Source organism: Bradyrhizobium sp. LTSP849 (assembly GCF_000938255.1).
Classification (GTDB): domain Bacteria; phylum Pseudomonadota; class Alphaproteobacteria; order Rhizobiales; family Xanthobacteraceae; genus Bradyrhizobium.
Map to the genome: position 1 here is coordinate 112,668 of NZ_JYMR01000038.1, position 57,671 is coordinate 170,338.

A 57,671-nucleotide genomic window follows, 5' to 3' on the forward strand; every position below is an offset into this window, starting at 1 on the left:
CAGCGTCCGGCCCCTGCATCGCGTCGTAGGCGAGCGCGAGATCGGTGACGGAGCGTGCGAACGGACCGAGATGATCGAAGCTCGCGACGAACGGGAACGAGCGCGCGCGCGACAGCCGGCCATAGGTCGGCTTCAGGCCGAAGATGCCGCAGAAGGAGGACGGCACGCGGATCGAACCGTTGGTGTCTGATCCCAGCGCGATCGGCACCAGCGCGCCACCAACTGCGCTACCAGAACCACCCGAGGAGCCGCCGCTCATCCGCGTCGTGTCATGCGGATTGCGCGAGGGGCCGTCATGAACGTTCTCACCGGTGAAGTCATAGGCGTATTCGCCCATGTTGAGCGCGCCGACCAGCACCGCGCCGGCTGCTTCCATGCGTTCAATCAAAGTGGCGTCGCGCTTGGCAGGTGCGCGATCGCGATTGATCTTCGAGCCCGCGCGGGTCGAAAGGCCCGCGACATCGAACAGGTTCTTCACCGCGAAGGGGACGCCGGCGAGCGGGCCAACCTTCTTGCCGGCCGCGATGTCGGCATCGATCGCGCGCGCTTTGGCACGGGCGCGATCGGCGGTGACGTCGGTGAAGGAGTTGAGGACGGTGTCGTGCTGCTTGATCCGCGCGAGGGCTGCTTCGGTGGCATCGAGTGCGGACAATTGACCGCCCGCCACCGCTTTCGCAATGTCGGCAGCCGTCATCTCTGGCTTCGTGGTCATGGCGGCGTCAGACACTGAACACGGGCGCCGGCTCGGTCTCGTCCGGCAGCGCGAATTCATCGACCAGGCGGGCGAGCCGCAGCGAGACTTCGAGGTTGGCGCGAACGGCCGGCCTCCAGGCGTCCTCGACCGGCAGCGCCAGCGCTTTGGAAACGGCGTCGATGTAGTCGTCCAATGGTTCGGCGGCCATCACTCTCTCGAACTATGCGTCTCAGTGAACCGGCAGCGGCGGATGTGGGATCGCCGTCAACAGCTCCTTGGTGTAGTCGTCCTGCGGATCGCTCAAAACCCTCTCGGAGGAGCCCTCCTCCACGATTCGACCCGACCGCATGACAATGACACGATCGCACAACAGGCGCACTACATTCAAATCATGCGAGACAAACAGATAGCTCATACCTAGCCGTGCCTTGAGGTCCTGGAGCAGGTTCAGGACCACGGCCTGGACCGAGACGTCCAGCGCTGCCGTCGGCTCGTCCAGGATGACGAGTTTTGGGTGCAGGGCGATGGCCCGGGCGATGCCGACGCGGGCCTTCTGGCCGCCGGACAATTGGTGCGGGAAGCGGTCCAGCAGATTGAGCGGCAGGCCGACCATGGTGGCCAGCTCCTCGCAGCGGGTGCGCAGCGCGTCGCGGCCTTTGACGTCGCCGAGCTGCATGATCGGGTCGGCAATGGCGCGCACGGCGGTGAAGCGCGGGTTGAGGCTGTCGGTCGGGTCCTGGAACACCATCTGGATGCGGCTGCGCTGCGGCAGCCGGGCAAACGAGGCAGGCTGGATGGCGCCGATATCCTCGCCGTCGAACTGGATCAGGCCCGAGGTCTGGTCAAGCAGCCGCATCACCATCATCGACGTGGTCGATTTGCCGCAGCCGGATTCGCCGACGAGGCCAACGCTCTCGCCATGACCGATCGAGAAGCTGATGCCGTCGACGGCGCGAAAGACATCCGGCTCGACCGGCGGCTTGCGGCCGAACAGCTTTCCGAGCGTCGCGGTCGCGCCCTGGCGGGGATATTCCTTGACCAGTTTTTCGATGAGGAGCAGGGGCTTTTGGCCTGCCGCAGCGGTCGGAGCGGATTCCACGGTCGCTGCGCTCGCGGCAGCGGCGGCTGCGCCCTCCTCCTCCGGCAACAGATCCCGCAACGACACGCCGAGCCGCGGTGTCGCGCGCATCAGCTTCTTCGTATAGGGATGCTGCGGGTTGGCGAAGATATCGGCGGCCTTGGCGGTCTCGACCACGCGGCCCTTCTCCATCACGACGACACGGTCGCAATAGGCAGCCGCCAGGCCGAGATCGTGCGTGATCAGGATGGTCGACATCGCCTTGCGCTTGGTCAGCTCGACGATGAGATCCATCACCGCCTTCTGCGTGGTGACGTCGAGGCCGGTGGTCGGCTCGTCCGCGATCAGGAGCTGCGGATTGCAGGCGAGCGCGAGCGCGATGACGACGCGCTGGCACATGCCGCCGGAGAGCTCGAACGGATAGGCATGGTAGCGCTCGCGCGGGCGGGCGATCTTGACCTGCTCCAGCGCCTCGATCGCCTTTTCGCCGTGGTCCGAAACCATCGCCTGCTGCACATGGGTGCGCAGCACGTCCTCGATCTGGTCGCCGACCTTGCGGATCGGGTTGAGCGCGGCGCGCGGGTTCTGAAAGATCATCGAGACTTCGCGGCCGCGCAGATCGCGCATCTGGTCTTCGGTCGCGGCCTTCACGTCGATGCCGGAGAACATCACCGAGCCCTCGGCAATCTTGCCGGCACGGTCGAGAATGCGCATCACCGCGTAGGATGTCACCGACTTGCCGGAGCCGGACTCGCCGACGATGGCGAGCGTCTCGCCCTTGGCGACGGAGATGTTGACGTGCTGCACCGCCTTGACGATGCCGCGGCGGGTGTTGAATTCGACGGTGAGGTCCTGGACGTCGAGCAGGGGCTGGGCGGTCACGACTGCCTCCGGTCCACTAAAAACGTCGAAAACAACCCCATGCACAGTAGAATGGCACTGGAATCATTGAGGAATTTCTGCGGGTGTGAGGCGGGCACCGCTCTCTCGTTCCCTCCCCCCTTGCGGGGGAGGGGCAGGGAGAGGGGTAGCCACGAACACAGACCTCGCCCGGGGCTACCCCTCTCCCCTACCCTCCCCCGCAAGGGGGGAGGGAGCGCAGCTGCGAGCTTGGAAACAATCATCACGTCCTCCGCTGCGGGTCGACGATGTCGCGGAGGCCGTCGCCGAGGAGGTTGAAACAGAACACGGCGATCATCAAAGCGAGGCCCGGAAACAGCGCGATCCACCATTCGCCGGAGACCATGAAGCCCGCGCCTTCGGCGACCATGATGCCCCATTCGGCGGTCGGCGGGCGGACGCCGAGACCGATGAAGGAGAGGCCCGCGGCGTTGAGGATGGCGTAGCCCATGGTCAGCGACATCTGCACGATCATGATCGGCATGATGTTCGGCAAAATGTGCACCAGCAGGATGCGGAATTCGCCGTTGCCGGACAGACGCGCCGCCTGCACGAAGCCGGCGTTGCGGCGGACATTGGCCTCGGCGCGCGCGACGCGGGCATAGAGCGGGAAATTGACGATTGCGGTCGCCAAAATGATGTTCTGCACGGTGTTGCCGAGCGCGGCCACGATGCCCATCGCCAGCACGAACAGCGGGAACGCCATGATGGTGTCGGCGATGCGGCCGACGATGCGGTCGGTCCAGCCGCCGAAATACCCGGCGGCGAGACCGGCGAGGCCACCCATCAAAAACACCAGCACGACGGAAGCGACCGCGATGAAGGTATCGAGCCGAGTCGCCACGACGACGCGGCTGAAGATATCGCGGCCCAATTGGTCGGTGCCGAACCAGTGCGCGGCCGATGGCGGCTTCAGCGACGCGGCGGTGTCGGACGCCAGCGGATCATAGGGCACCACATAGGGACCGAAGATCGCGGCAGCGAGAATCAGGACCAGCAGGCCGAAGGCAAAGCCCGTGACCTTGTTCTCACCGAGAACGTAACGGGTCTGTTCGATGATCGCGACCAGCCCCGACGTGCGGGCGGGACCGGCGGGTTCAACAGCAGGTGCAACGGAGCTCATCTTTCACCCCTAGCCTTCAAGCCGCACGCGTGGATCGATCACGCCATAAAGAATGTCGATCACGAGATTCAAAAGCACGTACATCACCGCCATGGTCAGCACGAAACCCTGAACCGGCGCGAAATCCGACGAGATCAACGCTTCCACGGCATAGGAGCCGATGCCGGGCCACGCGAACACCTTCTCCACCAGCACGTTGGCGCCGAGCAGAAAGGAGAACACCATGCTGAGCGTGGTGATGACGGGGAGCATCGCGTTGCGGAAGGCGTAGGTGACGATGACGGTCGCCGGCGACAGGCCGCTGGCGCGGGCGGTGCGCACGAACTCCGACGACAGCACCGCCAGCATCGAGGCGCGGGTCATGCGCGCGATCGGCGCCAGCGAGAAGATCGCCAGTGTCGCCGCCGGCAAGATGAGCTGGCTCAGCGCCGAGCGAAACGCCTCGAAGTCGCGCGCGATCAGCGTGTCGATCAGGTAGAAACCGGTAATTGTCGTCGGCGCGCTATAGAAAACGTCGAGACGGCCGAGCGGCGCGGGCGACCAGCCGAGCTGGAAATAGAACACGTAGACCAGCACCAGGCCGGTGAAGAACACCGGCAGCGACACGCCGGCCGTCGTCGTCACCCGACAGAGATGATCAACCCATGATCCCGGCCGCGTCGCAGCCAGCATGCCGAGCGGAATGGCGATCACGATCGAGACGATGAGGCCTATCAGGGTCAGTTCAGCGGAGGCCGGCAGGCGGTTGCGGATTTCGGCCGCGACCGGCTGGCCGGTGGTGAGCGAGTTGCCGAAATCGCCATGGGCGAGATCGTTGGTGTAGCGGAAGAATTGCTCGACCAGCGGCTTGTCGAGGCCGAGCTTTTTGCGGATCTGCTCGACGGCTTCCTTCGTTGCGGCGGGGCCGGCGAAGTAGGCCGCGGGATCGCCGGGCAGTGCGCGCGTCAGCAGGAAGGTGACGATGACGACCCCGATCAGCGACGGAATCGCGAACATCAGGCGCTTGCCGATCATGGTCAGCATGACGACCTCCCCGTGCGCTGTGGTTGGAAATGAGATCGTGCTGCGCATACCGCTGCGTTCCCTCCCCCCTTGCGGGGGAGGGCTAGGGAGAGGGGTGGCTCCGGGAGAGGTCGGAGTTCGGGGCTACCCCTCTCCCCGACCCTCCCCCGCAAGGGGGGAGGGAGCTTGAAGAGCGTGCTCACCTCACTCATGACGCCTCACCCCTTCGCCATCGCGCGATAATCCAGGCGGCGGTGGAACCAGTATTCGTAGCCGCTGATGTTCTTCTGCATCGCGACGTTGACGAAGGGCTGATACAGCGGAATGCGCGGGACGTCGGCGTAGGCGAGATCGACAAAACCCTTCACGTCGGTGTCGTAGGTCGCGATGTCGCCGGTCGCAGCCGCGTTGCGCGCGCCGTCGATCAGCTTGTCCATCTCCGCTGACTTGTAGCTCATGGTGTTGAAGACGGAATTGTTGCCGTGATAGCACCAGTAGAAGAAGTATTCGGGGTAATCGAGCCAGCCCGAGAACACGTTGGTGAAGAGCGGCATCTCCTTCTTGTTCAACTCGGTGCGCCAGTTGGCGCCGGGCACCTTGTTGATCGTGGTCTTGATGCCGATCTGGCCGAGTGATTCCTGCACCAGCACGCAGAGCGGCTCGTTGACGCCGGCAAAATTGAGATCGAAGGAGATCGTGGTCTCGAAACCGTTGGCGTAGCCGGCTTCCGCCATGAGCGCTTTCGCCTTCTCCATGTCGGTGTTGTATTTGTGCTGCTGCGGCCAGGCCACTTCGGTCGGCTTGTCCTTCGCGGCACCGAACATCGGGTTCGCCAGCCCGAACATCACCGCGTCCATGATCTTCTGATACGGCAGCGCGTATGCGACCGCCTGACGTACTTTGAGATTGTCGAACGGCGCCTTGGTCACGTTCATGCCGATGTACTGGATGCCGTTGGAGAACGGCAGCGACACCACGTTGAGCTTGCCGCTCGCCTTCATCTCCTGGAAATCCTTGAACGGCAGTTCGTACGAGATGTCTGCGTCACCGCGCTCCAGCAGCGCGCGGCGGTTGCCGGCCTGCGGCACCATGCGCCAGATCACGCGCTTGATCTTGGGCAGCGGACCGCCGACCCAATCCTCGTTGCGCTCCATGACCACTTCGGTGCCGGCGGTCCACTTCGTCACCTTGTAGGCGCCGGAGCCCGCGGTCTGCTGCTTGGTGTATTCGAGACCCCACGGGTCTTTCTCGCTGGAATTCTTCTTCACGAGTTCCGAATTGATGACGCAAGGCACGATCACGGCGAGGTCGGGAATCGTCAGCCGATCCTTCTTCGCGAAATCGACTCGTACGGTGCCGTCGTCGACCACGACGAACTGCTCGGGCTTGGTCAGCGAGCCTGCGCTCATCTGGAAGGTCGGGAAGCCGCCGACGGTGACGGCGCGATCGAGCGACCACTTCACGTCTTTCGCCGTGACCGGCGTGCCGTCGTGGAATTTGGCGTTCTTCTTCAGCTTGAAGGTGACCGACATGTCGTCGATCTTCATGTCGTCGGCGAGCTCGCCCTTGAACTTGTCGCGGTCGTAATAGGGCACCCCGCCGGGGCCGCTCTTCATCTCGTGGCTGATCAGGCGGTCGTAGCAATTCCACGACACTTCATAGCCGGGCACGTTGGTGCCGACGCCGTGGATGTCGAGATTGTTGGGGCCGCCTTCGGAGACGATCAGCAGCGTCTCGGAGCGCGCATCGGCCTTGGCCGAGGAGATCACCGACGGCACGGCCGGAAGCGCCGCGCCAGCGGCCAATCCGGAGACGGATTTGAGGAAATCGCGGCGTTTCATGAAACGGCTCCAACTCAAAAAAGCTTCTGGTTGGAACTGGATTCGCAAGGTTCGTGCCAAAGCTTAACGGGGCTTTACACTTCACCTAAATAATTGATTTCGTAGTATAAATTGCGATCGGATGCGCCAAACATCGATGCTCACGACTTGTGCATTGCATACAAAGATACGTCTATGCTCATTAAATAGACTGAATTTTACCTCGGCCTATTTGGTGGGCGCCACCTCTTTGATGTCGTCCTGGCGAAAGCCAGGACCCATTACCCTAAGGGATGGTCTGGCGAAGACTCGCGGTTACCCGCTTCGCACAACGATTTCCCCCTGGGGTAATGGGTCCTGGATCGGCGCTCCGCTTCGCTACGCTTGTCCGGGACGACGGTAGAGATCGGGGCGAGGTCACTCCGCCCAAATCAAATCCTGAAGCGCAACGAGATCGTCCGCCCTCTCCTGCCAGCCCTCGATGCAGATGTGGCTGTTGAGATCGCTGGCGTGGTGCAGCAGCATCAGGGCCATCAGGCGCCGCTTGAGTGCATAGTCGGGCTTGGCATAGCCAAAGCCTCCGAGCAGGCTGCGCACCCGGCCGGGCGAGCCCGCCGCCATGAAGGCGCTGGGACCGAGCAGATCGTAGTCGCGCCATCCGGTCCGGACATCGCCGAAGTCGAACAGGCCGGCAAGCGACCAGTCACTGTTATGGCAGGCGAGCAGAAAATTTTCCGGAATGTATTCGCCGATCAGGATCACCGGCGGCGCATCCATGGGGATGAGTTTTGCCGCATCGCGCAGGAGATCGTCGAGGCCGGCGAGAAATTTTGGTGCAAGGCCGAGACGTTCGTGCCGCGCGCGACAGCCCTGCATCTGCGCGCGCATGAACGCATCCCAGCGTGGTTCGATCTGCGCAAGTGGGCCGAGCGGCGCGCGCTGCACGGCCGCGATGGTTTCGCCGATCTGGCGCAGCACGCGCTCCTTCTGTGCTTCCGCGAGGTGTGGCCAGACCTCGGAGCCGAGCGTGCCGGCGAGGCGCGTGATGATGAGATAAGGCCAGCCGTCGCGCTCGCCTTCGGCGACGATCTCCGGAATCGGCAGATGGAGGCGGCCGGCCAGCTGCGTCAGCGAACCGCGCTCGGAGACGAATTGCGCGCGCAGCAGCGGCGGAAAAATCTTCAAGATCAGCTTGTCGCCGAAGCCTGCGACGAGATTGGTGCCGGTCGCAAACACATGCGCGCGGCCATCGAGACCGTGGCTACGGGCGATATCGATCGCGATCGGCAGCCAGCGCGATGGGTCGGTGCGCAGGGCGCGGTAGGCGTCCAGATGCGTCGATGCCGACAGCCCCCAGGCCCCGAACGAATCCGGCGACTGCGCCTTGCTCATCAGATCACCGACCCCGCCCGCACTTATTCCAGCACATCCTTGACGCTGTTCTTGATGGTCGCGGGAACGGCATGCTCGGGAATTTCGATGGTGTGGGCGCCACGCGTGATCCGGTAACTGAACGCGTCGGCCTGACCTGGATGTGTCGCCGGGACTTTGTTCGGATCGGCAAACAGCGACTCCACCGTTTTTTGATCGGCGGGCGACAAATCCGACAGCGCCAGTTCGCCGCGGCTCTTGAGGTGAGGGCCGCCGAAGCCAGCGACCCCTCCGACGCGCTCGATCTTCAAACGATCCACGCTTTCACCCTTTCGCGGCGTGCTGCACCGGTTACAGCCCCACTTTCGTCCACCCCGCATTGACGGCAGCGGAGACAGCGGGCGCGTTCGGATACATTGTATGCGCCACCTGACGGGTCCGGGCGGCAAATGCCTTCATCGTCATGTTCGGCGTCGGGCCGAAGCCCGTCACCGAACGATACCACACTTGCCCGATCTGGGCCCAACTATTACCGCCGAGCGTCACGCAAGCCGTGCAGAAAGCAAGATTCGGCGGCCCGCTTGCATAGTGCGGATCCATGCCCGGCGTCACTTGCGAATATTTGGTCGGTTGCGGCGCCAGGCAGTGCTTGGCTGCGGGATCGGCCATATCGCGCAGGCAGGTGAACCCCTTCTTCTTCGAGGCAGCCCCCATGATATCGCGCCCAATCAGCCAGTCCGCCTTCTTGACGTTCTGCTTGGCTTCCCATTGCCGGAACATCGAGCCGAAGCAATCCGAGATGCTCTCGTTCAGGCCCCCGGCATCGCCGCTATAGACGAGTTGCAGACTGTGCTGGGTCACGCCATGGGTCAGCTCATGACCGATGACGTCGTTGCCCCTGGTGAAATCGACGAAGATGCTGCCGTCACCGTCGCCATAAAGCATTTGCGACCCGTTCCACATCGCGTTGTTGTATTTCTCGCCGAAGTGAACCGACGACATCATGGTCATGCCATGATCGTCGATCGAATTCCGGTTGAAGACCTCCTTGTAGAACTTTGCCACTTTGCTGGTCTGGTTGAAGGAGCGTTTGACGGAGCCGTCCGACGACGTCTTCGGCTTCGAGACATGCGTACCCGGCAGTGTTTGCGTGTGCTTGCAGTCGTAGACCGTGACTGATGGTGCTGCGGCAAGCGTGACCAACCCATCGGCACGCGTCGCAGCGACGCTCGTGAACTTCGCGGCCTGTGTCCGCAATTCGCGCAGTTCGTGACTGATCTGGACCGTGTCGACCATCCGCTTGCGGACCGAGGCAGAGAGCTTCTTGTCCTGGGAGAGCCTGGTCAGAATGTCATTCGGGATGATGAAACATGAGCAGGGCATTTATAGCCTCCAATTCGATTTTCTACGAAAATGAAAGGATGAAACGACTGCAAGATCATCGCTGCCGAACTGGCGGCGACAAGCGTTGCCGCCAGTTCGGGCGACATGCTTTCGAGACTATTGCAGGCGCACGGCCCGTTGCGTGTGAACTCGCACACATATTTCAGGTTGTGTGGCGGCCGATTGACTTCGCCGGTGAACGGGCATCACGACTCGGGCGCGACAAACCGCCGCTACCTATCCGGGCTGGCGCGCTCGAACTGGCGCAACAGTTTGTTGCCGCGTTCGACCGCCGAATCGAGCGCTCCTTGCGCGCCCTTGTGGCCGGCAAAGGCCTGCTCCAGCTCGTCCTCGATCACGCCACGGATCAGCACGAAGGAGCCGAGCCGGATGCCCTTCGAATTCTCCGTTGGCGGATGCAGCGTAATCTCCTCGAACGAGATCGCCGAGCCCGGATTGCGCTCGTAAAAACCCTGCGCACGCGTCAGCTCGAAGGCAGCACGGGTGATCGGCAGATAGCCGGTGTTCTGGTGCCAGGCGGCCTGCACGCCGGGCTGCGACAGATAGGCGAAGAACCGCGCCACGCCCTTGTACTCCTCGCGCGGGCGGTCGCGCAGCACCCACAGCGTGGCGCCGCCGATCAACGAGTTCTGCGGTGCGCCCTTTACGTCGGGCCAGTACGGCATCATGCCGTAGCCGATCTCGAATTTCGAATTCGCCTTGATGTCGGCGCGGGTTGCGGAAGACCCGATGAAGATGCCGCATTCGCCGTTCTGGAAGCGCGGCTCGGCCGACTGCCCGCGGCCGCTATAGTCGAACAGTTTTGTCTTTTGCCATTCGGCGAGCTGGGCGATGTGCTTGACCACGACCGGATTGTTGATGGTCAACTCTGCGTCGAGCCCGGCAAAGCCGTTGGCGCGGGTCGCAAGCGGCAGATTGTGGTAGGCCGAAAGATTCTCGACATGGATCCAGGACGGCCACGACGTGGTGAAGCCGCACGCGACACCATGGTCGCGCAGGCGTTTTGCCACGGTGCCAAGCTCGGGCCAGGTCTTCGGCGGCGTTTCCGGATCGAGACCGGCGTCGCGGAACATGGTCTTGTTGTAATAGAGAATCGGCGTCGACGAATTGAACGGGAACGACAAGAGATTGCCGGCCGCGTCGGTGTAATAGCCGGAGATCGCGGGAAGGTAATCGTTGAGCGAGAACGGCTCGCCCATGTCCCGCATCATGCTGTACACCGGATAGATCGCGCCCTTGGCCGCGGTCATGGTGGCGGTGGCGACCTCGTTGACCTGCACGATCGCGGGCTGGCTGCGCGAGCGGAAGGCAAAGATCGCAGCGGTCACCGTCTCGGTGTAGCTGCCCTTATAAGTTGGAACGATGCGGTAATCCGACTGCGAGGCGTTGAAGTCGGAGGTGAGCTTCTCGAGCTGCTTGCCAAGCTCGCCCGACATGGCGTGCCACAGCGCGATGTCGGTGGCGGCGCGCGCCTCGCTGCTCAATGCGAGGGCCATTGAGACGGCGACGATCTGCAAAAGGCGCAATGCTGAAGTCACGATGGCACTTCCATGTCGTGCGGCAAAAGGCGACCGCACCCTGCTTAAGGCGCGGCACCTGCGGTTTCAACCGGGAATGAGGGCCAGTCGCGCCGCACAAGCGCGCGAAGGGACCGGGGCGGGATGGCCTTCCCTTTACCATCTGCTAGATTGCATTGAACCTTTTGCTCCCGCCATAGACTCCATCTCCGAGGGGTTGAGTGTGCCAGTGCCAAACCGTGCCGAACTCTCACGGACCGGGGTGATTTTCGTCGCGCTTCTGCTCGCCATCTGCGCGACGGGCGCCGCTGCGCGTGAATTCCGCGCCGCCGACACCCAGACCGAGGATTACCCGACCGTCCAGGCGTTGCGCTACATGGGCGCGCTGATCGCCGAGCGCACCGGCGGCCGCCATGAGATCAAGGTGTTTCACTCCCGCCAGCTCGGCGAGGAGAAGGAGACGATCGAGCAGACCCGCGCCGGCGCGATCGACCTCAACCGGACCAATGTGGCGCTGATCGGCAATTTCGTTCCGGCAATGAACGTGCTGGCCATGCCGTTCCTGTTCCGGTCCATCGAGCACATGCAGAAGGTGCTGGACGGGCCGATCGGCAGCGAGATCCTCGGCAGCTTCGAACCTTACGGCTTTGTCGGGCTCGCCTTCTACGATTCCGGCGCCCGCTCGATCTACAACGGCGTCCGGCCCGTGAAGAGCGTCGCCGACCTCAAAGGCCTGCGGATCCGGGTGCAGCAATCGGAGTTGATGAGCGAGATGGTCCGCGCGCTCGGCGCCGAGCCGGTCGAGCTGCCCTATGGGCAGGTGCTCACGGGGCTTGCGACCCATCTGATCGACGGCGCCGAAAACAACTGGCCATCTTTTGTGACGACAGACCATTACAAATACGCCGGCTACCTTGCGCTGACCGAGCACACGATGAGACCGGAGGTGCTGGTGATCTCGCTCAAGGCCTGGCGCAGCCTGTCTGCCGAGGACCAGCAGATCTTCAGGGAGGCCGCGGCGCGCTCAAGCAATTTCATGCGCGAGAAGTGGCGCGACCTCGAGGAGCAATCGCAGCTCAAGGCCGAGGCCGCGGGTGTCACCATCGTCAGGGATATCGACCGCAAGCCGTTCGAGGACGCGATGGCTCCGATCTACGCCAAGGCCGCGCGCGATCCCGCCGCGGCTGCACTGATCGAACGCATTCGCAAGGTGGAGTGAAGCTGCTTGGCTGCACCCGGACACAGCGAGCACGCAGACAGGCCGCCCGGCCCGATCGGGCGGCTGCGCGCGCGTCTGGTCGGCGTGTTGCGGGCGGTGCCGATCCGCTGGCGCATCCTGTCGATCGCGGCGCTGAACTCGGCCGTGGTGATCGTGCTGGTGGCGATGATCTGGAACGGCGCGCAGGTGCTGGGCTCGGCCTGGGACGACGTGCGCCAGGTGCGCGAGTCCGACCGGATCCTGGCGCTGCTCGAAAGCGAGACCGGGCGGCTCCAGAACCTGATCCATCGCTACATCAACCAGCCGAGCCCGGACCTGTTCGCCGAGATCCTGCTGCTGCGCGAGGCCGTGCTGGGCACGCTGACCGATCGCGCCGCCAAGGACCCGATGCTGGCGGGCTCGGTCGAGGAGCTGGAGCGCACCACCGACCGCTTCCTCAACGGGTTCGGCGAGCTGCGCGCCGTACAGGCGACCATCGCCAAGACCTATGAGGAGCAGGTGCAGGGCCCGGCCAAGGACATGGCGGGCCTCTATTCCATCATCGAAGGCGCCACAGGTCACCGCGACGCGCTGATCTGGCCGTCGCTCGGCAAGTCGCGCGAGGCCTTCACGGCAATGCTGGTCGCGGCCAATTCCTACTATCTGTCGCTGTCGCCGGGTGCGGCTGACGACGCACGCCGCAACACCGAGACGATCGAGACAACCATTCCGGTGATGATCGATCTCGCGGACAACGACCTCCAGCGCATGGCGCTGCAAAAGCTCTCATCCCGCACCATGGCGCTGCGCGAAGGCTTTGCAAAACTCTCCGAGCAACTGGCGAGCCGCACCGAGCTGCTGCGCAACACCATCGACGCCAGCCAGGCCGAGGCGATCGGCGCCATCGACGATCTCTCCATCAAGATGCGCCAGCGCGAGCAGAAGGCGCAGGAGACCTTTGACCGCACGCTGGCGGATATTTCGCGGCGGGTGCTGTCGATCGCGGTGATCTTCCTCGGCATCATCCTCACCGCCGGCGTGCTGATCGCGCTGTCGATCCGGCTGCCGCTCCAGCAGATCATGGCGGCGATGCGCGCGATCACGCTCGGCGATCTCGGCCGCGCGGTGCAGGGCACCAAGGCGCGCGACGAGGTTGGGGCCATGGCGCGCGCGGTCGAAGTATTCCGCGAGAACGCCATCGCCAAGCGCGAGACCGAGGACGAGCTGCGCGCCTCCAAGGAAAAGGCCGAGAGCGCGCTGCTCGAGCTCAACGCCGCACAGCAGAATTTGATCGATGCCGAGCGGCTCGCAGCGCTCGGTGGCCTCGTCGCCGGCGTCGCGCATGAGGTCAACAACCCGATCGGCATCAGCCTGACCGTTGCCTCGAGTTTTGCCCGGCGCAGCGAGATCTTCGAGGCGCAGCTCAAGGGCGACGGCGGCCTGCGCCGCTCGCAGTTGGAGGAGTTCGTGCAGGCCTCGCGCGACGCCTCGCAGCAGCTTGTCGCCAACCTCACGCGCGCCGGCGAGCTGATCCAGTCGTTCAAGCAGGTCGCGGTCGACCGCTCCCATGCCGAGCGCCGGCAGTTCTCGCTCAGCGAAGCCACCGACCAGATCATCGCGAGCCTGAGGCCCGTGCTGAAGCGCTCGCTGATCACGCTCCAGGTCGACGTGCCCGAGGGGCTGCTGCTCGACGGCTATCCCGGCTCCTATGGCCAGATCCTGACCAATTTGTTCCTCAACGCCGCCAACCACGCCTTCGCCGACGGCCGCACCGGCACCATCACGATCTCGGCGCGGCAGCGCGGGGCCGACGACATCGAGATCATCTTCGCCGATGACGGGGCCGGCATGACCCCTGACGTGCAGCGCCAGGCGTTTGACCCTTTCTTTACCACCCGGCGCAATGAAGGCGGCACGGGACTTGGCCTGCATATCGTCTATAACCTTGTCACCCAGCAGCTCGGCGGTCGAATGATGCTGGAATCCAAGCTGGGACAAGGCACCACTTTTCGCATTATTATGCCCCGCCTCGCCAAGGGCGGCGCGCCAAGCACAGAGACTGACGGGACTTCTCAATGGCCGAACAGGACGATGTCCTCCACCTGATCGACGATACCGGTACCGCGTCGGAGGATACGGACGCCCGGAAGTGGAAGATCGCCGTCATCGACGACGATCCGGCCGTGCATGACGGCACCCGCTTCGCGCTGTCCGACTACAGCCTCAACGGTCTGGGCCTGGAGATCCTCTCCGCCCATTCCGCGGCGGAAGGCCGCAAGCTGATGGCCGCGCACAGCGACATCGCAGCGGTGCTGCTCGACGTCATCATGGAGACCGACGTCGCCGGCCTCGAGCTGGTCGAATTCATCCGCAACGAGCTCAAGAACGAGACCGTACGCATCATCCTGCGCACCGGACAGCCCGGCCAGGCGCCGGAGCGGCGCGTGATCGTGCAGTACGACATCAACGACTACAAGGCCAAGACCGAGCTCACCGCCGACAAGCTGTTCACCTCGCTGACCGCGGCGCTGCGCTCCTATCAGCAGCTCGAGCGCATGGTGCAGACGCGGCGCGGGCTCGAGATCATCATCGATGCCGCCTCCACGCTGTACGACTTCAAGTCGATGCAGCGGCTCGCCGAGGGCGTGCTGACCCAGCTCGCCTCGCTGCTCAATGTCGACTGCGCCGGTATACTGGTCTTGCGCGACAATGGCGGCATCGATCCCGAGCTTTCGGTGCTCGCCGGCAGCGGCTGCTACAGCCGCTTCATCGGCACGACCTCGTCGAAGGCCCTCGACCCCGATCTGCGCGCAATGGTGGAAGCCGCCTTCCAGGGCCGCAAGAACGAATTCGCCGACCACCGCAGCGTGATCTATTTGCGCACCGGCTCTGGCCGCGAGGTCGTGGTGCTGCTCCAGGCCGAGCGCGAGCTGTCCGAGACCGACCGCTCGCTGGTCGAGATCTTCTCCAGCCGGCTTTCGATCGCGTTCGATAACGTCATCCTCTACCAGCAGCTTCAGGACGCCAACACGCAGTTGGAAGATCGCGTCGCCCAACGCACCCGCGCGCTGATGCAGGCCAACCGCCGCCTCTCGGCGCAATGGCTGCGGCTGCAGCGCGCCAACGGCTTCAAGAACGAGATTTTGGGCACCGTCGCGCACGATTTGAAGAATCCGCTCGGCGTCATCCTCGGCCGTACCGAGATGCTGAAGGAGCTGATCTCGACCGGCGCGTCCGCGAGCGGCGTGAGCGCCCAGGTCGACCACATCCGTGATGCGACCAAGCGGCTGACCTCAATGGTCGACCATCTGATCTCGGACGCGATGGCCGATGCCTTCGACATCACCATTCGCCGCGAGCCGGTCGACGTCGCGGCTTTGGTGAAGGAGGTCGCCGAGGCCAACCAGCCTCTGGCGGTCAACAAGCAGCAGGCGATCAGCGTCACGGCGCCGCCCAATTTCGTCACCATGTGCGACACCGACCGCATCCGCGAGGCGATCGACAACCTCATCAGCAACGCCATCAAATACTCACCGATCGCCGGCAAGATCACCGTCGCGGTCACCCATGAGGCCAACGACACCGTCATCCGCGTCAGCGACGAGGGCGCCGGCCTGTCGCCGGAGGATCTCGGCCGCCTGTTCGGCCGGTTCCAGCGGCTGTCGGCCAAACCGACCGCGGGCGAGAGCTCGACGGGACTTGGGCTTTCCATCGTCAAGCGTATTATCGACATGCATGGCGGCGGGGTGACCGCCGACAGCGACGGCCCCGGCAAGGGATCGACCTTCACCATCACGCTGCCCGCGACAGAAACGCCATGATCTGGAAGCCATGACCCAAAGCCAGCACATCATGATCGTCGACGACGAGGCCCCGGCCCGGGAGATGGTCGGCGATTACCTCAAGATGCACGGCTTCACCGTGACGCTGTGCGACGGCGGCAAGTCGCTGCGCGCCGCGATCGACGGCAGCATGCCCGACCTCGTCGTGCTCGACCTCAACATGCCCGAGGAAGACGGCCTCTCGATCATCCGCGACCTCAAGAGCCGCATCAACGTGCCGGTGATCATGCTCACGGCGACCGCGAGCCCGATCGACCGCGTCGTCGGCCTCGAGCTCGGCGCCGACGATTACGTGGCAAAGCCGTGCGAGCTGCGCGAGTTGATGGCACGTATCCGCTCGGTGCTGCGGCGAAGCGCGCCGCTCAAGCTGGCCGCATCTGAAGCGGCGCCTGCGAAATCCGACAAGGATCAGCTGGTGCGCTTCGGCACCAAATGGCTCGATCTCGAAGCGCAAGCGTTACGCGACGACGAGGGCAACGAGCATCCGCTGACTGCGTCGGAGTTCGGGCTGCTAAAAGTGTTCGCGGCGAATCCGAAGCGCGTGCTGTCGCGTGAGCGCCTGCTGGAATTGGCCAATGCGCGCGATGCCGAAGCCTTCGACCGCGCCGTCGACCTCCGCATCATGCGCATCCGCCGCAAGATCGAGCCCGATCCGACAAAACCCGCCGTGATCCGCACCATCCGCGGCGGCGGCTATCTGTTCTCGCCCGCGGGCGAGAAGGCGTAGGGCGTCAAGCGACACCGAACGCAATAGCCGGAAATACGTTCCCGGCTGCTCCAAGCGACGCGGAACGGGCCACCCCGTATTTTCCGTACGTTGAAATTACACGCCTTTTTACCTCGAATGTTTCGTCGCGGCCTTTCCGACGAAACAATTTGGTGGCGCACGAAACCATTTTCCCCTTTTCGTGCAGACGTCCAGAAACGTTGGCTCATTAACACTTTGGTCCAAGGAAACGCCGCTCGGTTGCGGCGCTACGGGGAGCTAAGTCAATGCCGAACGTCATCGCCATCAACGCCCAAGCCAGCCAGAGCATCATTGCCGCTCAGGCGACCTCGGACGACATGCTTCTCGAAAGCATTGCCGACGGCAACCGGACGTCCATGCACATCCTTTATTGCCGTCACAATGTGCGCGTCTATCGCTTCATCCTGCGCATCGTGCGTGATGCCACCACGGCCGAAGACCTGGTCAGCCAGGTGTTCCTGGACGTGTGGCGGACCGCCGGCCAGTTCCAGGGCCGCTCGCAGGTCTCGACCTGGCTGCTGTCGATCGCCCGCTTCAAGGCGCTGACCGCGATGCGCCAGCGCCGCTTCGAGGACATCGACCAGGAAGACGTGCGCCAGATCCCAGATGGTTGCGATACGCCGGAGACTTCGCTCGACCGCAGCGACACCAGCGCGATCCTGCGCGCCTGCGTCGCCAAGCTGTCGCCCGCGCATCGCGAGATCATCACCCTCGTCTACTACCATGAGAAGTCGGTGGAGGAGGTCGGTCAGATTATCGGCATCCCCCAGAGCACGGTGAAGACCCGGATGTTCTATGCCCGCAAGCAGCTGGCCGATTTGCTTAAGGGTTGCGGCGTCGATCGTTTTGCCGCCTGAAGGTCAATGATTTCAATGGGATAGGACCGGATTCCCGGCCCGATTCCAGGACACGAAAGCGTTACCGCCGACGAAACAATTGAAACAAACCACAACATCAGGCGGAAAAACTTCGTCCCTATAAGGATCACATACGGTTTCGTTAAACCTCCCAAGACCTCCAACGACCCGGCGAGATGCCCCCTCGCCGGGTCGTTTTTATTTTGGGGGTGGGCGGCACGCACCACCGGCCAGAGTGAGGCGGGCACACTCTCTCATTCCCTCCCCCCTTGTGGGGGAGGGGCAGGGAGAGGGGTACCGCACGGGGACTCTCGCGATTCGCGCGCGGGACGATCGCAACCGGATGGACCATTTGCTGGGCTACCCCTCTCCCCCACCCTCCCCCGCAAGGGGGGAGGGAGCGCACCGTCTACGCAGTCAGCAGTTGCGCCTCCGCGACACAGCCGCTCCGTCACGAACGTGTGACGTAACGATCCGCGCATCCATCCCGAACAGCCCTCGTAACCTCCTTCACGAGTGGCCCGATGCTCGAACTCACCTTTGCGCTCCTTGCCGGCGTCCTCACCATTGCCGCGCCCTGCACGTTGCCGATGTTGCCGATCCTGCTTGGCGCCTCGATCGGGCGCAGCTCGCATCTGCGGCCGGCGATGATCGCGCTCGGCTTCGTCGTTTCGTTCTCGGCGACCGCGCTGCTGCTCGGCGCGATCACGCGGGCATTCAATTTCGATCCGAACGTGCTGCGCGAGGCCGCTTCGGTCCTGCTGCTCGGCTTTGGCCTGCTGATGCTGTGGCCGACCCCGTTCGAATGGCTCTCGATCCGGCTCAACGGCTGGCTCGATCTTGGTGCTGCGAGCGGCGTCCAGCGCGAGGGCGCGCTCGGCGGTCTCCTGCTCGGCACCACGCTCGGCCTGGTCTGGACGCCCTGCGCCGGCCCCGTGCTCGGCTCCATCCTGACGCTGGTCGCGACGACGAAGAACGCGACCTGGGCCGGCACGCTCTTGATCGCCTACGCGATCGGCGCAGCGATCCCGATGCTGGCCATCGCCTATGGCGGACAGGCCGCGACCACGCGCGTGCGCAGCCTCGCGCGCATCTCGCCGCGGCTCCAGCAGGGCTTTGGCGTGGTCGTGATCGCCTTCGCGGTCGCCGCCTACTTCCAATACGACACGCTGATCGTGGCGTGGCTCACCGGATTCTACCCCACCGGCCAGATCGGCCTGTGATCACCGCAAAAACTCAACGGAGGACGCTTCCATGACTTTCAAACTGCTCACTGTGGCCGCCGCACTGATCGGCTTCGCCGTGACCGGCGCCGCCATCCCCGGCATCTGCGATGAAGCTTCGCGAGCCGCGCCGATCAATGTCGCGGCCGCTGCCCAAGGGACCGCGCCCGACTTCGCCGGCATCAGCAACTGGTTCAACTCGAAACCGCTCAACATCGCCGATTTGCGCGGCAAGGTCGTGCTGGTCGACTTCTGGACCTATGGCTGCGTCAACTGCGTCAACACGCTGCCGCATGTCACCGACCTCTATGCCAAGTACAAAGACAAGGGCCTCGTCGTGGTCGGCGTGCACACGCCGGAATTCCCGTTCGAGCGTTCGGCCTCCAACGTGCAGGCCGCGCTGAAGCGCCACGGCATCACCTATCCGGTCGCGCAGGATAACGATTCCGCGACCTGGAACGCCTATCGCAACCAGTATTGGCCGGCGCAGTACATCATCGACCAGAACGGCAAGATCGTCTTCCAGCACGAAGGCGAAGGCCGCTACGACGAGATCGACCGCACGGTGGCAAAGCTGCTGAACGCCAGCAGCTGATGTCGCATACGGCGGCTTGCGATGTCGCTTGACTCCACGGACCCGTCCGTGGAGGTTCGCGGCCGACGCAATCAGCCGCCCGCAATGGACGACGCGACCACCAGCAACGACATTCGCCTTCGTGAAGGCGCCTCGATCGCGCAGCGGCTGGTCATGGCTGGCTTTGTGGCAGCCGTTGCGCTTTGCTTTACACCGGGCCTGTTCACGCACGAGACCCTGGAAGTGATCATCTCCGTGGTCGCGCTGCTGCTGGGAGCGGTGTTCGTCGGCGCCGTCATGCTGGCGCCGGCGGTGGTTTGGATCATCACGCCGGATGAGATTCTGATCGGGCAGCAACGTCCGTTCGGGCGGCTCCGCACCAGGATCGTCACGAGAGACGACATCACAGGGCTACAGGTTCCCGGCGGCAAGACCGCAAAGGCCCGTTTCCAACTGGCCTTCACGCTGGCGTCCGGGGAGCGCCTGACGTCGCCGCCGATCTCCGACGTCACGCATGTCCGCGAAACTGTTGCCCGGATCGCCGCGCAATTCGACGTTCCCGATGTCGACGCGCCCGTCAATCCACTCGATGCCAGCAATCCCGAGATGCATCTCGGCGAACCCGTCGAGCCGTTTTCCGTCAGGGACATCCGGATCGCGGCATTGATCGTCGTCGCACTGAGCGCCGCACCCTACGCCTACAGGCTCTGGCGCGGTCTGCCGCCCAGCCTGGTCGACATCATGCTGCTTCCGCTTGGCGCAATCGCCGCGTTTGCGGTTCACAGATACGCCAACCTCGTGACCGGCGCCTTCTGGATCATCCGGCAAGGCGATATTCACGTCGAAAGCCTGTGGGGCGACGGCACGCCGCGCGCGGACCACATCGAAGGGCGCGACGTCAAGGCGATCACGGTCGAGCGGCGCGGCCGGTCCGAGGACGAGCACTGCATCGTCGTGATCCGATTGCAGTCCGGGCACCGGTTTCGCAGCCCCCGTATCGGCTCGAGGCTTGAGGCCCGCGCCGTGGGGGCTGAGATCGTCCGGCGGCTCGGGATCGCGCCGGAGAACAACCAGATCTAGCTGGCATCTAGTGCCAATTGGCGAAGTTGATCTCGCCGCGAGGCCGGTCTGAGCCTCTCCCGCTTGCGGCAGAGGTCGGCGCGTAGCGCCGGGTGAGGGTTCTATCCTCTTGGGGAGCGTTCATTGTGGAAGCAGCCTCTCCCCGACCCTCCCCCGCAAGCGGGGGAGGGAGCGCATCGAGCCCAGCTCGCTGCTTTTCGCGCCATCCCTTGTTTGTGGCATTGCCGGGCCCCGTCAAAAAACCAAAGCATTCTCGTGACATACCAGCCGGGCGTGCCATCAACTTGCCACGAAGCTGCCCCTGAGTTCAGATGGTTCCTAACGATTTGCGCTGTGGCAGCGGGGAGAGCTTGAAATGACGGATTTTCGTCGCCTGACCGGGGCGTTTTTGGCTGCGATTGGCCTGATCTTGTCCGCGCCGCACGCCTTCGCCCAGCAGCCTGACCGCGGCGACGAGCCCGGCCTGGTCGCCGACGACAGTTACGAGCTCGATCCGGAATGGCAGAAGCAGGTCGTGTACTACCGCACGACCGAAACACCGGGCACCATCATCATCTCGACCACCGAGCGCCACCTCTATCTGGTGCAGCCCGGCGGACGCGCGATCCGCTATGGCATCGGCGTCGGCCGCGACGGCTTTCAGTGGCAGGGGCTGGTGAACATCACCAACAAGAAGGAATGGCCGGACTGGACGCCGCCGCCGGAGATGATCCAGCGCCAGCCCTATCTGCCGCGCTTCATGGCCGGCGGCCCCGGCAATCCGCTCGGCGCCCGCGCCATGTATCTCGGCACCACCGTCTACCGCATCCATGGCACCAACCGTCCCGACACGATCGGCACCAAGGTGTCCTCGGGCTGCTTCCGTCTCGTCAACAATGACGTCGCCGATCTCTACGGTCGCGTCCCGGTCGGGACCAAGGTGGTCATCAGGCAGAAGCCCGAACTCTAAATACCCCGCCTCGTCCAGAATTCCTTTTCCCGATTATTTCGAGAGAGCAACATGATGCGCACATTTCGAGGCGGCCTGCTGATCGGGCTCGCGGTCGCCGTGCTGGTCGCCGCCTTGGCCATCACTTACGAGTTCTACGACACCCGCACCTTGAAGCGCACCGTCCGCCGCGGCGAAGTGCTGTGCGGCGTCAACAAGGGTCTGCCGGGCTTCTCGATCCCCGACGACAAGGGCAATTGGAGCGGCTTCGACGTCGATTTCTGCCGCGCGGTGGCCTCGGCGATCTTCGACGATCCGAACAAGGCGCGGTTCGTACCGCTCGACGCCAGCGAGCGCTTCAAGGAATTGCAGAGCCGCAAGGTCGACATCCTCTCCCGCAACTCGACCTGGAGCATGGCGCGCGAGCTCGACTATGACCTCTATTTCCCGGCGGTCGCCTATTACGACGGCGAAGGCTTCATGGTGCCGCGCGCGCGCAACAAGGAGACGGCGCTGGATCTGAACGGCAGCAAGGTCTGCGTGCAATCAGGCACCACGACGCTGCTCAACCTCGCCGACTACTTCCGTGCCAACAACATGAAGTATGAAGAGATCAAGTTCGACAAGCTGGAGGACGTGGTCAAGGCCTACGACACCGGCAAATGCGACACGCTCACCGCCGACGTCTCCCAGCTCTATGCGCTGCGGCTCAACATGGGCAAGCCCGGCGACCACATGATCCTGCCGGACATGATCTCCAAGGAGCCGCTCGCCCCCGTGGTGCGCCAGCGCGACGACGACTGGATGATGATCGTGAAGTGGACGCTCTATGCGATGATCAACGCCGAGGAGCTCGGCGTCTCCTCGGAGAACATCGACGAGGCCCTGAAGTCGAAGAAGCCGGAAGTGATGCGGCTGGTCGGCACCGAAGGCAATTACGGCGAGCAGCTCGGCCTCACCAAGGACTGGGTCGTCCGCATCATCCGCCACGTCGGCAATTACGGCGAGATGTATGAGCGCAATATCGGCGAGAAGTCCAAGCTGAAGATCCCGCGCGGCATGAACCAGCTGTGGAATGCGGGTGGCGTGCAATACGCGCCGCCGATTCGGTAAGGGGGCCTTCCCGCCGTAAGCTTGGGGCAGGCGCTTTCCATTCTCTCAACTGTCATCGCCCGCGAAAGCGGGCGATCCAGTATTCCAGAGACGACTGTGACGAATCGAGAGGCCGCGGCGTACTGGGTCGCCCGGTCAAGCCGGGCGACGACACCGCGCGTGAGGCGCGCCCTTCGCGTCTCAGCTCAATACCCCCGCGCCCGCGCAAGTTGCTCGGTATGATAATTCGCATCCCCGAACAATTCCTCGCACACCCGTGCGCGCTTCATGAAGAAGCCGATGTCGAACTGGTCGGTCATGCCCATGCCGCCATGCATCTGCACGCCTTCCTGCACCGCGCGGGTGGCGGTGGTGCCGGCGCGGGCTTTGGCAACTGCGACGGCTGAGGCGGCCTTGGCAACATCGCCATCCAGCGCCTGGAGCGCCTTCATCACGGCGGCGCGGGTGATCTCGATGTCGACATAGAGTTCGGCGGCACGGTGCTGGAGCGCCTGGAATTCGCCGATCAGCTTGCCGAACTGCTTGCGGCTCTTGAGGTACTCGATGGTGCGGTTGAACACCTCTTCGCTCAAGCCCACCATTTCGGAGGCGACCGCGCCGCGACCGATGTCGAGCACGCCGTCGAGCAAGGCGGCACCCTGATCGACCTCGCCGAGCACGCTGTCGGCATTGACCTCGACATTGGCGAGCTCGATGCGCGCCGCATTATGCGCGTCGACCATGATGGTGCGCTCGATCGCAACGCCCTTGGCCTTGGGGTTGACCAGGAACAGCGTCAACCCATCGCGTTCGCCGGCCGAGCCCGCGGTACGCGCGGCGACGATGAAGAGGTCGGCGACATGGCCATCGACCACCAGCGCCTTGGCGCCGGAGAGCTTGAAACCGTTGCCGGCACGCACGGCCTGGAGGCTGGTCTGGAGCGGGCGATGTTTTGCGCCCTCGTCGATCGCGAGCGTCGCGAGCAGCGAGCCGTTGGAGATCTTCGGCAGGTACTCCGACTTCTGCGCGGCATTGCCGCCACGGGTCAGCGCCGAGGCCGCGACCACGCTGGTGGCGAAGAACGGCGACGGCATCAAGGTGCGGCCGATCTCTTCCATGATGATGCCGGCCTCGACGAAGCCAAGACCGCTGCCGCCGAACTCCTCCGGCACGAGCAAGCCGGCAAAGCCCATCTCGGCAAAGGAGTGCCAAAACTCCTTGGAGAAGCCGGTGGGGTCCTTGGCGTCGCGCAGTTGCCGCAGATGCGACACCGGCGCCTTGTCGCTGATCAGCCCGCGCGCGCTATCGCGGAGCATCGATTGTTCTTCGGTGAGGACGAGGGCCATGGTGGTGTTTCCGATTCGAAGTCTATTTTTTGGTTCGTCATTCCGGGATGCGCCGTTAGGCGCAGGCCCGGAATCCATAATCCCGATTCGTGGTTATGGATTCCGGGCTCGCGACTTCGTCGCGCCCCGGAATGACAGCGCAGCTAGGCGCCAGGCAGATCGAGGATGCGCTTGGCGACGATGCCGAGCATCACCTCCGTCGTGCCGCCCTCGATCGAATTGGCCTTGGTGCGCAGCCAGGCACGCGGACGGGCACCTTGCCTGGAGCGCTCGCTCTCCCATTCCAGTGCGTCAACGCCGCCGGCCGACATCAGGATCTCGTAGCGGCGCTTGTTCAGCTCGGTGCCGTAATATTTCATCGCCGACGAGAACGCCGGATGCGCCTGCCCCGCCTTGGCGAGATCGACGGCGCGTTCGGCGCAAGCTGCGAGTGCGGCTTCATCGACGTCGAAGCTGGCGATCTTGCCGCGCAGCATCGAATCATCGAGCCGCCCTTGCGCATCGGCGCCGACTGAATCCGCCGCGACCTGGCCGAGCGGCCGGCCGACGCCGCGCTCGCCCATGCCGGAGATCATCGCGCGCTCGTGCTGGAGCAGATATTTCGCGACATCCCAGCCGCGATTGACGGTGCCGACCACATGCGATTTCGGCACGCGGACACCGTCGAAGAAGGTCTCGCAGAACGGCGAATAGCCGGAGATCAGCAGGATCGGCTTGGTCGTGACGCCCTTCGAGGTCATGTCGAACAGGATGAAGCTGATGCCGTCGTGCTTCTTCGCGGCGGCATCGGTGCGCACCAGACAGAATATCCAGTCGGCGTAATTGGCGTAGGACGTCCAGATCTTCGACCCCGTGATGACGTAATCATCGCCGTCACTCTCCGCACGGGTCTGGAGCGAGGCGAGATCGGAGCCGGCGTTGGGCTCAGAATAACCCTGGCACCAGCGGATCAGGCCGGCTGCGATCTTCGGCAGATGCTCCTTCTTCTGCGCCTCGTTGCCGTACTTCAACAGCGCCGGCCCGAGCATCCAGATGCCAAAGCTCGACAGCGGTGGCCGCGCGCCGATCTTCGCCATCTCCGCGCGCAGCACTTTGTGTTCAGCTGCGCTCAGGCCGCCACCGCCATATTCCTTCGGCCAGTCGGGCACGGTCCAGCCCTTGTCGCGCATGCGCTCGAACCAGACGCGCTGCGGCTCGGACGCGAATTTCGTATTGCGTCCGCCCCAGAACACGTCGGCGTCGCAGGTTGCAGGCTTGCGCATTTCCGGCGGACAGTTGGCCTCCAGCCAGGCGCGCGTTTGCTCGCGGAATGTTTCGAGATCGGCCGTCTCGGTGTCGGCGGTCTTAGAGTCGGTCATTGGTCGTTTCCATCAATCAAAATCGACTTATTGCGACAGACTCTGGGCCATCGCTTCGTGGAATTCAACCACTTCCGTGCTGCACATACCGAGCGGCATTCGGCTATAGTCGCCGCCACGGCGAGGCTTGAAAACAAAGAGGAAACGAGAATGCGCCTGAAACTTCTTTCGCCTGGCGAAATGAACGAGAGCCAGCGGCAGACCTATGACGAGTCGATTGCCGGCAAGCGCGGCAAGCCGCCGGCGCCGATGATGGCCTGGCTCAACAGCCCCGACATGGCCCGTCACGCCACGCGGCTCGGCGAGGTCCTGCGCTACGACACGATATTTCCCGCAAAGCTCTCGGAGATCGCGATCCTGGTGACGGCCCGACACTGGACCGCGCATTACGAATGGTATGCGCACAAGCGCCTGGCGCTTGCGGGCGGCATGAAGGTGGAGATCATCAACGCGATCCGCGACCGCCGCACGCCGGAGTTCGACGATCCCAAGGGCAAGATGATCTACGACGTCGCGAAGTCACTGCATGAGGGCCATGGCGTCGAGAAGGGGCTCTATGACGAGGCCGTGAAGCTGCTCGGCGAGCGCGGCGTCGTCGAGGTCATCGGGCTGTGCGGCTATTACACGATGGTCTCGATGACGCTGAACACGTTCGAGTTCGAGCTGCCGGAGGGTGAGGTGCCGGAGCTCTCTTGATTGCTCATTCGGAAATGCTGGGTTTCGGGATAGGCCAGTGGCGTTGTCCCGAGGCCCGGCTTATGTGGGGTTGATTAACGGAGCACTCTCATGTCGCAGACCTCAGCCGTCAACGCCGGCACCCGGATCGGCCACGTCCACCTCAAGGTCGCTGATCTCGATCGCGCGCTGGGCTTCTATTGCGGCGTGCTCGGCTTCGAGCTGATGCAGCGCATGGGCTCCGGTGCGGCCTTCATCTCGGCCGGCGGCTATCACCACCACATCGGGCTCAACACCTGGGAGAGCAAGGGCGGCTCGCCGCCGCCGCCGGGCACGACCGGGCTGTTTCACACCGCAATCCTCTATCCGACGCGCCCCGCGCTCGGGAATGCGCTGCACCGGGTGCTCTCGGCCGGCATTGCGCTGGATGGTGCCAGCGACCATGGCGTCAGCGAGGCGCTGTATTTGCGCGATCCGGATGAGAACGGCGTGGAGTTGTATTGGGACCGGCCGAAAGAGCAGTGGCCATTTGGGCCGGATGGGAAGCTGGCGATGATCACGAAGCGGCTGGATGTCGAGGGGTTGCTGAAGCAGCGGGAGGTGTGACGCCGTAGGGTGGGCAAAGCGAAGCGTGCCCACCAATCTTTCCACACGAGTGGACCGTGAGATGGTGGGCACGGCGCTGCGCGCCTTTGCCCACCCTACGAGAGCTTTGCTTTCGGCGAGCCCCGCACCATGATCAATGCCGCAGCCATCACCTCCAGCGCAATACACAGATAGAACGGCAGCGCGTACCCGCCCGAAAAATCACGCAAGAACCCGACCACACCCGGGCCGAAGGCATACGTCACCTGGTTGATCGCGGTGTTCAGGCTGATCAGCACGCCGAACGAGGCGGAATCGAATTCCCGCTGCACGATCAGCGACGGCATCGTGATGAGATTGCCGACCGAGAAGCCGAACACCGCGCAAGCCGCGATCAGCACATAGTCGTTGTGCAGATTGATGACGACGCAAAGCGCGGCCGCCTGGCTCAGGAACGACAGCGCGGAGGCCAGCCGCTGGTTGAGGCGGTCGATCACCATCGAGAACAGCACCCGGCCGATCACGGCCATCGCCGTCAGCACCGCGACCGCAACGGCCGCGCGCTCGCGCCCGATGATGGGATCGAGGAACGAGATCAGGTGCACGATGAAGCCGACCTGGGCGAACAGCACCAAAGCAAAGGCAATCGTCACGGTGAGGAAGCCGACGTCGCGCAGCGCGTGCTTGCGAATTTCGGCCGATGATTGCGGCTTCACCTTCGCCGCCCCGTGCCAGCCGTGGAGATCAGGCGGCCGGCCGACGACAAGCAGGATCACCGGCACGAGCAGCACCAGCATGGCGCCGGAGGTGGCGAACATCGCGTTTCCGAAGCCGATATGGCTGATCATCACCACCAGCAACGGCACGCCGACGATGCCGCCAAAGCTGGCGCCGTTCAGCGCCAGGCTGATCGCCATGCCGCGCTTCTGGTCGAACCACAGGCTGATCGTGTTGGTGATCATGGCGAGGCTGGTGCCGGCCCAGCCGAAGGCGAGCACGGCATCGGCGAGATAAAGCTGCCAGGGCTCGCGCACGGCGCCGATCGCGACCGCGGCGGCGGCCATCGCCAGCGTGCCGGCGATCAGGCAGATGCGCGGGCCATATTTCCTGACGGCCTCGCCGACGAAGACGACCAGCAGCGCGCCGAACAGATAGAAGAAGGTGGTGCCCGACGAGATCAGCGAGGCCGGCCAGCCCCGCGCGCGCTGAAGCTCGGCGACATAGACGCTCTGACCGTAGAAGCCGAGCCCCCAGCCGAAGGTCGCGAGCAGGAAGCAGACCGCAACGATGCGCCAGCCTTCGTAGCCGAGCGAGGATTCGTCGATTCGCAAGGTGTGCCGGGGATTGTCGAGCATTTGCGCTTCTCCTTCGTTTCCCCCGCGTTGTGATCTTCTGTCCATGACGACCATCATGTAGCGATGTGGGAGCAGAAAATCACTTCGACAGCGATCGAAGTATCAACGCTGCTGACAGCCTCCTGCCAACCTATTGAGCATGATCTTTTCGGAAAACCGCTACGCACTTTTCCGGATCATGCGTTAGATCGCGTCCGGGAATTCGCCCATGGCCGCCTCCAGCCGCGCCCTGCGACGGCGAGCGAAAGAGGCGAGCGAGAGAACCGCGAGACCGAGCAGCACCGGCGGGAACACCACCATGTTCACCGCGAACCAGCCGTAATTGGCGAGCAATTGCCCGGAGGAGAACGAGCCGATCGCCATCATCCCGAACACCAGGAAATCGTTGAACGCCTGCACCTTGTTGCGCTCCTGCGGCCGGTGCGTCTCCAGCACCAGCGCGGAGGCGCCGATGAAGGAGAAGTTCCAGCCGATTCCGAGCACGATCAGCGTGGCCCAGAAGTGCATCGCGGTGATGCCGGAGAGACCGATGGTTGCGGCACCGGCTTCCAGCAGCAGACCGGCAGCGACGATTCTGGGCGCACCGAAGCGGGCGATCAGCGCGCCCGTGAAGAAGCTCGGCCCGTACATCGCCACGATATGCCATTGAATGCCGAAATTGGAATCGCTGAGGCTCAGCCCACAGAGCTTCATCGCGAGCGGCGCCGAGGTCATCACCAGATTCATCATGGGATAGGCGATGACGCCGCACAACGCGGCCGCGATGAAGCGCGGCTGGCTCACGATCGTCAGCAGCGGCCGCCCGCCATGGAGATCGGCCGCGGCCGGCTTCGGCATGTCGACGCCGGCGACGATGCCCATCGCGACCAGCGCCACCGCGGCCTGCACCAGGAAGCTGAAGGCGAACAGATAGGGCGACCAGACGTCCATGGTCCATTGCACGAGCTGCGGACCGAGCACGCCGGCGAACACGCCGCCGGCCATCACCCACGACACCGCCTTAGGCCGGTACGCCGCGCTGGCACCATCGGCCGCCGCGAAACGATAGGATTGCGCGACCGCGCCGTAGAGACCGCCGAGGAAGGTCGCAACACAAAACAGCGCGAACGAGCCGTGCAGGATCGCGAACGAGCCGAGCAGGCCGGTCAGCGTGCCGCACCCCGTGCCGACGATGAAGGCCGCGCGACGGCCGAAGCGGCGCGAGATCGCGCCGGTCGGCAGCGTGCCGGCGGCAAGGCCCACCACATACATCGAGATCGGCACGGTCGCGAACGACATGTCCGGCGCAAGCGTGGCGCCGACGATCGCGCCGGTGGCAAAGATCACCGCCGAGTTTGCGCCGGTCAGCGCCTGGGCTGCGGCAAGGCGCACCACATTGGTACGCACGCGGGCGTCGTCGGTGATTTCGGCGGCTGAGGTCACGTCTAGCATCGGCACTTCCGCCCGAGGGACTTTGAGAGGGCTCTGTTGATTCCCGGCACTATGGAGGGATGGACAGGGCCGGGCAACCGGCGCAAACGGGCGCAGGCCATGCCTCTGACGCAATCGGACGGATGATACCGGGCCGCGCTCTTGACGGCTTGCGCTCGATCAAATCCTATCCGCCGCGATCTCCAGGAGTTTGCATCATGTCCATCGACGACAGGCCTACGCCGAGCAAGCCCGACGACGATCCCTGGCTCTGGCTTGAGGAGATCGAAGGCGCCCGCGCGCTTGATTTCGTCGAGAAGCAGAATCGGCTGACGCTGCAAGCATTCGGCGGCGCGGCGTTCGAGCGCGACCGCGATACGCTCGCCGCGATCTACGACCGGCCCGACAACATCCCCTATGTCGGCCGGCGCGGTGGGTATCTGCACAATCTCTGGAAAGACGCCGCCAACCCGCGCGGCCTGTGGCGGCGGACTACGCTCGCTGAGTTTCGCAAGCCCAATCCGGCGTGGGAGATCGTGCTGGATGTCGACCAGCTTGCGGCGAGCGAGGGCGAAGACTGGCTGCTGAGCTCGATCAGCTCGATGCCTGGAAGCTCGCGGGCTATCCTGAGCTTCTCGCGCGGCGGCAGCGACGCCGTCACCTTGCGGGAATTCGATGCCGACACGAAGAGTTTCGTTGCTGACGGCTTCACGCTGCCGGAAGCCAAGGGCGGCGTCGATTGGCTCGATCCGGACACGCTGCTGATGTCCAGCGCCTATGGCGAGGGTATGGTGACGAGCTCGGGATATGCGAGGACCGTTCGCCTGTGGCGGCGCGGCGAGCGCGTGGATCGGGCGCAAACGATCCTCGAGACCACGGCCGACCATATGGGGATCTTTGGCAGCGTCGATGATACCGGCGCAACTCCACGCGCCTGGATCATCGACCAGATCGACTTCTTCAACTACGGCATCTGGCTGCGCGATGAAGCGGGCACCACCACAAGGCTCGACCTGCCGACCGGCATCTGGATGCAGGCGCATGGCGACTGGTTTGCGATGAAGCTGCGCGCAGACTGGTCGATCGAAGGCCGAACCTATGCCGCTGACGCCGTGCTCGGCATTTCACTCTCGGCGTTCCTCGCCGGCAGCCGCGACTTCACGCTGCTGTTCGAGCCCGGGCCACGGCGCGCGTTGCAGGGTTTCTTCTGGACCGCGGGCAGACTGGTGCTGTCGATCCTCGACGAGCTCAAGCCGCGATTCGAAATCTGCACGCCATCTGCTACCGGCTGGAGCCGTGAGACACTTGGCGGTCTTCCCCAGATCGGCGTCGTCGATGTCTGGCCGCTCGATCGCCATTCGTCCGAGAGCAATGGCGACCTGCTCGCCAATGTGCAGGACCCGCTCACACCGCCGTCGCTGCTCTTGATCGAGCGCGGCGTCGAAAGCCCGACGGTGCTGAAGCAGGCGCCGAAGACGTTCACCGCCGCTGGCCTGATCATCACCCAGCACGAAGCCATCTCGATCGACGGCGAGCGCATTCCCTATGTGCAGACCGGTCCCGCGACCGAGACCGGTGATGCGCCGGTCTATATGAGCGCCTATGGCGGCTTCGGGCTCGCGGTGAAGCCGCACTACAATGCATCACTCGGCAAGCTCTGGCTGGAGCGCGGCGGCACCATCGTGCAGGCGAATTTGCGCGGTGGCGGCGAGTTCGGCACGCGCTGGCACGATGCCGGCCGGCTCGCCGGCAAGAAATTGTCGCATGACGATTTCGCGGCCGTTGCCGCCGATCTTGTCCGCCGTGGCGTCACGCAAGCGAAGCGTATCGCGGCACAGGGCGGGTCGAACGGCGGCATCCTCATCACCAACATGCTTGTACGCTATCCCGAACGCTTCGGCGCGCTGTTCTGCACGATCCCGCTGATCGACATGCGCCGCTACACAAAACTGCTCGCGGGCGCGAGCTGGATCGCCGAATATGGCGATCCCGACAAGCCGGAGGAGTGGGACTGGCTGAAGACCTACTCCGCCTATCACACCGCAAAACCCGGCCAGCCCTATCCGCCGATCCTGATCGCCACCACGCGGCGCGACGACCGCGTTCATCCCGGTCATGCGCGCAAGATGGCGGCAAAGCTCCAGGCGATGGGCTACGAGGCCTGGTTCTACGAGCCGGAAGCCGGCGGCCACGGCTACGGCAAGGACAACAAGGAGCGCGCCGGCTTCGAGGTGCTGGGTTATCAGTTCTTGAAGGAGAAGATCGGCTGGCGCGACGGCGAGGCCTGACGGCCTCGCATCTTACGATCGCGAAAACACCAGCGTCAGATTGTTGGCGGGCATGTCGACCGCATCGACGAGGCCAAGCCCCACGCCCCGCGCCAGCGTCTCGACGTCGCTGACATCGCGCACGCCCCAATCGGGATTGCCCTCACGCAGAGACGTGTCGAACACCGCGTTGCTGAGCGCGGTGTGCTTGCCGCCGCGCTTGAACGGGCCATAGAGAAACAGCTTGCCGTCGGCGCGCAGATAACGGCCGGCGCCCGCGAACAGGCCCTCGGCCACGGCCCAGGGCGCAATGTGGATGACATTGGCACAGAACACGGCTGCGAGGTTCGTCGGCCCCTTCCCGCTCTTCAACTCCGGGCACCAATCAGGATCGGAGAGATCGATCCGCAGGGGTGCGCGAATGTTTGGAAGGCCCGAATGCACGCGCCAGGCTTCGATGCTCTTCACGTGCCGCTGGTTGAGGTCGCTGGGCCACCAGACGAGCTCGGGCGTATGGCGGGCGAAATGGACCACGTGCTGGCCGGTTCCGCTGCCGACCTCGACCACGTCGCCCGAACGCCCGGCGAGGTGCTTTTCAAGCGCCGCCCAGAGCGGCTCGTGATTGCGATGAAAGGCTGGCGCATCGAGCCGGCCGTCGGATTCGACCCGACCGCCGTCCCTGCCAAATTCGACGACATATTCAGCCAATTGAAGTCCCCGGAAAATGAAAATGCAGACGAAAACGCGATCCGGGCCAAACGCCCCGAAAAATTAACTGGCCCCAACCGACTTTACGAACGAACTAGCTCTTCAGTTGCAATGCGGGAGATATTAACTCCATTTTGCAGCCTGCATAGTCTTGATTGTCAGGACATGCCGGTTGTGCTTTTGAGCACTATCTTTTCGCACACGTAATGCTTCAGGACGACGCCTTGACCGCCTTTCCTTGCAAGCCCGCCCTGCTCCTCACGCTGGTCGCCCTCACCGGCTTGGCCGCGAGCCCGGCGCGGGCGCAATCCGCCGTGGCCGACGGCGAGAAGCTGGCCTTCGACCGCGGCAAGGGCAATTGCCTGACCTGCCACGTCATCAGGGGCGGCGATCTGCCGGGAACGATCGGGCCGGAGCTGAAGGACATCAAGACGAAATACCCCGCCCGCAACGAGCTGGTCGCAATCCTGTTCGACGAGACCAAGCGCAATCCGCAGACCATGATGCCGCCGTTCGGCCGTAACCGGCTTTTGACCGACCAGGAGATCAGCGCGATCGTTGATTTCCTGCAAACGCTGTGACGGCGGGCCAAGGAGACCTGAGATGACGACGACCACCGGCCCCGGCCCCCTTGCGACGCGGCGCCTGATCCTTCAGGGCGCGGCCTCGGTCGCGCTGATCGGCCTCGGCAATCTGCCGTTCGCGCCCGTGCGCGCCGCGGCCAATGACAAATATCCGGAAGAGGCTTTCAAGCAGAAGAGCGAGGCCGACGCGATCAAGGCGCTCTACGGCAAGACCGCCGAGCCGTCCGACAAGATCAAGCTCGATGCGCCCGAGATCGCCGAAAACGGCGGCGTGGTGCCGATCTCGGTGACGACGACGCTCGACAAGGTGACATCGATCTCGTTCTTCGTCGCCGAGAACCCGAGTGCGCTCGCGGCAAGCTACAAGATTCCTGACGGCACGGTCCCGAGCGTCGCCAACCGCCTGAAGATGGCGAAGACCACCAACGTGACCGCGATCGTGGAAGCCGACGGCAAGCTCTACAGCGCGACCAAGGAAGTGAAAGTCACCGTCGGCGGCTGCGGCGGCTAGGAGAATCCAGATGGCATCCAGCATTCGCGTGCGCGCAACATCCAACGGCGACATCACCGAAGTGCAGGTGCTGATCCAGCACCCCATGGACAACGGCTTCATGAAGGACGCCAAGGGCGAGCTGATCCCGGCGCACTTCATCCAGGAGCTGAAGTTCGAATGTAACGGCAAGGACGTCTTCGTCGCCGATTGGGGCACCGCGGTCTCCAAGGACCCCTACGTCAAGTTCAGCTTCAAGGGGGCCAAGAAGGGCGACGACCTCAAGATCTCCTGGACCGACAACAAGGGCGGGTCGGACACGACCACCGCGAAGATCGCGTGATGAAACGGCGCGCTACAATTTTGCTCGGTTCAGCTGTCGTCGCACTCGCGGCGCTTGCTTTCGCCGCGACGCGCGTGGTCGCAGCAAACAAGATCGATCCTGTCGCCGACGCAAAAGCGTTCCAAAACTTCTTCTTCCAGAAATTCCCCAACGTGAAGCGGGAGGATTTCGTCAACGGTCCTTATTCCATGAACGAAGACATGAGGCGGCAGTGGCAGGAGAAGGAGGAGTTTCCGCCCTACGAGTTCGCGCTCGATGCCGGCAAGGAGATGTTCGCGGCCCCGTTCAAGAACGGCAAGGGCTATGCGGATTGCTTCCCGAACGGCGGCATCGGCATCCGCCAGAACTATCCTTACTTTGACGAGAAGGAAGGCAAGGTCGTCACGCTCGAGCTCGCGCTCAACCGCTGCCGCGAGGCCAACGGCGAGGCGCCCTATTCCTATGTCAAGGACGAGATGGCGTCGCTGACGGCGTACATGGCCTTCACCTCGCGCGGCAAGCCGATGGACATCAAGCTTCCCGACGATCCCCGCGCGCTCGCAGCGTTCGAGAACGGCAAGCGCTATTTCTACACCCGTCGCGGCCAGATGAACTTTTCCTGCGCGAGTTGCCATGTGCAGAGCCCGGGCGAGCGCATTCGCGCCGAAGTGCTGGCCCCGGCACTCGGCATCCTCAATGCGATGCCGATCTACCGCTCGGAATGGAGCGGCATGGGCACGACCAGCCGCCGCTTCATCACCTGCAACAGCCAGACCCGCGCAGTTCCGCTGGAGCCGCAGGCGGATGAATATCGCGACGTCGAATATTTCCTGTCCTACGTCGCCAACGGCCTGCCGATTTCCGGCCCGGGAGCGCGGCCATGAAGCGGTCACTTCCTCTCGCCATGCTGCTGGCATTGACCGTCGCGCTGCCCTCGGCGCGCGCGGCGACTGACGCGGACTTCAAGGCGGCCTATGCCGCCGCGGAAGCCGCATTCAAGGAGGCAGCCGGCTTGCGCAATCAGTGGACCACGACAGTCTCGACTTTGGCGGCCGCGAAAAAGGCCGCCGATGGCGGTGATTTCGACCGCGCTGTCGCCTCAGCCAAGGAGGCCGAGGCGCTGGCGAAGGCGTCGATCTTCCAGGCAACGTCTGAAAAAGAGGCCTGGAAGGCGATGGAAATCCGCTAGAATAGGCGCGGAGAAAATTTAGGATGGCGATCCGCCGCCGCGATTTCCTGAAGAGCACAGCTGCTGTTGCCGCCTCGGTCGGCCTGCCGCGGCTTGCGCGCGGTAACGAGGCCGCGGGTATCTACGACATCGAGCGTTTCGGCAACGCGCGGATCCTGCACCTCACCGATACCCACGCGCAGCTCAATCCGGTCTATTTCCGCGAACCCAGCGTCAATATCGGCGTCAGTGAGATGACGGGACGGCCGCCGCACCTCGTTGGCCGCGCCTTCCTGGAGCGCTTCGGGATCCGGCCGGACAGCGCGGACGCCTATGCCTTCACCTGTGTCGAGTTCGAGAAGTCCGCCGGCCGGTTCGGCAAGCTCGGCGGCTTCGCCCATCTGAAGACGCTCATCGATCGTCTCCGCGGCGATGCCGGCGAGAAGCACTCTGTATTGGTTGACGGCGGAGATCTCTGGCAGGGCACGGGACTCGCCAACATCATGCGGGGCCGCGACATGGTCGAGGCCGCCAATCTGCTCGGCATCGAAGCGATGACCGGACATTGGGAATTCACCTATGGCGAGCAGGCGCTGCGAGACAATCTCGACCACTTCAAGGGCGAATTCCTGGCGCAGAACGTCTTCCTGACCGAGGAAGCCGCGTTCAACGACGCCCGCGCCTTCGACAAGGCGAGCGGTCGCGTTTTCAAGCCGTCGACGATCAAGGAGCTCGGTGGCTATCGCGTCGCGATCGTGGGCCAGGCTTTTCCTTACGTGCCGATCGCGCATCCAAAGCGGTTCACGCCGGACTGGACTTTTGGCATCCGCGAGGAAGAGCTCCAAAAACATGTCGATGCGCTGCGCGGCAACGACAAGGTCGATGCGGTGATCCTGCTCTCGCATAACGGCATGGATGTCGACCTCAAGCTCGCAAGCCGCGTCACCGGCATCGACGTCATTCTCGGCGGCCATACCCATGACGCCGTGCCGCAGCCGATTGCGGTGAAGAACGCGAGCGGTACCACGCTCGTCACCAATGCCGGCTCCAACGGGAAATTTCTGGCCGTGCTCGATCTCGCGCTCGACAAGGGCAAGGTCAGCGATGTCAAATATCATCTGCTGCCGGTCTATTCCGAGCTGCTCAAGCCCGATCCTGCGATGGCCGAGCTGATCGGCCGGGTGCGGGCACCGTTCGTGACGGACTGGACGGAGAAGATCGCAACACCCGATCGCCTGCTCTATCGCCGCGACAATTTCGCCGGCCCTGTCGACGAGTTGATCTGCGCCGCGCTGCGCACCGAACTTGATGCCGAGATCGCGCTGTCGCCGGGCTTTCGCTGGGGCGTCACCGCACTGTCCGGCCAGCCGCTGACCATGGAGGATTTGCTCGCGGAAACCGCGATCAGCTATCCCGAGACCTATGTGCAGGAGATGACGGGCGCAGAGATCAAGGACGTGCTGGAGGACATCTGCGACAATCTCTTCAACGCCGACCCCTACTACCAGCAGGGTGGCGACATGGTGCGCGCCGGCGGCCTCGGCTACACCTGTATGCCGACGGCTGCGATCGGCAGCCGCATCTCCGAGCTGAGGCTCGACAACGGCAAAGCATTGGTCGCCAACCACCGCTACAAGGTCGCGGGCTGGGCTTCCGTCAACGGCCAGCAGGGTGCGCCGGTGTGGGATGTGGTGGGTAAATATCTGCGTTCCGGCCGGATGATGCCGGAGCGGCTCGGCTCCGGCGTCACCCTGAAGGGCGTCGAGGGTAATCCGGGAATTGCAGGACAGGGATGACGCGTCTGCAAATCTTTCGCGCGATGCTGCTGGCGCTGTTCGCATGGGCCGTGATGCCACTGGTGTTGGCCGAGCAGGTGCCGCTCCAGGACAAGCCGTTCGCGGAGCACAAGATCGTGCTGCAACTGTCCGACGGCGACGCCAAGAAGCAGGCGCTGGTGCTGAGCGTCGCCAACAATCTCCTGAAAGCCTACGACCCCGACAAGGTCGCGATCGAGGTGGTGGCGTTCGGCCCCGGCATCGATCTGCTGCTGACTGGCAGCGACCGCCGCAAGCAGGTCGAGAGCCTGATCGCGCAGGGCGTCCGCTTCGATATCTGCCTCAACACCGTTGAAACGATCGAGCGGGAGACGGGACAGCGGCCGGAGTTCATTCCCGCCGCAACCCCGGTGCAGGTCGGGGTCGGGCAGATCCTGTTCCTGGCGGAGAACGGCTACACGCTGGTGCGGCCGTAGGGGCCTCTGGCACACTAGGTCAGGGCACGCCCTCGCAACACACTCGCCGTCATCGCCCGGCTTGACCGGGCGATCCGGTATTCCGAGACAGCGAGGGGTACGGAGCGGCCGCGGCGTACTGGATTCCCCGCCTTCGCGGGGAATGACGGCGGTGGGCGCTGCAATAAAAATCTTCTAAATTTTCTCAGTTCAACAGTACATTACTTCTCTTTTTGGCCTACGGCGTAGTAGAATTTCGGAATCAGTTCACGCCGGGTTCTGCCATGATCTTCCGCCAGCTCTTCGACAGCGTTTCGGGCACCTACAGCTACGTCCTTGCCAGCCGCCCTGGCGGCGAGGCGCTGATCCTGGATCCCGTGCTGGAGAAGGTCGATCGCTATTGCCAATTGCTGCGCGAGCTCGACCTCAAGCTGGTCAAGGCGGTCGACACCCATCTGCATGCCGATCACGTCACCGGTCTCGGCGAGCTGCGCGATCGCACCCATTGCATGACCGTGATGGGCGACCAGACCAAGGCCGACGTGGTGGCCATGCGCGTTGCCGACGGCGACAAGGTGACGATCGAGGGCCTGTCGCTCGACGTGATGTACACGCCCGGCCACACCGACGATTCCTATTCCTATCTGATGGGCGATCGCGTCTTCACCGGCGACACGTTGTTGATCCGCGGCACCGGCCGTACCGATTTCCAGAACGGCTCGTCGCGCGCGCAATACGAATCGATCTTCAACCGGCTGCTCAAGCTGCCGGACGAGACGATGGTGTTCCCGGCGCATGACTACAAGGGCGACACCGTCTCCACCATCGGCGAGGAGAAGCGCTACAACCCGCGGCTCCAGGTGCGCTCGGTCGACGAATATATCGAGCTGATGGCCAATCTGAAGTTGCCCAATCCGAAGATGATGGACGTGGCGGTGCCGGCCAACATGCATGTCGGCCTGCATCAGGAGGAGCTGGAGAAGGAAGGCCGCGCGCTCAGCGCGGTCGAGGCGATCCGTTCGCTCGGCCGGCCGGACATGCTGCTGGTCGATCTGCGCGAGAGCAACGAGCGCGCCAAGCACGGCATGCTCGAAGGCGCGCTGCACACGCCCTATCCGAGCGTCGAGGAGAGCCTCAAGCCCGGCGGCATGCTGCGCGAGGTCGCGGCCGCCACCGGCCGCCGTGTCGTGTTCTTCTGTGCCTTCGGCGAGCGCTCGGCGATGGCGGTGGCTGCGGCCAAGATCGCTGGATTGTCCAATACCGCGCACATCGCCGGCGGCATCGATGCCTGGAAAAAGGCAGGCGGGCCGGTGGTGCACGGCTGACAGCCCTCGCCGCGGCCCTTGAGATAAGTCAGGAACCGCACATGTTTTGCGGGTAGGGTCGGATGCAGCAACACCATCCGGGATCAGCCATGGCCAAGACCGCCAAGCCGAGCGAGCCGCCCAAAAAGGCGGACGACAAGGCCAAGAATCCTCCGCTTCCGCGCGATACCGACGACGATGACGAAGATGGCGACATCGCAACGCCGAAGCGTGATCGGTATGGCGAGGATGATGAGCCGTTGTGAGGCGTCCGTCGTTTTGATCGTGCGCTCGCGCAGCACCTCCAACTGTCGTCCCGGCGAAGGCCAGGACCCATACCGCGTGATCCCTCGATTGTGATCGGTCGCAGTACCGAACGACCAACCTTCGCCAAACTACGCCCTGTGGTTATGGGTCCCGGCCTTCGCCGGGACGACAAGGGGATGACAAGGGGATAGAGCCCCCACCCGCGCTAGCTGCCATGCGCCTGCGTTCATGGACAAATAACCGCTGTCCCCGATAGTTTGCGCGCCTCCAGGGAGTGAAACGGAACTGCAATGGTCGACGTTCTCGCCGCACCGCAACAAGGCAAGGCGGACAGTGCGCTGCGCACGCTGACCGGCATTTCGATCGCGCATTGGGTCAGCCATTTCCATCTGCTGGTCCTGCCGATGCTGTTCCCGTTCTTGAAGAGCCAGCTTGGCGTCGGCTATGTCGAGCTTGGCTTCGCGCTGACCGTGTCTGCCGTCGTCTCCGGGCTGACTCAGGCGCCGACCGGCTATCTCGTCGATCATTTTGGCGCGCGCAGGATTTTGCTGGGCGGACTGACGCTCGGCGGGTTCGCGCTGATCCTGCTCGGCCTGCATCTGAGCTACGCTTCGCTGATCGCCTGCGCCGTGCTGCTCGGGCTCGCCAACAGCGTCTATCATCCTGCCGATTACGCGATCCTGGCCGAGCACATGGATGAGGCGCGGATGGGCCGCGCCTTCTCGATCCACACTTTTGCTGGCTATCTCGGCGGCGCGGTTGCGCCCGCAATCGTTGCTGCGCTGGTCATGGTGTCCGGCGGCGTCGGCGCGCTGATTGCGGCGGGCGCGATCGGCGTGCTGGTGGCACTGCTGCTGGTTACCATGAACATTCCCGATGCCGGCGCGCACAAGGGCAAGCCGGGCAACGCGAACGCGCCGAAGCAGGCCGTGATCACGCCGGCACTGATCACGCTGACCGCGCTGTTCATGCTGCTCAGCCTGTCGGTCGCCGGCATCAACAATTTCGGCGTGGTGGCGCTGATGAGCGGTTACGGCGCGACCTACTCCGCCGCGAACATCGCACTGACCGCGTTTCTTGCGTCGAGCGCCGCCGGTGTGCTTGCAGGCGGATTCCTTGCGGACCACACCGAGCGCCACGGCTATGTCGCCGCCGCCTGCTTTGCCGTAAACGCGGCGATCGTGCTGCTGATCGCGCTGGTCACGCTGCCCGGCTGGACCTTGACCGTGACGATGGCGACCGCGGGCTTCCTCTCCGGCGTAATCGCGCCGTCGCGCGACATGCTGGTGCGCAATGCGGCACCTCCGGGTGCTGCCGGCCGCGCCTTCGGCATCGTCTCCACCGGCTTCAATCTCGGCGGCATCGTCAGCCCGCTGCTGTTCGGCTGGATCATGGACCAGAGCGCGCCGCATTGGGTGTTCGGCGCGTCGGTGATCTTCATGGTGGCGACGGTGGTACTGTCGCCGTTCACGGAGCGGCGGGCGAAAGCGGCGTCGTAGTTACAAATTCAGTGTCGTCCCGGCGAAGGCCGGGACCCATACTCACGAAGGCAGCTGTGGCGCGAGCTGGTCATTGCCAGTTTTCGCCAAACTGAAAGTCGTGGTTATGGGTCCCGGCCTTCGCCGGGACGACAAAAGAAAACGTAAAACAACAACACCACGGGAAGAAACCACATGAGCACTCCTGATCTCGTGATCCGCGGCGGAACGATCGCGGATGGCCGCGGCGGCGAGCTGTTCGAGGCCGATGTCGCGATTACCGGCGGCAGGATCAGCGAGGTCGGCAAAGTCTCGGCCAAAGGCAAAGAAGAGATCGACGCGCGCGGAAAACTGGTGACGCCGGGCTTCGTCGACGTGCACACGCACTACGACGGCCAGGTCACCTGGAGCCAGGACATCACGCCGTCGTCGCAGAACGGCGTCACCACCGCGATCATGGGCAATTGCGGCGTCGGCTTCGCGCCATGCAAGCCCGTCGACCACGTCCGCCTGATCCAGCTGATGGAAGGCGTCGAGGATATCCCCGAGCCGGTGCTGAGCGCCGGCATTCCCTGGGCTTGGGAGAGCTTTCCCGACTACATGGATTGGCTGTCGAAGCGCGACTTCGACATCGATGTCGGGGCGCAACTGCCGCATGCGGCGCTGCGGGTCTATGTCATGGGCGAGCGCGGCGCGCGCCGCGATCCCTCGACGGCCGAGGACAACGCGGCGATGGCAAAGCTCGCGGGCGAGGCGGTGCGTTCCGGCGCGCTCGGCTTCTCGACCTCGCGCACGCTCAACCATCGCACCTCGACCGGCGATTTCACGCCGACACTGAAGGCCGGCGAGGACGAGCTCACCGCGATTGCCGGCGCAATGCACAGCCAGGGCCGCAGCGTGCTGCAATTCGTGCTTGATCTCTCGACCCTCCATGAAGACCTGCCGATGATGCTGCGGGTGGCGGACTCTACAAAGTGCCCGATCTCGTTCTCGATCACGCAGAACGACAAGGCGCCAAATCGCTGGCGCCAGACGCTGGACGAGATCAATGCGGCGGCGAGGCGCGGCCTCTCCATCACCGCGCAGATCGCGGCGCGCCCGGTCGGCCTGCTGCTTGGCCTGGAGCTGTCGCGCAATCCATTCCAGACCCATCCGAGCTACAGGAGAATCGCGCATCTGCCGCTGAAAGAACGGCTGGCGCGACTGCATCAGAGCGATTTGCGCAAGGCGATCCTGAGCGAGACGGCGACTTCGACCGACGATCCGCTGTTCTTCCGACCCAACTACGACAAGATGTTTTTGCTGGGCGATCCCCCGGATTACGAGCAGCCGCCGGAGAACGCGCTGGGGCCGCAGGCGCGCAAGCAGGGCCGGCAGCCGGAGGAGCTCGCCTATGAGGCGATGCTGTCGGACGAAGGCAAGGGCATGCTCTACGTGCCGTTCCTCAATTATGCCGACGGCAATCTCGATGCGACGCGCGAGATGCTGATCGATCCGCAATCGGTGCCGGGCCTCTCCGACGGCGGCGCGCATTGCGGCATCATCTGCGATGCGAGCTTCCCGACCTATCTGCTGACGCACTGGACCCGCGACCGCAAGCGCGGCGAGAAACTGTCGATCCCGTTCGTGGTCGCGGCGCAGTCGCGCAAGACCGCACTCTCGGTCGGACTTACTGATCGCGGGTTGATTGCTCCCGGCTACAAGGCCGATGTCAATGTGATCGATTATGACCGGCTGCATCTGCATCCGCCAAAGGTGCATTACGATCTGCCGGTCGGCGGGCGGCGGCTGTTGCAGGATGTCGACGGCTATGAGGCGACGATCGTGTCGGGCGTGGTGACGCGGCGGCATGGGGAGGCCACAGGGCAGCGGCCGGGGAAGTTAATTCGGGGCGCGCAGTAGCGCGTGAGGCGCGAAGGCGCCTCAACACATTCAGTGTCGTCCCGGCGAAGGCCGGGACCCATAACCACCAAAAGTGGTTTGGCGAAGATTCGTCGTTGGTACTGCTATCTTCCGCAATCGAAAGATCACGCGGTATGGGTCCCGGCCTTCGCCGGGACGACAGCACTTGTGTGGCAAGCAGCAACGCCCCCCTTACGTCGGCGAAACCACGCCCTTCAATTCCGGCGCCTGCGGAGCCGCACCGCGCGTCAGCCTGGCCTTCTCCGTGTTCGGCCATAGCAGCAACAGACCGAGCAAGCCCGAACCGACCATGATCACGGCGTTGATGGTGAAGCCGGTCATGTAGCCGTCGACCATGTTGCCGGAGCGCTGGATCACGGTGCCCATCACGTTCGGCGCGATGATGCCCGACAGCGTGTAGAGCGCGCCGTAGATCGCGAGGATCGCGCCGCGCTGCGAGGCCGGGGTGAATTCACCGAGCATCGGCGGGCAGACGACATAGATCGCGCCGCAGAGCCCGGGGCCGACCACGAGCATCACGATCTTCAGCCCTACGCCCGGGACGTACGGCATCGCCGCCAGGATCAGGCCGCCGATGATCAGCGGCACCGAGCCGAGCACGCCGCGGGAGATCCGGGTGGTGTAGCCGCGCGCCATCATCACCTGCGAGATCCAGCCGGTGAGGATGACGATGGTGGCGCCGAACACCCAGGGCAGGATCGAGATCCAGCCGGCGTCCGATTGCGAGAAGCCGAGCCCCTTGACGATGAAGGACGTGAACCAGGTGAGCCCGAGCGAGAGCGCCCAATAGGCGCCGAAGGTCGCGGCCACGCAGCCGAGGAAAGTGCGCGAGGTGAGAAGCTGAATGTAAGGAATTTTCGTCTCGGTGGCCGCGAGGACCCGGGTGTTCTCGAGCGGGCCTTCCTGGCCGAAGGTGAGCCACGCACAAACCCAGATCAGGCCGACCACGCCGAGCGCGCCGAAGGCATAGTGCCAGGAATGATTGACAATGATCCAGTTCAGCAAGGGCACGGCGAGGATGACGCCGAAGGCCGAGCCCTGCGACAGGATCGCGGTCGGCAGCGTGCGCTTCTCGTCGGGGAACCATTTGTAGACGGCGTGCATGGCCACGGAAGCCGCGGGACCTTCGCCGGCGCCAAGCACGATGCGGCAGATCAGCAGCGTGGTGAAGGAGACGGTGCCGACCATGGGAAACTGCGCCAGCGCCCAGATCACCGCGAGCGTCAGCAGCACCCAGCGCGTCGCCACCTTGTTGACGATGAAGCCGACCACGATGGCCGAGATCGAGAACAGGAAGAAGAACGACGAGCCGAGCAGGCCGAACTGCTCCGGCTCGAGCTTCAAATCGGTCATGATCGGAACGCCGGCGAGGCCGACGACGATCTTGTCGGCGAAGTTCACCAGCATAAACAGAAACAGGAGAAAGGTGACGGTCCACGCGCCCTTCGGCGTTCCCGCAGCTGTTCCCGTTGCCTTGCCTGCCGCTGTGGGCGTTCCCTGAGCGCTCATCGTTCTCCCCGTATGTCTTTTTGGCACTTTTATGATTTGGCCGTTGCTCAAGCTAACAACGGCTTGAACGGCAACGCAACCCCGGCATTTCCACATCAACTGTGCTACGCAGCATTTCCGTTAATTCCGTCCGGCGCCATTCATCGTGCTGAGCATCAGAAATCTCTCAAAGACCTTCGCCTCGGCCGGCGAGCCGGTCCATGTGCTGCGCTGTGTCGATCTCGACCTCAAGGCCGGCGAACGCGTCGCGCTGACCGGTGAATCCGGCAGCGGCAAGAGCACGCTGCTGCACCTGATCGCCGGGCTGGACGCCGCCGATGGCGGTACGATTCGGCTGGAGGACATCGAGGTCACCAAGCTGTCGGATGCAGGGCGCGCAGGCCTGCGGCGCGACCGGGTCGGCCTGGTTTTTCAGCAATACAATCTGATCCCCAGCCTGTCGGTCGCGGACAATCTCGTCTTCCAGGCACGGATAGCCGGCCGGCATGACACGGCCTGGACCAAGGAGCTGATCGAACGGCTCGGACTCGGTAGTCTGTTGAAGCGCTACCCTGAGCAGCTCTCCGGCGGCCAGCAGCAGCGCGTCGCGATCGGCCGGGCGCTGGCGATAAAGCCGTTGCTGCTGCTCGCGGACGAGCCGACCGGCAATCTCGACGAGGCCACCGCCGACGACGTGCTGGCGCTGACGCGCGACCTCGTCGCGCGCACGGGCTGCGGCTTTCTGATGGTGACGCACAGCCTGCATCTGGCCGGCACGCTCGACCGTCACGTCATCCTGCATGCGGGGCGAATCGCATGAGGCGCGCGCTGTGGATCCTCGCGGTGCTCTTGAGCCATTGGCGGCGGCACAAGATGCAGTTCGCGACGCTCTTGATCGGGTTGATCGCGGCGACCGCGCTGTGGAGCGGCGTGCAGGCGATCAACCAACAGGCCCGCAGCGCCTATGACCGCGCGGCGGCGACATTCGGCGGCATCCGCACGGCGATACTGGTCGCACCCAATGCAGCAACTTTCCCGCAGGATTTGTTCGTAAAACTCCGGCGCGCCGGCTGGCCGGTCTCGCCGGTGCTGGAGGGCCGCGTCCAGATCAACGGGCGTTCGGTGCGGCTGCTCGGCATCGAGCCGGTGACGCTGCCGACGGATGTCGGCAACGCGCCGCGCCTCGGTGCTGCGGATTTGACGAGCTTCGTTGCCGCGCCGGGCCAGACGCTGGTGGCGCGGGAGACGCTGAGTGATTTGCAGGAGCGGGAAGGCGCAACGCCCTCGATCAGCAGCGGCGCAAAACTGCCGCCGCTGCATGTGCAGTCGCAGCTCGTGCCCGAGGTGCTGGTGGTCGACATCGGTGTGGCACAGCGGTTGCTGAACAAATCGGATCAGGTCTCGCGACTGTTGATTGGCAAACCGAAGGGCAAGCCAGCGCCGCTTCAAAGCGTCGTCGGCGACGAATTGCAGCGGGTCGAGCCGAATGCGGAGACCGAGCTCGAACGCCTCACCGACAGTTTCCATCTCAACCTCACCGCCTTCGGCCTGCTGTCGTTCTTCGTCGGCCTCTTCATCGTCAATTCGGCCGTCGGCCTCGCCTTCGAGCAGCGACTGCCGATGCTGCGGACGTTGCGGGCCTGCGGCGCCTCGGCACGGCTGGTCAACACGGTGCTGGTGGTCGAGCTGGTGGCACTGGCGCTGGTCGCTGGCTTGATCGGACTCGTCTGCGGCTATTTCATCGCGGCCGCGCTGTTGCCCGATGTCGCGGCGTCGCTGCGCGGGCTCTACGGCGCGCAGATCCCGGGGCAGCTGACGCTACGGCCTGAGTGGTGGCTTGCCGGCATCGGCATCAGCGTTGCCGGCGCGATCGTGGCCGCGGCGACCAGCCTGATCAAGGCGATCCGGATGCCGGTGCTGGCGACCGCGCAGCCGCAGGCGTGGCAGCAGAGGCAGCGCCGCTGGCTGATCCTGCAAAGTCTGGCGGCCTGCGCCGTATTCGCAGTCGCGCTGCTGCTGCTTCATTACGGGCAATCGCTGATCGCGGGATTTGGCCTGCTGGCGGCGCTGATGCTGGGTGCCGCGCTGATCCTGCCAGCCTTCCTTGAGATCCTCCTGCTCGCCGGCCAGCGTTTTGCGCGTGCCCCGCTGGCGCTGTGGTTCTGGGCAGACAGCCGGCAGCAGCTCTCAGGACTCTCGCTAGCGCTGATGGCGCTGCTGCTTGCGCTTGCCGTCAATGTCGGCGTCTCCACCATGGTGGAGACGTTCAGCCGCACCTTTGTCGGCTGGCTCAACGGCCGGCTCGCGGCCGACGTCTACATCAGCGCCTCCGACAATGCGCAAGGTGTTGCGATCCGGAACTGGCTCAGGGATCGCAGCGACGTGCAAGCGATCCTCTCGGGCGGTCGCGCCGAGACGCAAGTTCTCGGACAGCCGGTGGAGTTGCTCGGCCTGCCCGATCACGCGCTCTATCGCGAGCGCTGGCCGCTGCTGGAGACCGCGCCGCGCGCCTGGACCCAGCTCGTGCCCGGCAATGCCGCCTTCATCAGCGAACAATTGAGCCGACGGCTGAATGTCCGCGTCCGCGACGTTATCGAAGTGCCGGCGCCGGGCGGGACTTGGGAGCTCGACATTGTCGGCATCTATGCCGATTACGGCAATCCAAAAGGGCAGCTCGCCGTGAATGTCGCGGCGCTGATCCGGCAATTTCCACAGACGCCGCAGACGCGGATCGGACTCATCGTCGCGCGCGACAAAATTCCGGGATTGATCGCATCCTTGCAGAAGCAATTTGCGCTCGACGACCGCAGCGTCGCCGACCAGGCGACGGTGAAGGCGGAATCGATCCGCATCTTCAACCGCACCTTTGCGGTGACCTCGGCGCTGAATGCCTTCACGCTCGGCGTCGCCGGCATCGCGTTGCTGACCAGCCTGTTAACGCTGGCGAACTCCCGCTTGCCGCAGCTCGCGCCGCTCTGGGCAATCGGCATCACGCGGCCGCGCCTCGCCGCGATCGAGTTGACCAAGACGTTGTCGGTTGCGCTGTTCACGTCGCTGCTGGCCGTGCCGCTCGGGCTCTTGGTGGCGTGGTGCCTGATCGCGATCGTGAACGTGAAGGCGTTCGGCTGGCGGCTGCCGTTCCATGTGTTTCCGCTGCAACTGGTCGAGCTGGTCGCAGTCGCGCTGTTCGCTTCGCTGCTTGCCGCGCTGCTGCCGGTCGCGCGACTGGCGCGAATGCAGCCGGCGACGCTCGTCAAGGTGTTTGCCAATGAGCGCTGACAAACTCTCGCGGCGCGCCTTTGCCGGCGGCATCGCCGCGCTCGCTCTCGCGCGCCGCGCGGGCGCGCAGGGCTATGCCGGCCTCGGCGAGAAGGCCGACGGCTTTGCGCAGGCGACGCCGGGAAAGACGTTCGATTTCCCCGCCGATCACGGGCCGCATCCGGAGTTTCGCATCGAATGGTGGTATCTCACCGCGAATCTCGTCGACAGCAGCGGCGCGGCGTGCGGGCTGCAATGGACGCTGTTCCGCCAGGCGGCGCAGCCGGGGCCGCAAGGCGAAGGCTGGGCCAATCAACAGATCTGGATGGCGCATGCCGCGGTGACGCGCGCCGACACCCACCGCTTCAACGAACTGTTTTCACGCGGCGGCATCGGACAGGCTGGCGTCGAAGCAAAGCCGTTTGCGGCCTGGATCGACGATTGGGAAATGAAAGGAACTGACCGCACCGACGATCGCACCTTGTCGCCGGTGACGTTGAAAGCATCCGGTACCGACTTCAGCTACGCGCTGACGCTGGAGGCCGATCGTCCGGTCGTATTGCAAGGCGATGGCGGCTTCAGCCGCAAGTCGGAGCGCGGGCAAGCGTCGTACTATTACAGCCAGCCGTTTTTTCGTGCGCGCGGCACGCTCACCATCGACGACAAATCCGTCGACGTGTCTGGCCCGGCCTGGATGGACCGGGAATGGAGCAGCCAACCGCTCGATTCCGACCAGACCGGTTGGGATTGGTTGTCGCTGCATCTCGCCGCCGGCGACAAGCTGATGCTGTACCGGCTGCGGCAGAAGGACGGGAGGGATTATCCGTTCGGCAACTGGATTTTCGCCGACGGCCGCACGCAGATGATTGCGGCCAATGATATCCAGATGACACCGAAGGCAACGGCAGAGGTCGCCGGACGCAAGCTGCCGGTGGAATGGCAGATCGCAATCCCGTCACGGCCATTCTCCATTCTCTGCAAGCCGCTCAATCCAAAGGCCTGGATGGGGACCGGCTTCTCCTATTGGGAAGGCCCGATCAGCTTTGCCGGCACGCATGACGGTGTTGGCTATCTCGAGCTGACCGGCTATTGAACCGCAGCCTCAAAGGATTTGCCATGTATCACCTCACCGCTCTCGTCACGCTGCTGGCGATCCTGTTTTTCTTCTTCACCTGCATGAACGTCTCACGGTCGCGCGGCAAGACGGGCATCAAGGTGCCGGCGATGTCGGGCCACCCTGATTTCGAGCGCGCCTTTCGCATCCAGATGAACACGCTCGAATGGATGCCGATCTTCCTGCCGTCGCTCTGGCTGTTCGCGGTCTATATCAGCGACGCCGTCGCGGCCGGAATCGGCGCGATCTGGATCATCGGCCGCATCGTTTATTTCATCGGCTATTCGCAGGCGGCAGCGAAGCGCGGCCCCGGCTTCGCGATCCAGGGCATCGCTGCGATTGCGCTGTAGGCGGGGGCGTTGGGTGCGGTGGTGTTGCGGTTGGTGTGAAGCCGGACTGCGGCCACACACTCCGCCGTCGTCCCGGCGAAGGCCGGGACCCATAACCACAGGATGTGGTTTGACGAAGACTTGGAGTTATCAGCTCGCCCTAAAACCACTCCCTGTGGTTATGGATCCCGGCCTTCGCCGGGACGACATCGGAGTTGTGGCTCTAGCGTTGCCTCTTCCCGCTACTTCGTCAGCGGGCAACCGCTGTCCTTGGCAGTGGCGAACGCCTGGTCGCCGGGGACCATCGCGAGCTGCTTGTAATAGTCCCACGGCTTCTTCGACTCCGAGGGCTTCTTGACCTCGAACAGATACATGTCGTGGACCATGCGGCCGTTCTCGAGCACCTTGCCCTTGGCGAAGGCGTCATCGACCGGCAACTCCTTCAGCTTCTTGGCGACGGCGTCGCTGTCCTTGGTGCCGGCGGCCTTCACCGCCTTCAGATAGCTCAGTGTCGCCGAATAAGTGCCGGCATGGATCATGCTCGGCATCCGGCCGGTGCGCTTGAAGAAGCGCTCGGAGAACGCACGCGTGGTGTCGTCATGATCCCAATAGAAGCCTTCGGTGAGAACGAGGCCTTGCGCCGCCTGCAAACCAAGACCGTTGACTTCGGCGAGCGTCATCAGCAGGCCGGCGAGCTTCTGCCCGCCCTGGACGATGCCGAATTCAGCCGCCTGCTTGATCGAATTGGTTGTGTCCTGGCCGGCATTGGCGAGGCCGACGATCTTCGCTTTCGAGCTCTGTGCCTGGAGCAGGAAGGAGGAGAAGTCGGACGAGTTGAGGGGAACGCGGACCGAGCCCAACACCTTGCCGCCATTGGTGGTGACGATCTCGCTGGTGTCTTTCTCCAGCGCATAGCCGAAGGCGTAGTCGGCGGTGAGGAAGAACCAGCTGTCGCCGCCGGCCTTGGTCAACGCGCCGCCGGTACCGACCGCGAGCGCATGGGTGTCGAAGGCCCAGTGGAAGCCGTAGGGTGAGCACGCAGCACCGGTGATGCTCGACGTGGCCGCACCGACCACGATGTCGATCTTCTTCTTTTCCTTCGACAGGTCCTGCACGGCGAGCGCCACCGACGACGTCGTCAGCTCGGTGATCATGTCGACATTGTCGGCGTCATACCAGCGCCGCGCGATGGAGGTGGCAAGATCCGGCTTGTTCTGGTGATCGGCGGTGATCATCTCGACTTTCTGGCCGAGCACTTCGCCGCCAAAATCCTCGATCGCCATCTTGGCGGCTTCGACCGAATACTTTCCGCCGTAGTCAGCATAGACGCCGGATTGGTCATTGAGGATGCCGATCTTGACGCCCTGCGCGCCAGCCGGCGCGGCCAGCAACAACGCCGACGTTGCGACAGCGGCCAAAAGTGCTGATTTCATCTGTTAGCTCCCAGCAGTTTTCTGTTTTGAAATCGCGCGGATAGTAGTGAAGAACGCCGCGCCTGCCCATCGATTTTGCGTAGATCGTTAGTATGGAGTGTGCGCGCTACATTCTCCGCTGTCGTCCCGGCGAAGGCCGGGACCCATAACCACAGGGAGTGGTTGTCGCACGAAGCTGGTCACCACGGGTCTTCGCCAAACTCGATCCTGTGGTTATGGGTCCCGGCCTTCGCCGGGACGACACTGTGAGTGTGGAAATGCCGCCGGCAACGAACGGCACCAATCAAGCCGCAGCCTCCGGCTCCGACTTCGGCTTCCCCTCGTTCCGCCCCTCGGCCAGGTTCCGTACCACCACATAGAAGATCGGTGTGAACAGCAGGCCGAACAAAGTGACGCCGATCATGCCGAAGAACACGGCGACGCCCACGGCTTGCCGCATCTCCGAGCCGGAGCCGGACGAGATCACCAGCGGCAGCACGCCGAGGATGAACGCGAACGACGTCATCAGGATCGGTCGCAGGCGCAGGCGGCAGGCGTCGATGACGGCCTCGAGGCGCGGCTTGCCTTCCTTCTCGATGTCGCGCGCGAACTCGACGATCAGGATCGCGTTCTTCGCCGCCAGCCCCACTAGCACGACGAAGCCGATCTGCGTCAGGATGTTGACGTCCTGGCCCATGATGCGCACCCCGATGGTGGCAGCGAGCAAACACATCGGCACGATCAGGATCACCGCGAACGGCAGGGTCCAGCTGCCATATTGCGCGGCGAGCACGAGATAGACGAACAGCACGCAGATCGGGAACACGAGCAGACCGGCATTGCCGCCGGTGACCTGCTGATAAGAGAGGTCCGTCCACTCGAAGGTGAAGCCGCTCGGCAAGGTGTCGTCGGCGAGCTTCTTGATGGTGTTGAGCGCGGTGGTCGAGCTGGTGCCCGGCGCCGGCTCGCCTTGCAGCTCGGACGCCGCATAGAGATTGTAGCGCGCGACGCGGTCGGGGCCGGAGACGTCCTTGAATTCGACCACGCTGCCGAGCATCACCATGTCGCCGGAGGCGTTGCGCGTGCGCAACCGCGAGAGATCGCTTGGCTCTTTTCGGAACGGGAAATCGGCTTGCGCGGTGACGTGGTAGGTGCGGCCGAACAGATTGAAGTCGTTGACATAGGTCGATCCGAAATAGGTCTGGATCGTGTCGTTGATGTTGGCGATGGGCACGCCAAGCTTCTGCGCCTTGGTGCGGTCGATGTCGACGAAGAGCTGCGGCGTATTGGCCGAGAATGGCGAGAACACCGTGGGACCGAGCAGCGAGGGCGATTTGCGCGCCGCGGCGACAAGCTCGTCGGTGGCCGCGGCGAGCAGCTCCGGCCCGCGGCCCTGGCGGTCCTGGATGCGGATAGTGAAGCCGCCGCCGGTGCCGATGCCGGGCACGGCCGGCGGCGGAATGACGATGATGAAGGCGCCCTGGATCGCGGCAAGACGCTTGCGCAACTCGGCGGTGATGGCGTTGGCAGACAGCCCCTTCTTCAGACGCACCTCGGGTTCGTCGAACACCGGAAACAACGCCGCCGCGTTGCCAGCCTGCGTGCGGGTGGCGCCGGAGAACCCGGCGAAGGCGGCGACACGGACGATGCCTGGCGTATCCAGCGAGATCCGTTCGATCTCGCGCACGACTTCGGTGGTGCGCGCCAGCGATGCCGCACCGGGCAGCTGCACGGAGATGATGACGTAGCCACGATCCTGCGCCGGGATGAAGCCCTGCGGCGTGGTTCCGATCAGCCAGCCGGCGCTGCCGATCAGCACGACATAGATCAGGATCATCACCACCGAGTGCCGGATCACAAAATTGGCGACACCGGCATAGCCATGCGCCAGCCGATCGAACGCACGGTTGAAGACGCCGGTGAAGGCGCCCCAGCCGCGCGCGATGAGATTCCAGCTTGCCGGCGGTCGCTTCTCCCCATGCGGCACCAGGATCTGCGAGGCCAAAGCCGGCGACAGCGTCAGCGAGCAGAAGCAGGAGAGCGCGGTCGCAACCGCGATGGTGACGGCGAATTGCTGGAAAAATTGCCCGGAAATACCCCCTATGAACGCCGTCGGCACGAACACCGCGCACAGCACCAGCGCGATCGAGACCAGCGCGCCGCCGACCTCCTCCATCGTCTTCAATGCTGCGTCGCGCCGACTCAAGCCGTGCTCGAGATGGCGCTCGACATTCTCGACCACGACGATGGCATCGTCGACCACGATGCCGACGGCGAGCACGAGGCCGAACAGCGTGAGATTGTTGATGGAGAAACCGAGCGCCGCCATCACCGCGAAGGTGCCGACCAGCGAGACCGGGATAGCGATGATCGGGATGATCGCGGGCCGCCACCCCTGCAGGAACACCAGCACCACGATGACCACGAGCAGCATGGCCTCGTAGATGGTCTTGATCAGCTCATGGACGGATTGCGCGATGAACTCGGTCGGGTTGTAGCCGATATTGTAGTCGAGGCCCTTCGGGAAGCTCGCCTTGAGATTGACCATCGTATCGGAGATGTTCTTGGCGGTCGCGAGCGCGTTCGATCCCGGCCGCTGCGTCACCAGCATCGCGACCGCGGATTTGCGCAACAGGAAACTGTTGGTGGAGTAGGCCAGCGCGCCGAGCTCGATGCGGGCGACGTCGCGCAGGCGCACCGTACGGCCGTCGGAGCCGGCCTTGATCAGGATGTCCTCGAACTGCTTCTGGTCCTTCAAGCGCCCGGTGAAAACGAGATTTGGCTGGAAGGCGCGATCCGCGATCGGCGGTTCGGCGATCTGACCGCCCGCGATCTGCACGTTCTGCGCCCGGATCGCCGCCAGCACTTCAGTCGAGGTCAGGCCTAGATTGGCGATCCGGTCAGGATCGAGCCACAGCCGCATCGAATAGTCGCGTGCGCCAAAGATCTGGATGTCGCCGACGCCGTCGATCCGCAGCAGCTGGTCGCGGACCTGGAGCAGCGCGTAGTTGGAGATGTAGAGCTGGTCGAAGGTGTCGTCGGGCGACAGCATGAACACGACCATCAGGATGTCGGGCGAGTTCTTGCGGGTGACGACGCCGTTACGCTGCACCTCGTCCGGCAGCTGCGGCTGCGCGATCGCGACGCGGTTCTGCACCAGCACCTGGGCCTTGTCGAGGTCGGTGCCGAGCTTGAAGGTGACGGTGATGGTGAGCTGGCCGTTCGAGGTCGCCTGGCTGTAGAGATACAGCATGTCCTCGACGCCGTTGATCTGCTGCTCGATGGGAGCAGCGACCGTGTCGGACACGGTTTGCGCGGAGGCGCCGGGATATTGCGTCGTGACGACGACGGTCGGCGGCACCACTTGCGGATATTCGGAGACCGGCAGCGTGGTGTAGGCGAGCGCGCCGACAATCAGCAGCACGATCGACAGCACCATCGCCAAAATGGGCTGGTTGATGGAAAGACGGCCCAGATTCATGACTTGTCACCAGGCTTGCCACCGGCCGGTGCTTGCGCGGGAGACGGGGCAACCTTGGCGCCGACGCGGGCACGCTGGATGCCGTTGACGATGACGCGATCCTCCGCCTTCAATCCTTCGCGGATCACGCGCAGGCCCTCATCCAGGGGACCGAGCACCACGGGACGCGCCTCGACCGTGTCGTCCGGCTTGACCACGAACACGATCTTGCGGGACTGGTCGGTCGCGACTGCAACGTCCGGAATCAGCAGGGCGTCATAGGGCGCGCTGCCGATCAGGCGGACGCGGCCGAACTGGCCGGGCAGGATCGAGAGATCGGTGTTCTTGATCACGGCGCGGCTGCGCAGCGTGCCGGTCGAGACATCGAGACGATTGTCGAGAAAGTTGATGCCGCCGTCATGCGACGGCTTGGTCTCGCCGGCCAGCGTCACCTGCACCGGGTTCGCTGTGTCGCGCGAGCTCGGGCGCTTACCCTCGAACCAGAGCTTGCTGTACTTGATGAACGTCGCCTCATCCAAATCGAAATAGACGTAGATCGGGTCGAGCGTCACGATCGAGGTCAGCAACGTCGACGAGCCATTGTCGCTGCCCTGCACAAGGTTGCCGGGGCTGACGAGATGGCGGCTGACGCGGCCCGTGATCGGCGCGGTCACATGGGTGAACTCGATGTTGAGCCTGGCGGCTTTCAGCGCACCTTCGGCCTGCGTCTCCGCGGCGTGCGCTGCCTGCAACGCCTGGCGGCGCTGATCGACGACCTGCTCGGAGACCGCGCTGGTCTGGACCAGGTTCAGGCCGCGATCGAGCTCGCGCTTGGCGAGCTCCACCTTGGCGCGCGCGTCGGAGAGCTGGCCATCCGCCTGCTCGGCCACCGCCTCGAACGGACGCGGGTCGATCACATAGAGTAGATCTCCGGCGCGAACGATCGCGCCGTCCTGGAACTCGACGGAGTTGACGTAGCCGCCGACGCGGGGGCGCACCTGTACCTCCTCCAACGCCTCGAATCGGCCGGTGAACTCATCCCAATCGGTGACGGTGCGCTTGACCGGCTGGGCGACGGTCACCGGCGGCACCGGCGGGGCCGCCGCCTGCGAGGTCGGCTGCCCACAGCCGGCAAGGGCGAATGCCGCGGCAAGAAGCCCGGCGATGAGGCGAGGCCGCGGCTGAACGAAACCGTGCGTTTTGACAAATTGCTCGTTTCCGCCCGATCCGCTCATCCCAAGTCCTCGCATCAAAGCCGCAGAAACAGCAGGGTACGCGCCTACCCGCGGGGGACACAAGATGGGTCACCATGATGAAATCTTCAAGACGAGGACGCACGCAACGCTCGGGAGAGTGCCCTAGCCGGGTGACGGGTTGACAATGAATGAGGCGGCGCTGCGAGTGCGCTTTCCCCCGCCTATGGCGGGGAGGGAGAAGCAAGAAGCCCCCAGCGTCTTCGCACATGACGGATGCCGGCCACTCGGCTAGATTACCCCCACAAAAACAAGGCGAATTGTCCGGGAGGACAGGCGTGCATCAGGGACGTGTCGTTTATGGCGCGATCGAGGAGGTTGTGTTCGGCCATCCTGCGGCCGAGGCCGTTGTCGCGCAGATGGACCGGCTGGGGACACGCCACGCCTTCCTGATGGTGTCCGGCACGCTGAACCGGCAGACCGACGAAATCGCAAAAATCAGAGAGGCGCTCGGCGCGCGCTGCGCGGGCCTGTTCGATGCCATGCCGGCACACACGCCGCGCGAGGCGGTGATCGCGGCGACCAATGCGGCACGCGAGGCGGGTGCCGATCTGATCGTCACGGTGGGCGGCGGCTCGATCACCGACGGCGCCAAGGCGGTGCAGCTCTGCCTTGCCAACGGCATCGATGATATCGACGGCATCGAACGCATCCGCGTGCACAAGGGCGTTGCCCCCGAGATGACCGCGCCGACCGTGCGCCAGATCAGCGTGCCGACCACGATCGCCGGCGGCGAGTTCAGTTCGATCGCGGGCGTGACCGACCGCAGCACGCATGTGAAGCAGATGCTGCGGCATCCGCTGACCGTGCCGCGCGCGACCATCCTCGATCCCGCCATCACCCTGCACACGCCGGAATGGCTATTTCTCTCGACTGGTATCCGCGCACTGGACCATTGCGTCGAGGCGATCTGCTCGCGCGAGACTCACCCTTACGCCGACGCGCAATCGGTGAAGGGGCTCGCCATGCTCGCCGATTCGCTGCCGCGCGTGAAAGCCGACCCTGCCGACCTCGACGCGCGGATGGATGCGCAGATCGGCACCTGGCTGTCGATGGGCGCGCTCGCGGCCGGCGTACCGATGGGCGCGAGCCACGGTATCGGCTATGTGCTGGGCGCGGCCTTCGACGTGCCGCACGGCTACACCTCCTGCATCATGCTGCCGGCGGTGATGCGCTGGAATGCACGCGACAATGCCGAGCGCCAGATGATCGTCGCCGCCGCGATGGGCTTTCCCGGCCACAACGCCGCCGACGTGCTCGATGCCTTCATCCGCTCGCTCGGCATGCCGCGCAGCCTCGCCGATGTCCGCGTCTCGCCCGAGCATTTCGACGCCATCGCCGAGCAGGCCATGCGTACGCCCTGGGTGCCGCGCAACCCACGCAAGATCGACGGTCCCGCGCAGGTGCGCGAAATCCTGCTTCTCGCCGCATAATCCAGAGCCGGAGGACTGATGTACCCAGGTCAGCATGCCCGTCTACGCCCGCTGCAACCCGCCTTCATCATGGCTGCGACCGGCGAGACCGTCACCTATCGCGAGCTCGATGCGCGCAGCAACCGGCTGGCGCATCTGTTTCGCAAGCACGGCTTGAAGCGGCTCGACCATTATTCGATCTTCATGGAGAACAATTCCCGCTATCTCGAAGCCTGCGGCGCCGGCGAGCGGTCCGGACTGTACTACACCTGCATCAATTCCTACCTCACCGCGGGCGAACTCGCCTATCTCCTCGTCAACAGCCAGTCGAAAATCCTGATTACGTCGGTGGCGAAGCTCGATATCGCGCGCGAGGCGATCACGGCTTGCCCCGACGTCAAGCTCTGCATCGTCGCTGACGGCCCGGGCGAGAGCGATCGCATCATTGGGCTTGCGGATGTGACCGCCGATCTGCCGAAGACACCGATTGCGGACGAGTGGCTCGGCACCTCGATGCTGTATTCGTCGGGCACGACGGGTCGTCCCAAGGGCATTATTCGGCCGCTTCCGGAGGAGCCGCCAAAGCACAATCTGGCGCTGTTCGACTTCCTCACAAAGCTCTGGCACTACCGCGAAGGCATGGTCTATCTGTCGCCAGCCCCGCTCTACCACTCCGCGCCGCAAGCCGCTGTGAACCTTACGATCCGCATGGGCGGTACCGCGATCATCATGGAGAATTTCGATCCCGAGCGTTACCTCCAGCTCGTCGGGCAATGGGGCATCACCCACACCCAGCTCGTGCCGACGATGTTCTCGCGGATGCTGAAGCTTCCGGAGGAGATACGCCACCGCTACGATTTGTCCTCGCTCGAGATCGCGATCCATGCCGCAGCCCCCTGCCCTGCGCTGGTCAAGGACGACATCATCAAATGGTGGGGACCGATCATCCACGAATATTACGGCGCGACCGAAGGCCTCGGCTTCACCGCCTGCAACAGCGAGGAATGGCTCGCGCATCGCGGCACCGTCGGCAAGGTGCTGCTCGGCGACCTCCATATTCTCGATGAGGACATGAGGCCGTGCCCGACCGGCACGCCGGGCCAGGTGTGGTTCAAGACGGGATCGCCATTCGAATATTTCAACGACCCGGAGAAGACCAAGGAGGCGCGCTCGGCCGACGGCAGCATGAGCACCGTCGGCGATGTCGGCTATGTCGACGAGGACCGCTTCCTCTATCTCACCGATCGCGCGACCTTCATGATCATCTCCGGCGGCGTGAACATCTATCCGCAGGAATGCGAGAATTTGCTGATCACCCACCCGAAGGTTGCGGATGCGGCGGTGTTCGGCGTGCCCAATCCCGATCTCGGCGAAGAAGTGAAGGCGGTGGTGCAGCCGATGCCCGGCGTGGCGCCGGGGCCTACGCTCGCCGAAGAGCTGATCGCCTTCTGCAGCGCCTCGCTGTCGCGGCAAAAGGTGCCGCGCTCGGTGGATTTCGAAAAGGAATTGCCAAGGCTGCCGACGGGAAAGCTGTACAAGCGGCTGCTGCGGGACCGGTATTGGGGGAATAAGACGTCGCGGATTGTGTGAGGGGTTGGCAAACTCGCGCCCCACACTTGCAATACCGAACGGCTTTCTTCGCCAAACTCCTCCCTGGGGTTATGGGTCCCGGCCTTCGCCGGGACGACGGTGGAGCTTGAGGCCACTCCCCTGCGGCCATCCGTCATCCGAATTGTCGAGATGGCAAGCGGCCTTGCTGGTTGCCTCACCGCGCACGCGTCGCTATCGTCCTGACAAACAGGCCACAAACGGCCCAAAAGACTAATGTCCAGGGAGGACCGAGGATGCGGAGCGTACGGGCGCTCGCCGCGATGGCGGCGCTATCTATGCTGGCGTTTTCGACCACAACATTCGCCGGCGAGCCCAAACAGGGCGGAATTTTGCGGATGTATCACCGCGACAGCCCTGGCAACGCCTCGATCCATGAAGGCGCGACCTACTCGCTCAATGTTCCCTTCATGCCG

At 64.1% G+C, this 57,671-nt stretch carries 50 protein-coding genes (2 of these 50 cut by a window edge); 31 read left to right on the plus strand and 19 right to left on the minus strand.

The window, feature by feature from the left end; all coding sequences use genetic code 11:
• The 10 genes from UB31_RS23065 to ugpB all read right to left on the minus strand — a co-directional run.
• Positions 1-712, minus strand: the 5' portion of a protein-coding gene (locus UB31_RS23065; RefSeq protein ID WP_045012521.1) for an AtzE family amidohydrolase. It extends 686 nt beyond the left edge of the window; 712 of the gene's 1,398 nt are visible here — the first part of the coding sequence; the start codon lies at positions 710-712; its stop codon lies beyond the left edge, outside the window.
• 7 nt (positions 713-719) lie between these two features.
• Complete coding sequence (locus tag UB31_RS23070) at positions 720-902, minus strand: DUF4089 domain-containing protein (RefSeq protein ID WP_045012522.1); 183 nt, start codon at positions 900-902, stop codon at positions 720-722.
• 21 nt (positions 903-923) lie between these two features.
• Positions 924-2,654, minus strand: coding sequence for a dipeptide ABC transporter ATP-binding protein (locus UB31_RS23075; RefSeq protein ID WP_045005836.1), 1,731 nt, complete (start codon positions 2,652-2,654; stop codon positions 924-926).
• A 241-nt stretch (positions 2,655-2,895) separates the two neighbouring features.
• Positions 2,896-3,795 (minus strand): ABC transporter permease, encoded by a 900-nt coding sequence (locus UB31_RS23080; RefSeq protein WP_045005837.1) that lies wholly within the window; start codon positions 3,793-3,795, stop codon positions 2,896-2,898.
• A gap of 9 nt (positions 3,796-3,804) precedes the next feature.
• Positions 3,805-4,818 carry an ABC transporter permease gene (locus tag UB31_RS23085; protein ID WP_045012596.1) on the minus strand — a complete coding sequence of 338 codons (1,014 nt, stop codon included), beginning with the start codon at positions 4,816-4,818 and terminating at the stop codon, positions 3,805-3,807.
• A 197-nt stretch (positions 4,819-5,015) separates the two neighbouring features.
• The gene (locus tag UB31_RS23090; protein WP_045012523.1) at positions 5,016-6,638 is read right to left on the minus strand and encodes an ABC transporter substrate-binding protein; all 1,623 of its coding nucleotides are present in this window, start codon (positions 6,636-6,638) and stop codon (positions 5,016-5,018) included.
• Between the two features lie 396 nt (positions 6,639-7,034).
• On the minus strand, positions 7,035-8,009 hold the full coding sequence (locus UB31_RS23095; RefSeq protein ID WP_045012524.1) for an aminoglycoside phosphotransferase family protein: 975 nt from the start codon (positions 8,007-8,009) through the stop codon (positions 7,035-7,037).
• Positions 8,010-8,032: 23 nt separating this feature from the next.
• Positions 8,033-8,308 (minus strand): protealysin inhibitor emfourin, encoded by a 276-nt coding sequence (locus UB31_RS23100; RefSeq protein ID WP_156175511.1) that lies wholly within the window; start codon positions 8,306-8,308, stop codon positions 8,033-8,035.
• 31 nt (positions 8,309-8,339) lie between these two features.
• Positions 8,340-9,371 carry a M4 family metallopeptidase gene (locus UB31_RS42875; protein ID WP_045012526.1) on the minus strand — a complete coding sequence of 344 codons (1,032 nt, stop codon included), beginning with the start codon at positions 9,369-9,371 and terminating at the stop codon, positions 8,340-8,342.
• A 233-nt stretch (positions 9,372-9,604) separates the two neighbouring features.
• On the minus strand, positions 9,605-10,930 hold the full coding sequence (ugpB, locus tag UB31_RS23110; RefSeq protein ID WP_283806098.1) for a sn-glycerol-3-phosphate ABC transporter substrate-binding protein UgpB: 1,326 nt from the start codon (positions 10,928-10,930) through the stop codon (positions 9,605-9,607).
• Between the two features lie 202 nt (positions 10,931-11,132).
• Here ugpB and UB31_RS23115 point away from each other — a divergent pair, with 202 nt between their 5' ends.
• The 10 genes from UB31_RS23115 to UB31_RS23160 all read left to right on the plus strand — a co-directional run bounded on the left by UB31_RS23115 (position 11,133) and on the right by UB31_RS23160 (position 22,472).
• Positions 11,133-12,128: a TRAP transporter substrate-binding protein gene (locus UB31_RS23115; RefSeq protein WP_045012527.1), complete on the plus strand. Its 996-nt coding sequence runs from the start codon at positions 11,133-11,135 to the stop codon at positions 12,126-12,128.
• A 54-nt stretch (positions 12,129-12,182) separates the two neighbouring features.
• Entirely contained in the window at positions 12,183-14,213 is a 2,031-nt protein-coding gene (locus UB31_RS23120; protein WP_045006018.1) for a sensor histidine kinase, read from the plus strand.
• A complete protein-coding gene (locus UB31_RS23125; RefSeq protein WP_045005845.1) occupies positions 14,183-15,928 on the plus strand; it encodes an ATP-binding response regulator in 1,746 nt (581 codons plus the stop codon). Before UB31_RS23120 ends, UB31_RS23125 begins: the two co-directional genes overlap by 31 nt.
• 10 nt (positions 15,929-15,938) lie before the next feature.
• Positions 15,939-16,676 (plus strand): response regulator, encoded by a 738-nt coding sequence (locus UB31_RS23130; protein ID WP_045012528.1) that lies wholly within the window; start codon positions 15,939-15,941, stop codon positions 16,674-16,676.
• A gap of 266 nt (positions 16,677-16,942) precedes the next feature.
• On the plus strand, positions 16,943-17,554 hold the full coding sequence (locus UB31_RS23135) for a sigma-70 family RNA polymerase sigma factor (protein WP_045005847.1): 612 nt from the start codon (positions 16,943-16,945) through the stop codon (positions 17,552-17,554).
• Between the two features lie 524 nt (positions 17,555-18,078).
• Complete coding sequence (locus UB31_RS23140) at positions 18,079-18,777, plus strand: cytochrome c biogenesis CcdA family protein (RefSeq protein WP_045012529.1); 699 nt, start codon at positions 18,079-18,081, stop codon at positions 18,775-18,777.
• A gap of 31 nt (positions 18,778-18,808) precedes the next feature.
• Entirely contained in the window at positions 18,809-19,372 is a 564-nt protein-coding gene (locus UB31_RS23145; protein WP_045005849.1) for a thioredoxin family protein, read from the plus strand.
• An 84-nt stretch (positions 19,373-19,456) separates the two neighbouring features.
• Complete coding sequence (locus UB31_RS23150) at positions 19,457-20,431, plus strand: hypothetical protein (protein WP_045012530.1); 975 nt, start codon at positions 19,457-19,459, stop codon at positions 20,429-20,431.
• Positions 20,432-20,786: 355 nt separating this feature from the next.
• Positions 20,787-21,380 (plus strand): L,D-transpeptidase, encoded by a 594-nt coding sequence (locus UB31_RS23155; RefSeq protein WP_045005851.1) that lies wholly within the window; start codon positions 20,787-20,789, stop codon positions 21,378-21,380.
• A gap of 54 nt (positions 21,381-21,434) precedes the next feature.
• The gene (locus UB31_RS23160; protein ID WP_045006019.1) at positions 21,435-22,472 is read left to right on the plus strand and encodes an amino acid ABC transporter substrate-binding protein; all 1,038 of its coding nucleotides are present in this window, start codon (positions 21,435-21,437) and stop codon (positions 22,470-22,472) included.
• A gap of 185 nt (positions 22,473-22,657) precedes the next feature.
• On the opposite strand, the gene UB31_RS23165 is transcribed toward UB31_RS23160, so the two are convergent.
• Together UB31_RS23165 and UB31_RS23170 are read right to left on the minus strand one after the other, a co-directional pair.
• Complete coding sequence (locus UB31_RS23165) at positions 22,658-23,797, minus strand: acyl-CoA dehydrogenase family protein (protein WP_045012531.1); 1,140 nt, start codon at positions 23,795-23,797, stop codon at positions 22,658-22,660.
• A 143-nt stretch (positions 23,798-23,940) separates the two neighbouring features.
• Positions 23,941-25,155 (minus strand): acyl-CoA dehydrogenase family protein, encoded by a 1,215-nt coding sequence (locus tag UB31_RS23170; RefSeq protein WP_045012532.1) that lies wholly within the window; start codon positions 25,153-25,155, stop codon positions 23,941-23,943.
• 150 nt (positions 25,156-25,305) lie between these two features.
• Between UB31_RS23170 and UB31_RS23175 the strand changes: the two genes are divergently transcribed.
• Positions 25,306-25,851: a carboxymuconolactone decarboxylase family protein gene (locus tag UB31_RS23175; RefSeq protein WP_045012533.1), complete on the plus strand. Its 546-nt coding sequence runs from the start codon at positions 25,306-25,308 to the stop codon at positions 25,849-25,851.
• A 90-nt stretch (positions 25,852-25,941) separates the two neighbouring features.
• On the plus strand, positions 25,942-26,436 hold the full coding sequence (locus UB31_RS23180) for a VOC family protein (protein WP_045012534.1): 495 nt from the start codon (positions 25,942-25,944) through the stop codon (positions 26,434-26,436).
• 95 nt (positions 26,437-26,531) lie between these two features.
• Here the strand turns inward: UB31_RS23180 and UB31_RS23185 are convergent, their stop codons facing one another.
• Together UB31_RS23185 and UB31_RS23190 are read right to left on the minus strand one after the other, a co-directional pair.
• Positions 26,532-27,770, minus strand: a complete 1,239-nt coding sequence (locus UB31_RS23185; protein WP_045012535.1) for an MFS transporter — start codon at positions 27,768-27,770, stop codon at positions 26,532-26,534.
• 183 nt (positions 27,771-27,953) lie between these two features.
• Positions 27,954-29,201 (minus strand): MFS transporter, encoded by a 1,248-nt coding sequence (locus UB31_RS23190; protein ID WP_045012598.1) that lies wholly within the window; start codon positions 29,199-29,201, stop codon positions 27,954-27,956.
• A 197-nt stretch (positions 29,202-29,398) separates the two neighbouring features.
• Between UB31_RS23190 and UB31_RS23195 the strand changes: the two genes are divergently transcribed.
• Positions 29,399-31,468 (plus strand): prolyl oligopeptidase family serine peptidase, encoded by a 2,070-nt coding sequence (locus UB31_RS23195; protein ID WP_045012536.1) that lies wholly within the window; start codon positions 29,399-29,401, stop codon positions 31,466-31,468.
• Between the two features lie 12 nt (positions 31,469-31,480).
• Here UB31_RS23195 and UB31_RS23200 read toward each other — a convergent pair whose 3' ends face one another.
• Positions 31,481-32,155 carry a DUF938 domain-containing protein gene (locus tag UB31_RS23200; protein WP_045012537.1) on the minus strand — a complete coding sequence of 225 codons (675 nt, stop codon included), beginning with the start codon at positions 32,153-32,155 and terminating at the stop codon, positions 31,481-31,483.
• A gap of 224 nt (positions 32,156-32,379) precedes the next feature.
• On the opposite strand from UB31_RS23200, the gene soxX reads away from it, so the two are divergent.
• From soxX to UB31_RS23250, 11 genes are all read left to right on the plus strand, one after another.
• Positions 32,380-32,736: a sulfur oxidation c-type cytochrome SoxX gene (gene soxX / locus UB31_RS23205; protein WP_082078598.1), complete on the plus strand. Its 357-nt coding sequence runs from the start codon at positions 32,380-32,382 to the stop codon at positions 32,734-32,736.
• Positions 32,737-32,758: 22 nt separating this feature from the next.
• A complete protein-coding gene (soxY, locus tag UB31_RS23210) occupies positions 32,759-33,250 on the plus strand; it encodes a thiosulfate oxidation carrier protein SoxY (RefSeq protein ID WP_045012539.1) in 492 nt (163 codons plus the stop codon).
• A 10-nt stretch (positions 33,251-33,260) separates the two neighbouring features.
• On the plus strand, positions 33,261-33,572 hold the full coding sequence (gene soxZ / locus UB31_RS23215) for a thiosulfate oxidation carrier complex protein SoxZ (RefSeq protein WP_045012540.1): 312 nt from the start codon (positions 33,261-33,263) through the stop codon (positions 33,570-33,572).
• A complete protein-coding gene (soxA, locus tag UB31_RS23220; protein WP_045012541.1) occupies positions 33,572-34,435 on the plus strand; it encodes a sulfur oxidation c-type cytochrome SoxA in 864 nt (287 codons plus the stop codon). Before soxZ ends, soxA begins: the two co-directional genes overlap by 1 nt.
• A complete protein-coding gene (locus UB31_RS23225; RefSeq protein WP_045005863.1) occupies positions 34,432-34,740 on the plus strand; it encodes a hypothetical protein in 309 nt (102 codons plus the stop codon). Before soxA ends, UB31_RS23225 begins: the two co-directional genes overlap by 4 nt.
• A 23-nt stretch (positions 34,741-34,763) precedes the next feature.
• Positions 34,764-36,515, plus strand: a complete 1,752-nt coding sequence (gene soxB, locus UB31_RS23230) for a thiosulfohydrolase SoxB (RefSeq protein ID WP_045012542.1) — start codon at positions 34,764-34,766, stop codon at positions 36,513-36,515.
• Entirely contained in the window at positions 36,512-36,970 is a 459-nt protein-coding gene (locus UB31_RS23235) for a DsrE family protein (protein ID WP_045012543.1), read from the plus strand. Before soxB ends, UB31_RS23235 begins: the two co-directional genes overlap by 4 nt.
• Before the next feature lie 263 nt (positions 36,971-37,233).
• On the plus strand, positions 37,234-38,274 hold the full coding sequence (locus UB31_RS23240) for an MBL fold metallo-hydrolase (protein ID WP_045012544.1): 1,041 nt from the start codon (positions 37,234-37,236) through the stop codon (positions 38,272-38,274).
• An 89-nt stretch (positions 38,275-38,363) separates the two neighbouring features.
• Complete coding sequence (locus UB31_RS41620) at positions 38,364-38,519, plus strand: hypothetical protein (protein WP_197087350.1); 156 nt, start codon at positions 38,364-38,366, stop codon at positions 38,517-38,519.
• Between the two features lie 291 nt (positions 38,520-38,810).
• On the plus strand, positions 38,811-40,019 hold the full coding sequence (locus tag UB31_RS23245) for an MFS transporter (protein ID WP_045012545.1): 1,209 nt from the start codon (positions 38,811-38,813) through the stop codon (positions 40,017-40,019).
• A 174-nt stretch (positions 40,020-40,193) separates the two neighbouring features.
• On the plus strand, positions 40,194-41,900 hold the full coding sequence (locus UB31_RS23250; protein WP_045012546.1) for an N-acyl-D-amino-acid deacylase family protein: 1,707 nt from the start codon (positions 40,194-40,196) through the stop codon (positions 41,898-41,900).
• Positions 41,901-42,092: 192 nt separating this feature from the next.
• Here UB31_RS23250 and UB31_RS23255 read toward each other — a convergent pair whose 3' ends face one another.
• Positions 42,093-43,430 carry an MFS transporter gene (locus UB31_RS23255; RefSeq protein ID WP_045012547.1) on the minus strand — a complete coding sequence of 446 codons (1,338 nt, stop codon included), beginning with the start codon at positions 43,428-43,430 and terminating at the stop codon, positions 42,093-42,095.
• A 145-nt stretch (positions 43,431-43,575) separates the two neighbouring features.
• Between UB31_RS23255 and UB31_RS23260 the strand changes: the two genes are divergently transcribed.
• The 4 genes from UB31_RS23260 to UB31_RS23275 are packed head-to-tail and all read left to right on the plus strand — an operon-like array spanning position 43,576 to position 48,131.
• Positions 43,576-44,229: an ABC transporter ATP-binding protein gene (locus UB31_RS23260; protein WP_045012548.1), complete on the plus strand. Its 654-nt coding sequence runs from the start codon at positions 43,576-43,578 to the stop codon at positions 44,227-44,229.
• Entirely contained in the window at positions 44,226-46,688 is a 2,463-nt protein-coding gene (locus UB31_RS23265) for an ABC transporter permease (RefSeq protein WP_045012549.1), read from the plus strand. The genes UB31_RS23260 and UB31_RS23265 overlap by 4 nt, the downstream gene beginning before the upstream one ends.
• Entirely contained in the window at positions 46,678-47,760 is a 1,083-nt protein-coding gene (locus tag UB31_RS23270) for a lipocalin-like domain-containing protein (RefSeq protein ID WP_045012550.1), read from the plus strand. The genes UB31_RS23265 and UB31_RS23270 overlap by 11 nt, the downstream gene beginning before the upstream one ends.
• Positions 47,761-47,783: 23 nt before the next feature.
• Positions 47,784-48,131 carry an MAPEG family protein gene (locus UB31_RS23275; protein WP_045012551.1) on the plus strand — a complete coding sequence of 116 codons (348 nt, stop codon included), beginning with the start codon at positions 47,784-47,786 and terminating at the stop codon, positions 48,129-48,131.
• A gap of 221 nt (positions 48,132-48,352) precedes the next feature.
• On the opposite strand, the gene UB31_RS23280 is transcribed toward UB31_RS23275, so the two are convergent.
• The 3 genes from UB31_RS23280 to UB31_RS23290 form a co-directional block, all read right to left on the minus strand.
• A complete protein-coding gene (locus UB31_RS23280; protein ID WP_045012552.1) occupies positions 48,353-49,543 on the minus strand; it encodes an ABC transporter substrate-binding protein in 1,191 nt (396 codons plus the stop codon).
• 283 nt (positions 49,544-49,826) lie between these two features.
• Positions 49,827-53,003: an efflux RND transporter permease subunit gene (locus UB31_RS23285; protein ID WP_045012553.1), complete on the minus strand. Its 3,177-nt coding sequence runs from the start codon at positions 53,001-53,003 to the stop codon at positions 49,827-49,829.
• On the minus strand, positions 53,000-54,217 hold the full coding sequence (locus tag UB31_RS23290) for an efflux RND transporter periplasmic adaptor subunit (protein WP_045012554.1): 1,218 nt from the start codon (positions 54,215-54,217) through the stop codon (positions 53,000-53,002). Before UB31_RS23290 ends, UB31_RS23285 begins: the two co-directional genes overlap by 4 nt.
• A 296-nt stretch (positions 54,218-54,513) precedes the next feature.
• Between UB31_RS23290 and UB31_RS23295 the strand changes: the two genes are divergently transcribed.
• From UB31_RS23295 to UB31_RS23305, 3 genes are all read left to right on the plus strand, one after another.
• Entirely contained in the window at positions 54,514-55,668 is a 1,155-nt protein-coding gene (locus UB31_RS23295; RefSeq protein ID WP_045012555.1) for an iron-containing alcohol dehydrogenase, read from the plus strand.
• Positions 55,669-55,686: 18 nt separating this feature from the next.
• Positions 55,687-57,237 carry an AMP-binding protein gene (locus UB31_RS23300; RefSeq protein ID WP_045012556.1) on the plus strand — a complete coding sequence of 517 codons (1,551 nt, stop codon included), beginning with the start codon at positions 55,687-55,689 and terminating at the stop codon, positions 57,235-57,237.
• Positions 57,238-57,491: 254 nt separating this feature from the next.
• Positions 57,492-57,671: the 5' end (the start) of an ABC transporter substrate-binding protein gene (locus UB31_RS23305; protein ID WP_045012557.1), read on the plus strand. 1,419 nt of this gene lie beyond the right edge of the window; the window shows 180 of its 1,599 coding nt (coding positions 1-180); it begins with the start codon at positions 57,492-57,494; its stop codon lies beyond the right edge, outside the window.

Excerpts from the sequence above, each read along its gene's own strand:
- UB31_RS23285 (WP_045012553.1), bottom strand. The coding sequence starts at position 53,003 with ATGAATCTGGGCCGTCTTTCCATCAACCAGCCCATTTTGGCGATGGTG.
- UB31_RS23165 (WP_045012531.1), bottom strand. The coding sequence starts at position 23,797 with ATGGCCCTCGTCCTCACCGAAGAACAATCGATGCTCCGCGATAGCGCG.
- UB31_RS23155 (WP_045005851.1), top strand. The coding sequence starts at position 20,787 with ATGACGGATTTTCGTCGCCTGACCGGGGCGTTTTTGGCTGCGATTGGC.
- UB31_RS23195 (WP_045012536.1), top strand. The coding sequence starts at position 29,399 with ATGTCCATCGACGACAGGCCTACGCCGAGCAAGCCCGACGACGATCCC.
- UB31_RS23085 (WP_045012596.1), bottom strand. The coding sequence starts at position 4,818 with ATGCTGACCATGATCGGCAAGCGCCTGATGTTCGCGATTCCGTCGCTG.
- UB31_RS23070 (WP_045012522.1), bottom strand. The coding sequence starts at position 902 with ATGGCCGCCGAACCATTGGACGACTACATCGACGCCGTTTCCAAAGCG.
- UB31_RS23265 (WP_045012549.1), top strand. The coding sequence starts at position 44,226 with ATGAGGCGCGCGCTGTGGATCCTCGCGGTGCTCTTGAGCCATTGGCGG.
- UB31_RS23245 (WP_045012545.1), top strand. The coding sequence starts at position 38,811 with ATGGTCGACGTTCTCGCCGCACCGCAACAAGGCAAGGCGGACAGTGCG.
- UB31_RS23275 (WP_045012551.1), top strand. The coding sequence starts at position 47,784 with ATGTATCACCTCACCGCTCTCGTCACGCTGCTGGCGATCCTGTTTTTC.
- UB31_RS23290 (WP_045012554.1), bottom strand. The coding sequence starts at position 54,217 with ATGAGCGGATCGGGCGGAAACGAGCAATTTGTCAAAACGCACGGTTTC.
- UB31_RS23130 (WP_045012528.1), top strand. The coding sequence starts at position 15,939 with ATGACCCAAAGCCAGCACATCATGATCGTCGACGACGAGGCCCCGGCC.
- UB31_RS23095 (WP_045012524.1), bottom strand. The coding sequence starts at position 8,009 with ATGAGCAAGGCGCAGTCGCCGGATTCGTTCGGGGCCTGGGGGCTGTCG.
- UB31_RS42875 (WP_045012526.1), bottom strand. The coding sequence starts at position 9,371 with ATGCCCTGCTCATGTTTCATCATCCCGAATGACATTCTGACCAGGCTC.
- soxB (WP_045012542.1), top strand. The coding sequence starts at position 34,764 with ATGGCGATCCGCCGCCGCGATTTCCTGAAGAGCACAGCTGCTGTTGCC.
- UB31_RS23175 (WP_045012533.1), top strand. The coding sequence starts at position 25,306 with ATGCGCCTGAAACTTCTTTCGCCTGGCGAAATGAACGAGAGCCAGCGG.
- UB31_RS23180 (WP_045012534.1), top strand. The coding sequence starts at position 25,942 with ATGTCGCAGACCTCAGCCGTCAACGCCGGCACCCGGATCGGCCACGTC.
- UB31_RS23300 (WP_045012556.1), top strand. The coding sequence starts at position 55,687 with ATGTACCCAGGTCAGCATGCCCGTCTACGCCCGCTGCAACCCGCCTTC.
- soxY (WP_045012539.1), top strand. The coding sequence starts at position 32,759 with ATGACGACGACCACCGGCCCCGGCCCCCTTGCGACGCGGCGCCTGATC.
- UB31_RS23280 (WP_045012552.1), bottom strand. The coding sequence starts at position 49,543 with ATGAAATCAGCACTTTTGGCCGCTGTCGCAACGTCGGCGTTGTTGCTG.
- UB31_RS23080 (WP_045005837.1), bottom strand. The coding sequence starts at position 3,795 with ATGAGCTCCGTTGCACCTGCTGTTGAACCCGCCGGTCCCGCCCGCACG.
- UB31_RS23225 (WP_045005863.1), top strand. The coding sequence starts at position 34,432 with ATGAAGCGGTCACTTCCTCTCGCCATGCTGCTGGCATTGACCGTCGCG.
- UB31_RS41620 (WP_197087350.1), top strand. The coding sequence starts at position 38,364 with ATGGCCAAGACCGCCAAGCCGAGCGAGCCGCCCAAAAAGGCGGACGAC.
- UB31_RS23150 (WP_045012530.1), top strand. The coding sequence starts at position 19,457 with ATGGACGACGCGACCACCAGCAACGACATTCGCCTTCGTGAAGGCGCC.
- UB31_RS23250 (WP_045012546.1), top strand. The coding sequence starts at position 40,194 with ATGAGCACTCCTGATCTCGTGATCCGCGGCGGAACGATCGCGGATGGC.
- UB31_RS23185 (WP_045012535.1), bottom strand. The coding sequence starts at position 27,770 with ATGCTCGACAATCCCCGGCACACCTTGCGAATCGACGAATCCTCGCTC.
- UB31_RS23270 (WP_045012550.1), top strand. The coding sequence starts at position 46,678 with ATGAGCGCTGACAAACTCTCGCGGCGCGCCTTTGCCGGCGGCATCGCC.
- UB31_RS23160 (WP_045006019.1), top strand. The coding sequence starts at position 21,435 with ATGCGCACATTTCGAGGCGGCCTGCTGATCGGGCTCGCGGTCGCCGTG.
- UB31_RS23235 (WP_045012543.1), top strand. The coding sequence starts at position 36,512 with ATGACGCGTCTGCAAATCTTTCGCGCGATGCTGCTGGCGCTGTTCGCA.
- UB31_RS23255 (WP_045012547.1), bottom strand. The coding sequence starts at position 43,430 with ATGAGCGCTCAGGGAACGCCCACAGCGGCAGGCAAGGCAACGGGAACA.
- UB31_RS23190 (WP_045012598.1), bottom strand. The coding sequence starts at position 29,201 with ATGCTAGACGTGACCTCAGCCGCCGAAATCACCGACGACGCCCGCGTG.
- UB31_RS23135 (WP_045005847.1), top strand. The coding sequence starts at position 16,943 with ATGCCGAACGTCATCGCCATCAACGCCCAAGCCAGCCAGAGCATCATT.
- UB31_RS23140 (WP_045012529.1), top strand. The coding sequence starts at position 18,079 with ATGCTCGAACTCACCTTTGCGCTCCTTGCCGGCGTCCTCACCATTGCC.
- UB31_RS23145 (WP_045005849.1), top strand. The coding sequence starts at position 18,809 with ATGACTTTCAAACTGCTCACTGTGGCCGCCGCACTGATCGGCTTCGCC.
- soxA (WP_045012541.1), top strand. The coding sequence starts at position 33,572 with ATGAAACGGCGCGCTACAATTTTGCTCGGTTCAGCTGTCGTCGCACTC.
- UB31_RS23240 (WP_045012544.1), top strand. The coding sequence starts at position 37,234 with ATGATCTTCCGCCAGCTCTTCGACAGCGTTTCGGGCACCTACAGCTAC.
- UB31_RS23125 (WP_045005845.1), top strand. The coding sequence starts at position 14,183 with ATGGCCGAACAGGACGATGTCCTCCACCTGATCGACGATACCGGTACC.
- UB31_RS23170 (WP_045012532.1), bottom strand. The coding sequence starts at position 25,155 with ATGACCGACTCTAAGACCGCCGACACCGAGACGGCCGATCTCGAAACA.
- UB31_RS23090 (WP_045012523.1), bottom strand. The coding sequence starts at position 6,638 with ATGAAACGCCGCGATTTCCTCAAATCCGTCTCCGGATTGGCCGCTGGC.
- soxZ (WP_045012540.1), top strand. The coding sequence starts at position 33,261 with ATGGCATCCAGCATTCGCGTGCGCGCAACATCCAACGGCGACATCACC.